General features: G+C 27.8%; 53 protein-coding genes, 1 pseudogene and 1 other annotated feature (1 of these 55 only partly in view). Of the genes and pseudogenes, 43 read left to right on the top strand and 11 right to left on the bottom strand.

Annotated features, from left to right (window positions below; genetic code table 11):
• Together CHL78_RS05770 and CHL78_RS05765 are read right to left on the bottom strand one after the other, a co-directional pair.
• Positions 1-405: the 5' portion of an FMN-binding protein gene (locus CHL78_RS05770; RefSeq protein WP_094369522.1), read on the bottom strand. 339 nt of this gene lie to the left of the window's left edge; the window shows 405 of its 744 coding nt (coding positions 1-405); its start codon is at positions 403-405; its stop codon lies off the left edge, out of view.
• Positions 406-491: 86 nt separating this feature from the next.
• Complete coding sequence (locus CHL78_RS05765; RefSeq protein WP_094369523.1) at positions 492-1,157, bottom strand: hypothetical protein; 666 nt, start codon at positions 1,155-1,157, stop codon at positions 492-494.
• 200 nt (positions 1,158-1,357) lie between these two features.
• Here CHL78_RS05765 and CHL78_RS05760 point away from each other — a divergent pair, with 200 nt between their 5' ends.
• The 4 genes from CHL78_RS05760 (at position 1,358) to CHL78_RS05745 (ending at position 5,813) form a co-directional block, all read left to right on the top strand.
• The gene (locus CHL78_RS05760; protein ID WP_094369524.1) at positions 1,358-2,080 is read left to right on the top strand and encodes a response regulator transcription factor; all 723 of its coding nucleotides are present in this window, start codon (positions 1,358-1,360) and stop codon (positions 2,078-2,080) included.
• A gap of 3 nt (positions 2,081-2,083) precedes the next feature.
• On the top strand, positions 2,084-3,469 hold the full coding sequence (locus CHL78_RS05755) for a sensor histidine kinase (protein ID WP_199534000.1): 1,386 nt from the start codon (positions 2,084-2,086) through the stop codon (positions 3,467-3,469).
• A gap of 232 nt (positions 3,470-3,701) precedes the next feature.
• Positions 3,702-5,189, top strand: coding sequence for a flotillin family protein (locus CHL78_RS05750; RefSeq protein WP_199533999.1), 1,488 nt, complete (start codon positions 3,702-3,704; stop codon positions 5,187-5,189).
• 315 nt (positions 5,190-5,504) lie between these two features.
• Complete coding sequence (locus tag CHL78_RS05745) at positions 5,505-5,813, top strand: hypothetical protein (protein WP_094369526.1); 309 nt, start codon at positions 5,505-5,507, stop codon at positions 5,811-5,813.
• A gap of 74 nt (positions 5,814-5,887) precedes the next feature.
• Here the strand turns inward: CHL78_RS05745 and CHL78_RS05740 are convergent, their stop codons facing one another.
• Positions 5,888-6,484 carry a DUF3793 family protein gene (locus CHL78_RS05740; protein ID WP_094369527.1) on the bottom strand — a complete coding sequence of 199 codons (597 nt, stop codon included), beginning with the start codon at positions 6,482-6,484 and terminating at the stop codon, positions 5,888-5,890.
• A gap of 310 nt (positions 6,485-6,794) precedes the next feature.
• On the opposite strand from CHL78_RS05740, the gene CHL78_RS05735 reads away from it, so the two are divergent.
• From CHL78_RS05735 to CHL78_RS05715, 5 genes are all read left to right on the top strand, one after another.
• Positions 6,795-7,667, top strand: coding sequence for a polysaccharide deacetylase family protein (locus CHL78_RS05735; protein WP_094369528.1), 873 nt, complete (start codon positions 6,795-6,797; stop codon positions 7,665-7,667).
• Between the two features lie 223 nt (positions 7,668-7,890).
• Positions 7,891-9,339, top strand: a complete 1,449-nt coding sequence (locus CHL78_RS05730) for a sensor histidine kinase (protein ID WP_094369529.1) — start codon at positions 7,891-7,893, stop codon at positions 9,337-9,339.
• Complete coding sequence (locus tag CHL78_RS05725) at positions 9,326-9,967, top strand: hypothetical protein (RefSeq protein ID WP_094369530.1); 642 nt, start codon at positions 9,326-9,328, stop codon at positions 9,965-9,967. The genes CHL78_RS05730 and CHL78_RS05725 overlap by 14 nt, the downstream gene beginning before the upstream one ends.
• A gap of 14 nt (positions 9,968-9,981) precedes the next feature.
• Positions 9,982-10,632, top strand: a complete 651-nt coding sequence (locus CHL78_RS05720; protein ID WP_094369531.1) for a response regulator transcription factor — start codon at positions 9,982-9,984, stop codon at positions 10,630-10,632.
• Positions 10,633-10,923: 291 nt separating this feature from the next.
• Positions 10,924-11,568: a pentapeptide repeat-containing protein gene (locus tag CHL78_RS05715; RefSeq protein ID WP_094369532.1), complete on the top strand. Its 645-nt coding sequence runs from the start codon at positions 10,924-10,926 to the stop codon at positions 11,566-11,568.
• A gap of 39 nt (positions 11,569-11,607) precedes the next feature.
• On the opposite strand, the gene CHL78_RS05710 is transcribed toward CHL78_RS05715, so the two are convergent.
• Complete coding sequence (locus CHL78_RS05710) at positions 11,608-12,960, bottom strand: APC family permease (protein WP_116041250.1); 1,353 nt, start codon at positions 12,958-12,960, stop codon at positions 11,608-11,610.
• A gap of 370 nt (positions 12,961-13,330) precedes the next feature.
• Here CHL78_RS05710 and CHL78_RS05705 point away from each other — a divergent pair, with 370 nt between their 5' ends.
• The 4 genes from CHL78_RS05705 to CHL78_RS05690 all read left to right on the top strand — a co-directional run bounded on the left by CHL78_RS05705 (position 13,331) and on the right by CHL78_RS05690 (position 18,162).
• Positions 13,331-14,203 carry an EamA family transporter gene (locus CHL78_RS05705; protein WP_094369534.1) on the top strand — a complete coding sequence of 291 codons (873 nt, stop codon included), beginning with the start codon at positions 13,331-13,333 and terminating at the stop codon, positions 14,201-14,203.
• Between the two features lie 254 nt (positions 14,204-14,457).
• Positions 14,458-15,255 carry a G5 domain-containing protein gene (locus CHL78_RS05700; RefSeq protein ID WP_094369535.1) on the top strand — a complete coding sequence of 266 codons (798 nt, stop codon included), beginning with the start codon at positions 14,458-14,460 and terminating at the stop codon, positions 15,253-15,255.
• 271 nt (positions 15,256-15,526) lie between these two features.
• The gene (locus CHL78_RS05695; RefSeq protein WP_094369547.1) at positions 15,527-17,224 is read left to right on the top strand and encodes a phospho-sugar mutase; all 1,698 of its coding nucleotides are present in this window, start codon (positions 15,527-15,529) and stop codon (positions 17,222-17,224) included.
• A 113-nt stretch (positions 17,225-17,337) separates the two neighbouring features.
• A complete protein-coding gene (locus CHL78_RS05690) occupies positions 17,338-18,162 on the top strand; it encodes a YihY/virulence factor BrkB family protein (RefSeq protein ID WP_094369536.1) in 825 nt (274 codons plus the stop codon).
• Between the two features lie 74 nt (positions 18,163-18,236).
• Here CHL78_RS05690 and CHL78_RS05685 read toward each other — a convergent pair whose 3' ends face one another.
• Entirely contained in the window at positions 18,237-19,010 is a 774-nt protein-coding gene (locus CHL78_RS05685; RefSeq protein ID WP_094369537.1) for a YaaA family protein, read from the bottom strand.
• Between the two features lie 396 nt (positions 19,011-19,406).
• Between CHL78_RS05685 and CHL78_RS05680 the strand changes: the two genes are divergently transcribed.
• From CHL78_RS05680 to CHL78_RS05640, 9 genes and pseudogenes are all read left to right on the top strand, one after another.
• A complete protein-coding gene (locus CHL78_RS05680) occupies positions 19,407-19,994 on the top strand; it encodes a YitT family protein (protein ID WP_243446377.1) in 588 nt (195 codons plus the stop codon).
• Positions 19,995-20,256: 262 nt separating this feature from the next.
• Positions 20,257-21,315, top strand: a complete 1,059-nt coding sequence (gene gap, locus CHL78_RS05675) for a type I glyceraldehyde-3-phosphate dehydrogenase (RefSeq protein ID WP_094369539.1) — start codon at positions 20,257-20,259, stop codon at positions 21,313-21,315.
• Positions 21,316-21,445: 130 nt separating this feature from the next.
• A complete protein-coding gene (locus CHL78_RS05670; RefSeq protein WP_094369540.1) occupies positions 21,446-22,627 on the top strand; it encodes a CD0519/CD1768 family membrane protein in 1,182 nt (393 codons plus the stop codon).
• A 156-nt stretch (positions 22,628-22,783) separates the two neighbouring features.
• Positions 22,784-24,385, top strand: a complete 1,602-nt coding sequence (locus tag CHL78_RS05665; protein WP_116041248.1) for a Na/Pi cotransporter family protein — start codon at positions 22,784-22,786, stop codon at positions 24,383-24,385.
• Between the two features lie 137 nt (positions 24,386-24,522).
• Positions 24,523-28,776, top strand: coding sequence for a 2-hydroxyacyl-CoA dehydratase (locus CHL78_RS05660; protein WP_094368531.1), 4,254 nt, complete (start codon positions 24,523-24,525; stop codon positions 28,774-28,776).
• Between the two features lie 169 nt (positions 28,777-28,945).
• Complete coding sequence (locus CHL78_RS05655; RefSeq protein ID WP_094368530.1) at positions 28,946-30,250, top strand: hypothetical protein; 1,305 nt, start codon at positions 28,946-28,948, stop codon at positions 30,248-30,250.
• A gap of 108 nt (positions 30,251-30,358) precedes the next feature.
• Positions 30,359-30,670 (top strand): annotated as a pseudogene (locus CHL78_RS05650) (Spx/MgsR family RNA polymerase-binding regulatory protein); the annotation flags it as partial.
• Positions 30,671-30,866: 196 nt separating this feature from the next.
• Positions 30,867-31,814: a polysaccharide deacetylase family protein gene (locus CHL78_RS05645; RefSeq protein ID WP_243446376.1), complete on the top strand. Its 948-nt coding sequence runs from the start codon at positions 30,867-30,869 to the stop codon at positions 31,812-31,814.
• Between the two features lie 141 nt (positions 31,815-31,955).
• Positions 31,956-32,825 carry a methionyl aminopeptidase gene (locus CHL78_RS05640; RefSeq protein WP_094368528.1) on the top strand — a complete coding sequence of 290 codons (870 nt, stop codon included), beginning with the start codon at positions 31,956-31,958 and terminating at the stop codon, positions 32,823-32,825.
• A gap of 98 nt (positions 32,826-32,923) precedes the next feature.
• Here CHL78_RS05640 and CHL78_RS05635 read toward each other — a convergent pair whose 3' ends face one another.
• Positions 32,924-33,163 (bottom strand): hypothetical protein, encoded by a 240-nt coding sequence (locus CHL78_RS05635; RefSeq protein ID WP_094368527.1) that lies wholly within the window; start codon positions 33,161-33,163, stop codon positions 32,924-32,926.
• Between the two features lie 144 nt (positions 33,164-33,307).
• Here CHL78_RS05635 and larE point away from each other — a divergent pair, with 144 nt between their 5' ends.
• The 9 genes from larE to CHL78_RS05590 all read left to right on the top strand — a co-directional run bounded on the left by larE (position 33,308) and on the right by CHL78_RS05590 (position 42,958).
• Positions 33,308-34,114, top strand: coding sequence for an ATP-dependent sacrificial sulfur transferase LarE (larE, locus tag CHL78_RS05630; RefSeq protein WP_094368526.1), 807 nt, complete (start codon positions 33,308-33,310; stop codon positions 34,112-34,114).
• A gap of 13 nt (positions 34,115-34,127) precedes the next feature.
• Entirely contained in the window at positions 34,128-35,276 is a 1,149-nt protein-coding gene (locus CHL78_RS05625) for a THUMP domain-containing class I SAM-dependent RNA methyltransferase (protein ID WP_094368525.1), read from the top strand.
• A 66-nt stretch (positions 35,277-35,342) separates the two neighbouring features.
• On the top strand, positions 35,343-36,080 hold the full coding sequence (locus tag CHL78_RS05620; protein ID WP_094368524.1) for a hypothetical protein: 738 nt from the start codon (positions 35,343-35,345) through the stop codon (positions 36,078-36,080).
• Between the two features lie 153 nt (positions 36,081-36,233).
• On the top strand, positions 36,234-36,854 hold the full coding sequence (locus tag CHL78_RS05615) for an HD domain-containing protein (protein WP_094368523.1): 621 nt from the start codon (positions 36,234-36,236) through the stop codon (positions 36,852-36,854).
• 10 nt (positions 36,855-36,864) lie between these two features.
• A complete protein-coding gene (locus CHL78_RS05610) occupies positions 36,865-38,265 on the top strand; it encodes a hypothetical protein (protein ID WP_094368522.1) in 1,401 nt (466 codons plus the stop codon).
• A 19-nt stretch (positions 38,266-38,284) separates the two neighbouring features.
• Positions 38,285-38,983: a cell wall metabolism DNA-binding response regulator WalR gene (walR, locus tag CHL78_RS05605; protein ID WP_094368521.1), complete on the top strand. Its 699-nt coding sequence runs from the start codon at positions 38,285-38,287 to the stop codon at positions 38,981-38,983.
• Positions 38,983-40,416 (top strand): sensor histidine kinase, encoded by a 1,434-nt coding sequence (locus tag CHL78_RS05600; protein ID WP_094368520.1) that lies wholly within the window; start codon positions 38,983-38,985, stop codon positions 40,414-40,416. The genes walR and CHL78_RS05600 overlap by 1 nt, the downstream gene beginning before the upstream one ends.
• A 13-nt stretch (positions 40,417-40,429) precedes the next feature.
• The gene (truA, locus tag CHL78_RS05595) at positions 40,430-41,167 is read left to right on the top strand and encodes a tRNA pseudouridine(38-40) synthase TruA (protein ID WP_094368519.1); all 738 of its coding nucleotides are present in this window, start codon (positions 40,430-40,432) and stop codon (positions 41,165-41,167) included.
• 187 nt (positions 41,168-41,354) lie between these two features.
• Positions 41,355-41,564: a binding site (T-box leader), on the top strand.
• Positions 41,565-41,710: 146 nt separating this feature from the next.
• A complete protein-coding gene (locus tag CHL78_RS05590) occupies positions 41,711-42,958 on the top strand; it encodes an argininosuccinate synthase (protein WP_094368518.1) in 1,248 nt (415 codons plus the stop codon).
• Between the two features lie 495 nt (positions 42,959-43,453).
• Here the strand turns inward: CHL78_RS05590 and CHL78_RS05585 are convergent, their stop codons facing one another.
• Both CHL78_RS05585 and CHL78_RS05580 read right to left on the bottom strand, forming a co-directional pair.
• Complete coding sequence (locus tag CHL78_RS05585; RefSeq protein ID WP_094368517.1) at positions 43,454-43,834, bottom strand: DUF4363 family protein; 381 nt, start codon at positions 43,832-43,834, stop codon at positions 43,454-43,456.
• Between the two features lie 21 nt (positions 43,835-43,855).
• Positions 43,856-44,512 carry a DUF421 domain-containing protein gene (locus CHL78_RS05580; RefSeq protein ID WP_094368516.1) on the bottom strand — a complete coding sequence of 219 codons (657 nt, stop codon included), beginning with the start codon at positions 44,510-44,512 and terminating at the stop codon, positions 43,856-43,858.
• A 211-nt stretch (positions 44,513-44,723) separates the two neighbouring features.
• Between CHL78_RS05580 and CHL78_RS05575 the strand changes: the two genes are divergently transcribed.
• The 10 genes from CHL78_RS05575 to CHL78_RS05555 all read left to right on the top strand — a co-directional run bounded on the left by CHL78_RS05575 (position 44,724) and on the right by CHL78_RS05555 (position 52,371).
• Positions 44,724-45,395 (top strand): N-acetylmuramoyl-L-alanine amidase, encoded by a 672-nt coding sequence (locus CHL78_RS05575; RefSeq protein WP_094368515.1) that lies wholly within the window; start codon positions 44,724-44,726, stop codon positions 45,393-45,395.
• Positions 45,396-46,332: 937 nt separating this feature from the next.
• Positions 46,333-46,455: a hypothetical protein gene (locus CHL78_RS21290; protein ID WP_274541838.1), complete on the top strand. Its 123-nt coding sequence runs from the start codon at positions 46,333-46,335 to the stop codon at positions 46,453-46,455.
• 55 nt (positions 46,456-46,510) lie between these two features.
• Positions 46,511-46,633 carry a hypothetical protein gene (locus CHL78_RS21285; protein ID WP_274541837.1) on the top strand — a complete coding sequence of 41 codons (123 nt, stop codon included), beginning with the start codon at positions 46,511-46,513 and terminating at the stop codon, positions 46,631-46,633.
• Between the two features lie 54 nt (positions 46,634-46,687).
• Positions 46,688-46,810 carry a hypothetical protein gene (locus tag CHL78_RS21280; RefSeq protein WP_274541837.1) on the top strand — a complete coding sequence of 41 codons (123 nt, stop codon included), beginning with the start codon at positions 46,688-46,690 and terminating at the stop codon, positions 46,808-46,810.
• Between the two features lie 54 nt (positions 46,811-46,864).
• Positions 46,865-46,987, top strand: a complete 123-nt coding sequence (locus CHL78_RS21275; RefSeq protein ID WP_274541836.1) for a hypothetical protein — start codon at positions 46,865-46,867, stop codon at positions 46,985-46,987.
• Positions 46,988-46,993: 6 nt separating this feature from the next.
• Positions 46,994-48,283: a sensor histidine kinase gene (locus CHL78_RS05570; protein WP_094369337.1), complete on the top strand. Its 1,290-nt coding sequence runs from the start codon at positions 46,994-46,996 to the stop codon at positions 48,281-48,283.
• Positions 48,284-48,463: 180 nt separating this feature from the next.
• Entirely contained in the window at positions 48,464-49,402 is a 939-nt protein-coding gene (locus CHL78_RS05565) for a DUF4300 family protein (protein WP_094369336.1), read from the top strand.
• Positions 49,403-49,528: 126 nt separating this feature from the next.
• Positions 49,529-51,631, top strand: coding sequence for an alpha/beta hydrolase (locus CHL78_RS05560; RefSeq protein ID WP_094369335.1), 2,103 nt, complete (start codon positions 49,529-49,531; stop codon positions 51,629-51,631).
• 220 nt (positions 51,632-51,851) lie between these two features.
• A complete protein-coding gene (locus tag CHL78_RS20665; RefSeq protein WP_158540641.1) occupies positions 51,852-52,001 on the top strand; it encodes a hypothetical protein in 150 nt (49 codons plus the stop codon).
• 151 nt (positions 52,002-52,152) lie between these two features.
• On the top strand, positions 52,153-52,371 hold the full coding sequence (locus CHL78_RS05555) for a hypothetical protein (protein WP_094369334.1): 219 nt from the start codon (positions 52,153-52,155) through the stop codon (positions 52,369-52,371).
• A 231-nt stretch (positions 52,372-52,602) separates the two neighbouring features.
• On the opposite strand, the gene CHL78_RS05550 is transcribed toward CHL78_RS05555, so the two are convergent.
• Together CHL78_RS05550 and CHL78_RS05545 are read right to left on the bottom strand one after the other, a co-directional pair.
• A complete protein-coding gene (locus CHL78_RS05550) occupies positions 52,603-52,773 on the bottom strand; it encodes a spore coat protein (RefSeq protein ID WP_116041246.1) in 171 nt (56 codons plus the stop codon).
• Between the two features lie 609 nt (positions 52,774-53,382).
• Complete coding sequence (locus CHL78_RS05545; protein ID WP_094369333.1) at positions 53,383-53,826, bottom strand: hypothetical protein; 444 nt, start codon at positions 53,824-53,826, stop codon at positions 53,383-53,385.
• A gap of 1,686 nt (positions 53,827-55,512) precedes the next feature.
• On the opposite strand from CHL78_RS05545, the gene CHL78_RS05540 reads away from it, so the two are divergent.
• On the top strand, positions 55,513-56,103 hold the full coding sequence (locus CHL78_RS05540) for an Ltp family lipoprotein (protein WP_199533998.1): 591 nt from the start codon (positions 55,513-55,515) through the stop codon (positions 56,101-56,103).
• A gap of 333 nt (positions 56,104-56,436) precedes the next feature.
• On the opposite strand, the gene CHL78_RS05535 is transcribed toward CHL78_RS05540, so the two are convergent.
• On the bottom strand, positions 56,437-56,853 hold the full coding sequence (locus CHL78_RS05535) for a hypothetical protein (protein WP_116041244.1): 417 nt from the start codon (positions 56,851-56,853) through the stop codon (positions 56,437-56,439).
• A 242-nt stretch (positions 56,854-57,095) separates the two neighbouring features.
• Between CHL78_RS05535 and CHL78_RS05530 the strand changes: the two genes are divergently transcribed.
• A complete protein-coding gene (locus CHL78_RS05530) occupies positions 57,096-57,449 on the top strand; it encodes a hypothetical protein (RefSeq protein WP_158540640.1) in 354 nt (117 codons plus the stop codon).
• Positions 57,450-57,671 lie beyond the last annotated feature (222 nt).

The following is a 57,671-nucleotide window of genomic DNA, read 5'->3' as shown; positions in this document are numbered from 1 at the left end:
TCTATCAAATCCAACAAATCCTCCAACTTCAAATATATGTAATACTGTAATAATAATAAGCAAACCAGTTAATTCTCTATGCCTTTGAAGCCATGTATTGCCAATACTCTCTTTATCAGAAAATGTATGTAATAAAAGTAGTTCTATTATTAGCCCAATCGTTCCATAATTAAAACTTATAACTGAATATGATGATAGTATGCCATGAATAAAGGATGATATTAAAAATAAATATCCTAAGTTAATATGATTTTTTCTTAAGAATTTATTTATTTTTATTAATAAATTCTTATTACGATATTTTTGTATTTTCCTTTGAATAATTCTAATTAGCCATATGATGCTTAAAAGTATTCCCAGTATTACTGCTATCCAGGCAAACAAAATATTAAAAAATAAAGTCATAATACCTCCTGATGTTTTTCAATAGACGATAATTTAACATATCGTCTATTATTTTGCACACCGCTTAGATGAGTAATAATTTGATTTTATTTAAGAGTTTGTTTAAATTCTTTATAACCTATAAATACCACCCAAAGATATGCTAATGTTTTAGGAATCATAAGCATACCAACAAGGAAGTTTTCAGATGCCCAAAGTACAACTGGAGCATAAAATGCAAATGATAATAGTACTGCTATACCAAGTTTTTTATAATCCTTATCATTGTTTTTAGCGCCATAGCTATATAAAAGATAAATCATTATAATTCCCATAACTGTGAATGGAATATTTCTGTATATCCCCCAAATGACTGGTGGATTATTTATAAACCATTGATTTTGAGGGAATAAACAAAGAATAATTCTTAAGGCTGCTAATACATACATTGTTATGTCTAATTTTTTTGAATCTTTAACACTAAATCTGATTTTCCAAATCTTATAAAGGATAAGATAGAAGATTGTCATAGTTATTGATGTAATCAGTTTACCAAAACCTAATGAAGCTGCATGATTTTCTAAGCCAGTAGTAAGTAAAGCATATATTCTAGGGAAAAGATGAAAAGCATCACCAAATCCTAAAATAACTGCCATTGCACCAAATAGTTTAAAATATTGATTATTCTTTGATTTACTTAACATTTGTAATCCTAAAGTAATGACGGTAGCTAGATAAACTACGTGGAAAATTGGTTCCATAATTTTTTGCATAAATATATTCTCCTTAATTAAATTGATTGTATAAAAACTAAAGTGTGTTTATATAATACTAGACTATTATAATTATATTTAATTAGTATGAATTTCATCTTAAATCCATCTTAAATAATTTTATATCATTAGAAAATTAGTATGAATTCCATGTTTATATGTTATAATCTTAAAAAATAAAAGGAGATAGATGTATATAAATGAGTAATACTTTTGATAAATATAAAGTTTTAATAATTGATGATGAACAAGATATTGTAGATATTTTAGATACAGTTTTAAAAAGAGATGGTTTTAATAATATTTTTATATCTCACAATGGAATAGATGGTATAGAGCTATTTAAGAAAGTTAAGCCAGATATAATACTTTTAGATATTATGCTTCCTGATATAAGTGGATATGATGTTTTTAATGAATTAAGAAAATATAGTCAAATACCTATATTATTTATATCAGCAAAATCAGAAGAAATGGATAGATTATTAGGATTTGCCATAGGTGCAGATGATTATATTACTAAGCCTTTTAGTGCTAAAGAAGTAGCATTTAGAGTAAAGGCTAGATTAAAAACTTTTGATAATATTGTTATCAATAAAAGTATAAAGGAAAATAGAGTTATTAAATTTGGTGATATGGAAATAAGTGAGGAAACTGGTGACGTATATAAAAGTGGAGAAAGTTTAGAGTTTACAGCAAAGGAATTTAAGCTATTAATGTATTTAATAAATAACCCAAATAGAATTATAAGTAAAGAAATGATTTGTAAAGAAGTATGGGGGGAGGACTTTTTTGGTTATGATAATACAATTACAGTTCATATAAGAAAACTTAGAAAGAAAATAGAAGATAATCCATCAAAACCTAAATATATAAATACAGTAATTGGTTTAGGGTATAAGTTTATAATAAAGGGAGAGTAATGTATGAAAGCTAAATTGATTATTCATTACTCTATATCATTCATATTAGCATGGTTAATTATTTTATTTATAAATATTGATTTTATGAGAGCTAATATTTATAAAGAAGGAGCTTTATATAATTATCATCCTGAAAAAATTGTATTAGGATTTAAAGATTATATATATTTAACAGAAGATAATGAAGTCTTAGTTAATAATGAAGGAATAAAGTTTTTAAAAGAAAATAAGATGGGACTGCAAATATTAGATAAAAATAATAATGAAGTTTTTTACTATAATAAGCCTGATATAGCAGTATCTTCTTATTCTAATGTATCTCTTATAAATATGTATAATAATGAAGAAGAAACATTATTTTTAGAAGAAACTATCTTAGATGATAATACATACACTTATTTACTATTTTTAAATTCTGACAAAGTAAAAAGAATAACATATTCTTATGATGTTAAATTAATTGAAAAAGCACATAAATTTCCACTATTAATTGCTATAAATATAATTTTATTATTGATAATAAGTTTCTTTTATACTTTAAGAGTGACAAAGCCTATAAGTAGGATAGTTGATAAAATAATAGATTTATCTAATGGTAAGTATTTAAAGCCAGAAGCAAACAAAAGTATTTATTATGACGTGGAAGAATGTTTAAATCAACTATCAGATAGGCTATATAGCAATAAACAGGAAAGAGAAAAACTAGAAACAATGAGAGAAGAATGGATTTCTAATATTTCACATGATATAAAAACTCCTTTAACATCAATTATTGGGAATGCAGAAATAATTGCAGATACTCAATATGAAATAAATGATGAAATAAGAGAAAAGCGTTGTAATACTATAATAAACAAAAGTGAGTATATAAAAACTCTAGTAGAGGATTTAAATTTATCAACTAGATTAAAAAGCAATACTTTAATTTTAAATAAAAAGAAAATAAATATAGTTTCTCTAATAAGGCATGTATTAATTGAAATTATAAATGATGAAAAATATAACGACGGCAACATAAGTTTTAATTATTCAGATGAAGAGATAATGTTAGAACTTGATGAAGACCTAATAAAAAGAGTATTTATAAATCTTATAATAAATGCTTATGTCCATAATACTAATGATGTAAAGATAAAGATAAATATACAAAAAATTAATGAAAACAATATATATATTTCAATAGAGGATAATGGAAAAGGTGTATCTGAAGATGAATTAAATAATATATTTAAGAGATATTACAGGGGAACAAATACAAGAAATAAAACTGAAGGATCTGGGTTAGGTATGGCAATAGCTCATGATATTATTAAAGCTCATGGTGGTAATATTAAAGCTACAGCGAAATTAAAGGAAGGACTAAAAATTGATATAAGATTTTTACCCTAAATATTTTAAAATTCAAGAAATAAGAAATGGAAAAGAATACATAACCAAAGGTATTATCTAGTATCCAAGATAATACCTTTTTGTTACATTAAATCTTTATTGTATTATCCCCGTGGTGATGGAAGATGTCAACAGAGCCTTTTATTATAAAATATAAAATAAATTATGTTAATTATACATAGACTTAAATAAGGGTAAATTCTTGAAACAATAAAATAATGGGGGGATTTTGATGTTTTTTGATAGTTCCATGTTAATACCAGTGGCGGTAGGTGCAGTAGTCTTAGTTTTAGTGTTAGCTTTAGTATCTAGGGGCTATGTCAAAGCACCAACAGATAAAGCCTTTATAATCTCTGGACTTAGAAAACAGCCTAGAGTAGTAATAGGAAGAGCCACTATAAAAGTACCATTCTTAGAAAGAAAAGATGAACTAGCACTACAATTAATACAAATAGACGTTAAAACTGCGAGTACAGTGCCAACTGCAGATTATATTAATGTAAGGGTAGATTCAAATGTCAACGTAAAGGTAGGCAGTAGCAGTGATTTAATAAAATTATCATCTCAAAACTTCTTAGGTAAAGATACCAACTACATAGCGAGTATAGCTAGGGAAGTGCTAGAAGGAAATGTTAGAGAGATAGTAGGTACAATGAAGTTAGAGGATATGGTAAAGGATAGAAAAAAGTTTGCTGAGGCAGTAAAAGAAAATGCAGAGCCAGACTTAAATGCAATGGGGTTAGAATTAATAAGTTTTAATGTTCAAAACTTTATAGATGACAATAGAGTAATAGAAAACTTAGGTATAGACAACATAGTGACTATACAAAAAAATGCAGAAATAGCCAAAGCAAATTCTGAAAAAGAAATAGCACAAGCAAAGTCAAAAGCAGATAAAGAAGCTAATGATGCTAGGATAACTGCAGAACAAGATATAGCTATAAAAAATAATGAACTAGCTCTAAAGCAGTCAGAATTAAAGATAAAAGAAGATGAGAAAAAAGCTGAAGCAGATGCTGTATATAAGATAACAGAAGAGATACAAAGAAAGAGACTTGAAACTACTAGAGCTGATGCAGATATAGAAAAACAAGAAAAGGCAATAGCTATAAGGGAAAAAGAAGCTTTAGTAAAAGAAAGAGTACTTGAAGCTGAAATCAAAAAACAAGCTGAAGCAGATAAGTATAAAAGAATGCAAGAGGCAGATGCAGAGGCTTATGAAAAGCAAAAAGAAGCCGATGTAGAACAATATAAAGCTAAAAAAGAATATGAAATATTAAAAGACAAAGCAGAAGCAGAGTTAGTAGCAGAGCAAAAAAAGGCTGAAGGTATAAGTTCAGTAGGTAAAGCAGATGCGGAAGCTATAAGAGCTAAACTATTAGCAGAGGCAGAAGGTCTAGATAAAAAGGCAGATGCTATGAATAAGATGCAACAGGCAGCAGTAATAGAAATGGTAGTTGAAAAATTGCCTGAGATAGTTAAAAATGCAGCATCTCCATTAGCAAATGTAGATAGTATAACAATGTATGGTGAAGGTAACGGAGCAAAGATGGTAGGCGACATCATGACTACTACAGATAAGGTAATAAAGGGATTAGAAGGTGCTGTTGGTTTAGATATTAAAGCATTAATATCAGGTGCACTAGGTTCTACATTGATTGCGAATAAAAATAATTGTACTATTGTGGATGATGAAAGTTTAGAATCTAATGAAGGTTAATAGTACTATGACATTCAACTATGTTAAAAATCAGTGGATATTAATTTAAATTGATTGAGTATGAAACACTTATATTGTATAAATATAGGTGTTTTGTTTTTGTAAAGTCAGAAATGACGACAAAAGAAATTAGGTAAGATAAAGATGAGTATTATTTGCAAAATAGATAAAAAAACATACAAAAACGAAAGTTTTCATATGGATAAAATATGTAATAATTATATTATATAAATTATCGTAATTGGAATTAATATAATATTTTATACTACCAAAAAATATGTGATGAAATATTGATGCTTTAAGGGGGGATACTTGTTGGGAAGTGAAAAATTTATAAAATATTTATCTGCAAATTATAACTTTGATAATATAAAATATACATTGTACAGCGATCAGTGGCCGAAGTTAGAAGTCAATTTAAATCCTATTGACTTAGTCAAATTAGTATCTGCAGAGCATAATTTAGAAAATATAATTAGAAAATGTGAACTTACTTCAAATGAAAACCACAGATTTAACAGTGATATAATTGGCACTACAAGAATGAATCTTGTAAAAAATACTCTTATAATTCAAGGCTCAGAAATAGTCATACAATTGTTTATTAAAAAAGTATTCACTTAAAATACAAAGAGGTAATTATATCATTGATATAATCACCTCTTTTTCTATTACAACTGCTATATACACTATAATGTTTAAATAACCTGCTTCAAATCCTCAATAGAATTAGACTCAACCATCTTCTTCATAATATCTTTATCTCTAATAAAACTATTATAAACCTCATAAGATACAGAAGGATCTCCATATATTCTCCAAGCCATTGTCTTATAAAAGTCATACTTTCCAAAACCCATAAACCCGATAACATCCTTAATAGGATATCCAAGAAAAATACCAATCTCATCAGGAAAATCTTCAGATTGAAGCTTGTTAACTAATACCTCTACATACAAACTTAAAGAAGACTGTGATGGATACCCAAGAAACTTTAGGAAGTTTATACATTTTTTGTTGCGAAGGACTATAGATAGCGATTTTTCATTTATAAATAATATTCTAAACCCTCCATCTAATGTTTCTATAACATAGTATGTAAGCTTTGAGCATGAATCAAATAATTTATGTATCTCACCGAGTTTCTCATGTCTTTGTATATCTTTACCAGAAATATTAATAATCTCAGATGGTTTAGATCCTAAAATAACTGGACCTAGCATACCTAGTATTCGTTTTATATAAGATGAATTTAATTTATTTGTACAATTTGAAATATTACATGTTAAGTTCATATTACCCTCCTTAAATGATAATTTATATCATTTATATTAACATTATTGATAATTATTATCAATAATATACTTGGAAATTTGATATTGGAAATTAAAGGTAATCTATTATTAAAACATAAAATATCTTTAACATAGAAAATTATGCAAATTATCCTAAAAAACTTCAATTAAACAGTATATTTTACAATCTAGATACAAGTGGGTTACAAGACAGTTATTTTCTTTAGTTAATATAGATAGTGAGATAGGGATTAATCAAATCAATATTAAATAGAAATAGATTCAATTTAGAAGTAAGATGGAGGATAATATGAAAATAGCAAAATACAAAAAAGTGATAATAATAGCAGGTATAATATCTATAGTAGTAATTGGAAAGAATGTACTCAACCTTAATGATAGCAAACAAAGTATTATAATTCAAAATACAGATGTAAAAGATAGTTCAACAAATGAAGAAGAAAAAAAAGACGAAAAGTATATAGGTACAAATAAAGAGGGTAAAAAGTACGTATATGATGCTAAGAAGGTTGAGAAAAAAATTAATACTTATGACTACACAAATGATGGTGAAAAAGTTGTATTTTTAACTTTTGATGACGGAGCATCAACTACAGTTACACCTCAAATACTAGATACTTTAGAGGAAAATGATGTAAAAGCAACATTTTTTATAACAGGACAAACAGTAGACAATGGAGGACAAAAAGCTAAAGATCTTGTTAAAAAAGAATTTGATAGTGGTCATGCCATAGCTAATCATTCTTACAGTCATGACTATAAGAAATTATATCCTAATAGAACACTAGATTTAGGAGCTTTTAAAGAGGATTTCAAGAAAACCGATGATTTACTAAAAGATATATTAGGTGAAAACTTCTCAACAAGAGTACTTAGATGTCCAGGAGGATTTATGTCATGGAAGGGCATGGATGCATTGACAAGCCATTTAGATGAAAATAACTTAACATCAATAGATTGGAATTCACTAAATAAAGATGCAGAAGGTGCAAAAAAGGACGCAGATCAACTATATCAAGAGGTAGTAAATACGGCAGAAGGTAAAGAAATGGTTGTATTATTAATGCATGATACTTATGGTAAAGAACAAACAGCTAAAGCGTTGCCTAAGATAATAAAATACTTTAAAGATAACGGATATTCATTTAAAACACTTGCTTAGGATTATTAAATTTAATATAAAATAGTAATTAGATATATATAATTTACTCAAATGCCTTAAGATAATAAATTTTATTTTAAGGCATTTTTATATTCTGAGATTATGTTATAGTAATACATATATATATCAATAAATATTACTCAAATGGAAAAAATAGATAACGCTAGATATTTGAAATATATATAGAAAGTTATTCTAGAAATTTAGAATAAATGGTGGACATATGAAGTTTTGGAAAAAGATATTTTTGTATTCAGTTATATTATTTATATTTTTATTTAATGGAACTGGTATCATACTAATAGAAAAAATACATAATAACAACTTAAAAAATACAGTGAAATCTACTATAGACCAGTATTCTAATATAGAGTCCATATTATATCTAAACACAGATTTTACATCAGCAGTCAATGTAAGTACAGAAGAAAATCTGAAAGAGTGGCTTAATATTATTATCAATGGTTATGTAATAAATGATAATTTAACTATACCAAATATTGAAATATTTACAGAAGATAATAAAAAACTAATATCTAACTCTAATATTAATGTTTTAAGTGAAAGAGAAGAAGTAATTAAAGCTAAAGAAAACGATAGAACATTCATTATAAGAAATATTGATAATAAAAGATATTTATTTGTTAGCTCAGTAATTAATTTACAAAATATTGAGTTTAAGCTAGTTTTATCAAAAGATATTCAGCCAGTATACAATGAAAGGATAGGCAATTATGAGTTTTTCCTTGTATTAGATGTAATTACTTTAACAATTTTAGCAATAGGGATGTATTTAATTTCAAGAAAGCTTACACAACCAATAGTAAAATTAAGCAATGCATCTATTGAAATTGCAAAAGGAAATTATAAGAAGAGAGTAAAAGAACATAAAAGCTATGATGAAATAGAAGTTCTAGAGAATAATTTTAATGCTATGATTGATGTTATTGAAAGTAATATAAAAGAGTTACACTATGTAAATGAGTCAAAACAAAGATTTATTGATAGCTTGAATCATGAGATAAAGACACCAATAACATCTATAATAGGCTATTCGGAGTTACTTTTAAAAGGGAAGGTTAATGAAGATACTAAAATAAAAGCTTTAAAATATATTAATTCAGAAGCTAAAAGGCTAGAAGTGCTAAACTCAACACTTCTAAAATTAATTTTATTAAGGGAAAAAAAGATAAATTCACAACATATACAAGTAAGAGAATGTGTATTAAGTTCATATAATTCATTAAAATATAAAATTGATATAAATAATATTGATTTAATTATTAATGTTAAAGATCACTATATATATGCAGACAAGCAGTTAATAATAGTTTTGTTGACAAATATTATAGATAATGCAATAAAAGCTTCTAATGAATGTGGAAAGATTAATATCTGTGGAAATTATGATAGTGAATCATTAAACTATGTTATTAAGATAAAAGATGAAGGAATAGGAATCAATCAAGAAGACCTTGATAAAATTTTAGAGCCATTTTATATGGTTGATAAGGCAAGAACTAGAAAAAATAATGGTATAGGATTAGGATTATCAATATGTAGAGAAATTTGTGAATTGCATAATATTAAATTTATTATAAATAGTCAAATAGGCAAAGGAACAGAGGTAACTCTAGAATTTGAGAAGGAGATGAAAAATGATGAAAAATAGAATAGCTATGTTAATATCTATAGCTGTTATATTGATTATAATTTCTTTCTTAATATACAATAATAAATTTTCGATTAAAGAGGGCATATTATATAGCCAAAAAGACGTGGTTGATTACAAGGACTATGATAAAGAAAAAAGTGTTTTAGTAAGCAGACAAAAAGCTATAGATTTAGCACTTGAGGTTTTTAAGAATGGACTGGATATTGAAATAAATAGTAATGATTGTGATCAATATATTACCATATATAAAGAATCTTTAGAAGTTCAACAATATAAATGGACAATATCATGGAGTAGATACAATCTAAAAGGTAGCTACATATGTGAAATAGATGCTTATTCAGGAAAAATAACATCTATATTTATATACGAACCTTATAATAAAGAAACAAATAATAATGAGTTAAGTAAAGATGATATTATAGAGCTAATTAAAAAGTTAACTAATCAATTAGATATTGATTTAAACCAGTACGAGATAACCAATATAAAAAAAGATAACTATGGAGACTTAGAGGGAGTATTTCAAACCATTGGATTTACAAATAAAAGTGATGTTGAAGATAAATTTACAGTAACAATTGATTCTGGTAATAAGTCAATTGTAGAGTATCAGCAAGATTAAATATGGAGGTATGTATGCGTATTTTAGTTGTAGAAGATGAAGATGCTATAAGAGATTTGATAGCAATAAATTTAGAGATGGTTGGTTATGAAGTATTTTGTGCGGAAGATGGTATTAAAGCAAAAGAATTTTTAGAAAAAGATACAGTTGATTTAATTTTACTAGATGTAATGATTCCTGGAATCGATGGATTTTCACTGATTGAGGAAATAAATAGCTACAATATACCTGTAATATTTGTAACTGCAAAAGAATCAGTACTTGATAGAGTAAAAGGGTTAAGATTAGGAGCAGAGGACTATATAGTAAAACCATTTGAGACAATAGAGCTTTTAGCAAGAATTGAAGTTGTATTAAGAAGATGCAATAAATCTGAAAAGGTTGTTAAATTTAATCATATAGAAGTTTATACTGACCAAAGAACTGTAAAAATGAATAATGAAGATGTATACTTAACAGCTAAAGAATATGAATTACTTATGTTATTTTTACAAAATAGAAATATTGCACTATCTAGAGATCAGATTCTTAATAGAGTCTGGGGGTATGAGTATATAGGTGAAAGTAGAACTGTTGATATACATGTTCAGAGGATAAGAGAGAAATTAGAATTAAAAGAATATATTAAAACAATATTTAAGGTTGGTTATAGATTAGAAGACTAATCTGAGATAAGTTTATATTATTAAAATAAAAAAGATGTATTGATGGTATTGTCGATACATCTTTTTTTATTTATATGAATAGTGATTTGAAATTAATGATAAAAGATAAGAATTGAGTACATAATAAAACATGTAACTACCTAGTAGAAATGATTGAAAAAAATTAATAAAGATTTATATCAAAAAACTAGCTAAATTATATATGAAAAAATAACATACTTTTACAATAAATATGTTATTATAAACTAGATTATAATATAAAGTCTACAATAACCATGAAAGGATTAAAACATGAGCAAAAAAGTAAAAATACAAAAACCAATAATAAATAATATATTAGAAAATATTGACGATGTAGCCGATACAATTTATGAAAAAGAAGCTATCGAAGATAGTTTAATAGAGAATATAAATATCAATGGAATAGAAGATGTTAAAGTTAAATTTAATACTTGCATATTCAAAAATACTACATTTGAATATTGTAATTTTAAAAAGAGTGATATAACAGATGTTGTATTTGAAAATTGTGATCTATCTAATATTAATTTCTCTGACAGTGGTTTGTATAGGGTTGAGTTTATAAACTGTAAGTTAATAGGTGCAAGATTTGACGACTCTGTATTAACTAGCGTAACATTTAAAGATAGTATATGTAAATTCTCTAACTTTGCTTTTTCAAAATTTAAAGGTGTGAATTTTGAAGGTTCTGATTGTCAAAGCTCTGTATTTCAAGATGTAATAAATGAAAAGCTTTTATTAAATTCTGTGAATCTAAATAAAAGTGTATTTACAGGCATGAAACTATCAGATGTAGATTTCACAAACTGTAGCATAGAAGATATAGAGTTAACTTTAAAAGATATAAAAGGAGCAAAGTTTACTGTAGTACAAGCGCTTGATTTGACTAGATTAATGGGAATAGTTATACAATAAAAAGACCTGTAAATATTATTTACAGGTCTTTTAGACTACTTATGCAGCATTTTTTATACTTTTATTATTTTCTAATCCATTCTTTTTGATCATATAGTTGTAAACTGGTAATCCTATAAGAGTTATTATAACTCCGCCTAAAGACATCATAGTACTTTTAGGTCCTGCAAGGAATAATTGATCTATTACAACAAATAATCCACTAGCTATTGCTACTAATGGTATTACAGGATACATTGGTACTTTATATGGTCTATGTAAGTTTGGATGAGTTTTTCTAAGTTTTATTACACCGATAAATGTTAATACATAGAATGACCATACAGCAAACATAGATAAATCACTTAATAAGTTAAATTGTCCAGATAAAGCATATAGTGCAGAAAGTACTGCCATTAATATTGTAGAGTTAGCTGGAACATCGTATTTATTTAATTTGCCTAAAGCATTAGGTAAAGTTTTTTGTTGAGCTAAAGTATAAGTAATTCTTGGACCAGTTAATAAGTATCCATTTATACATCCAAATACTGATACTAGTATACCTACAGTTATTACTTTACCACCTATTTTACCAAATAAAACTTCTGCAACTACTGAAGCTGGAGAAGCATAGTTTGCTAAATCACTTGCTGGTAACACCCAAAGGTAAGCTATATTTATTATAACGTATACACCCATAACTAAAGTTAATCCACCTATTATTGCTTTTGGTAAATCCTTTCCAGGATCTTTCATTTCACCAGCTACAGCACCAACATTAATCCATCCATCATAAGCAAATAATATTGCAACTAATAACTGACCTATTATACTTGAAGATTTAACTCCTTCTCCAACCATAGGTTGCATTATTGAGTTGTCTCCACTACCATTTAAAAATCCAAATACTATTATTAATACAAGAGGTAGTAACTTACAAACTGTAGATACTGTCTGTATAGCTCCACTTGTTTTTGATCCTAAAGTATTTAATACACCTACTAGTAATATTACACCTACTGTTATAGGTATAACCAATGATTGGTCTCCTAACAATATAGCAGATTGTTGTCCAAACATAACTGATATAGCGGCTATAGTAGCTGGGAAGAATAAAACTGATTGCATCCATCCAGTTAAAAATCCTAATTTTTTACCGTATATCTCTTCGATATATATCATCATACCACCTGTTTTAGGTATTGCAGCTGATATTTCAGCGGCAGTAAGACCTGCAGTTATTGTCATTATACCTGCTATGACCCATGCCACCATTCCTAGTCCTGGTGCTCCACCAGTTAATTCATATACTGCTTGAGGCTTGAAGAATACACCACCACCAATAACCATACCAACAACTGTTGATAAAGCCGCAGCAAATCCAAGATTTTTCTGTAGATTTTTCTTTTCCATTTTCTTACCTTTCTTGTTGCATATTATGTCGAATTGCTAGAACGCAAGTATTATTATAATATAAACATTGTGTATTTCAATATTTTTTTAAATGAAAAAATACAAAATTCGACAAAAATAAATGACGTAACCATTTTATGGAATTGTAGGTATTGAAATTACTAGATTTTATGAAAGTATGAAAATAATAGGTAAATAAAGTTTATATTTTAAGGCAAGTGTGAATCTATACTATAATTAATCTATTTAGAAAACAAAGTAATTTCAGAAAAATAAAGAAATTAAAAATTGATATTCACTTTATGATAATGACTATTATTCGCCTTTAGTGTATAATTAATATATTAATATGATATAGGAGGAATATTTTATGTGGATAATGTATGCTTTTGCATCTGCTTTGTTTGCAGGAATAACATCGATACTTGCTAAAATAGGTATAAAAAATACAGACTCTAACCTAGCGACTGCTCTTAGAAGTATTGTCATACTTCTGTTTGCCTGGGCTATGGTATTTATTGTAGGTTCTCAAAATAGTATATATGACATTAGTAGCAGAAGCTTAGTATTTTTAATTTTGTCTGGATTAACGACGGGGGGGTCTTGGATCTGTTATTTTAAAGCTCTTCAACTAGGCGATGTGAATAAAGTTGTACCAATAGATAAATCAAGTACAATACTTACAATGGTATTAGCATTTGTACTATTAGGTGAAGAAATAAACATATATATGACAATTGGAATGATAGCAATAGGTTTTGGTACATATTTAATGATAGAAAAGAAAGAACAAAATAGTAACTATTCAGTTAATAAGAGCAGTAATATTTCATGGATAGTATATGCATTCTTATCAGCTATATTTGCTAGTATGACATCTATTCTTAGTAAGATAGGAATAGAAAATGTTGAATCAAACTTAGGTACAGCTATTAGAACCATAGTTGTGTTGATAATGGCTTGGGTTATTGTATTTATGATGAAAAAGCAAGGTGAAATAAAAAATATAGATAAAAAGAGTTGGATTTTCATATGCTTGTCTGGACTTACAACAGGGCTTTCGTGGTTATTTTATTACAAAGCTTTGCAAGAAGGAAAAGCAAGTATTGTTGTTCCAATAGATAAACTAAGTATTTTAGTTACTGTATCTTTTGCATATATTTTCTTAAAGGAAAAACTTACAAAGAAATCTTTTATAGGATTGATACTAGTTGTGTTTGGAACATTAGTATTAATTATATAAAGACTTCACTAAATGACCAACGAGAGTTGGTCTTATTTTATTTTTACATAAAATCAAAATTAAAAATATGATCTGTAACCATTGAAAAAACAAGTGGAGCATATTGTGACAAAAAAGTCAATTGACATGTCCTAAACATATAGTTACAATTTAGTTACATATTTTAAGAGAGCTATTAATATAATTTACAAATATATGACAATCAGATTCTAGAAGTTTACGTTTTATTTAAATTTTAAATAGGGGGGAAAATAATGAGTTTGAGAGATAAGAAAATTATTATATCAGCTACTCTAGCTGTATTACTATTGATAGTATTTTTAGGTGGATATTGGACTTTAGAAAAAGAAGGACTTACTTTGATTGTAAAGGGAGAAGAAATAAAAGTACATAGCTTTAAAAACTCTATTAAAGAAGTTTTACTAGAAAATAATATAGAGTATGATGATGACGATGAAATTAGCCCTAGTGTAGACACAAAGCTAGAGGACTATATGACAATTAAGGTAGTAGATGTTAATGTTAAGCAGCTAACTGAATATGAGGATATTGAATACGAGACTAAAATAATTGAAGATAATAACCTTGAAAAAGGAAAAACAAAGATAGAACAAGATGGAGAAAATGGGAAAAAAGAATTATCTTACAAATTAACATACCATGATGGAGAGTTAGTAGATAAAGCTTTAGTAAGTGAGGCTATTTCTAAGGATGTTGTAGATAAAGTTGTAAAAAAGGGAATAAAAGAAGAGGTTATAGTTGCATCTAGAGGAGAAAGTTCAAGAAGCGGAAACGGTATGAAAGTTGTTGCTACTGCATATGCAGGTGATGGTATAACTTCAACTGGTACAGTACCTAAATGGGGCACAATTGCTGTAGATCCGAGTGTGATACCTTATGGGACAAAAGTTTATATACCACAATTTGGGATGACATTTGTAGCAGAAGATTGTGGTGGAGCGATAAAAGGAAATAAAATTGATATCTTCATGGGAAGTGAAAGTGAGGCTTATAGCTGGGGAAGACGTACAATAGATATTGTTATTAATTAGAAGTAACATATTTATTACATACTTAGCTAGTTAGAATAATGCTAAACTTAATATTTGAAGAAAATTACTAGTAATGTAGCTACACTTATTTTGTGTAGCTATTGTTGTATGTAATCAGAAAATATAATATTCGGTCGATGAATGTCGAGATTTTTTGATTTGAAAAACTTTACTTAAAAGTTAAAAACATATAAAATAATAATTACAGTAAAACTACTACGATAATAAATAAACAAACAAAGGGGAATACACTATGGATTGCGTAAAAACAATGGATTACATGAAAACATATGAAGAGTGGATGAATAATCCTTACTTCGACGAAAATACAAGAGAAGAACTAGCTAAACTTAAAGATGATAAAAAAGAAATAGAAGATAGATTCTACAAAGATTTAGAATTTGGAACTGCTGGCCTTAGAGGTGTAATAGCTGCTGGGACTAATAGAATAAATAATTATACAGTAAGAAGAGCTACTTTTGGACTTGCAAACTACATAATAAAAAATACAACTGATGAAGAAAAAAATAGAGGAGTTGTAATAGCACATGACAATAGACATATGTCTAGAGAGTTCTGTATGGAAGCTGCTAATACTCTTGCTGCATGTGGAATAAAAGCATATATATTTGATAGTTTAAGAACTACTCCTGAATTATCATTTGCAGTAAGAAACTTACACGCTATTGCAGGTATAGTAATAACTGCAAGTCATAACCCTCCAGAATATAACGGATACAAAGTATACTGGGAAGATGGGGCTCAAGTTATGCCTCACATAGCAAATACAATAACTGAAGAAATAAACAGTATAAAAGACTATAGTACAATACCAACAATAACTGAAGAAAATAAAAATTTAGTTATTATGCTTGGAGAAGATGATGATACATCTTTTATAGAAGCAGTTAAAAAGCAAGTAATAAGAAGAGACTTAGTAGAAAATATAGGAAAAGATTTCAAGATTGTTTATACTCCACTTTGTGGAACAGGTAATGTTCCAATAAGAAGAGCACTTAAAGAGGTTGGGTTTGAAAATATTTTAGTTGTTGCTGAAGAAGAGATGCCAGATCCAAACTTTGCTGGACTTGACTATCCTAATCCAGAGGAGCAAAAAGCGTTAAATAGAGGAATACTTTTAGCAAAAGAACAAGGAGCAGATCTAGTAATAGCTACTGATCCAGATTGTGATAGAGTAGGGGTTGCTGTAAAGACAACTACTGGGGAATACGCACTTCTTACAGGAAACCAAATTGGTGGATTATTAACTAACTATATAATAGAAGGATTAAAAGAAAAGAATGAGTTAAAAGATAACTCTGCATTAATAAAAACAATAGTAACTTCTGAGTTTGGAGCAGATATAGCGAAAGCAAATAACATAGAAGTTATGAGTGTACTTACTGGATTTAAGTTTATAGGTGAAAAAATAAAAGGATTTGAAGAAACTAATTCTAATACTTATTTATTTGGGTATGAAGAGAGTTATGGTTACTTAGTTGGAACACATGCAAGAGATAAAGATGGTGTAGTTGCATCTGTTTTAATATCTGAGATGGCTGCGTTCTATTACTCAAAAGGTATGAGCTTATATGAAGGATTAATGGAATTATACAAAAACTATGGATTCTTTAAAGAAAAAACTATTTCTATAACTTTAAAAGGTATAGAAGGTCTTAATAAAATACAAGAAATAATAGCTTACTTTAGAGAAAATGAGTTATCTCAATTAAATAATACTAAAGTAGTTGATTCTAAAGACTATAAGCAAGGAATAGATGGTCTTCCAAAGGCTGATGTATTAAAATACTTCTTAGAAGACGGATCTTGGGTAGCAGTAAGACCATCAGGAACTGAACCTAAACTTAAGTTCTATGTAGCTGTAAAAGGTGCTGATGAAGCAGAAGCTGATTCTAAATTAAATGGAATAAACAAAGACATAGATGCTTTATTAGAAAAATTAATGTAAATAAATAACTAGACTAGGATAAAATCCTAGTCTTTTTTATATATAGTCAAAGTATAAATATATATAAGGCTATAGTTTTAAATTTATACTTTGCTAAGGGGGGATGTGAGATAATGATAATATGCAAAGATACTATATTGAAAATTATTAGAAATTCATACTATAGTGATATAAATTCTAAAGCAGCTGAAATATCTTTTTATTTGATATTATCTTTATTCCCATTTTTAATGTTTACAATTAGTACTATTGTTTATATTCCTGTAATACATCTAAATAAATATATATTGCTTCTTCAAAATATTATTCCTCCTAGTGCATTTGAGCTTATATATTCAATAATTAATTCTGCTAGAGACAACAGAAGTTTAAGCTTTATAATAATGAGTTTTATTCTTACAATGTGGACATCATCTAGAGCTGTGGTTGCTTTAATAAAGGCTACAAACAGAGCATATAGAATGAAAGAGTCTAGATCATATATTAAGAGGCTTAGGATTGCCTTAATATTTACACTAATCTTACTACTTTTAATATTTTCTTCTATGATATTTTTAGTTTATGGTGAAAAACTAGGATATTTTATTTTTAATCTAATAGGTTTAGATAATATCTTTATGAAAATATGGAATATCTGTAGATATACAGGAGGTATAACGACCGTTATTATTATCTTTGTAAGTTTGTATGTATACACTCCAAACAAAAAAATCATGATGAAAGAAGCTCTGCCAGGCGCAATAGTATCAACTTTTGGTTGGTTAATAGTATCCTTTGGATACTCATATTATACTAATTATTATGCAAGATATGATGTTATTTATGGTAGTATTGGAGGTATAATAGTTTTAATGACATGGATGTATTTGAGTAGTTGGGCTATGCTTATTGGTCTAGAAGTAAATGCCAGGATATATTTAAGAAGAAGTCTTAAATAAAAATGGATAAATATAAAAAGAAGTATGAATATATAACTATATATTCATACTTCTTTTGCTTTTACAATTAAAATTTATTTCCTTGTGAAAACAAAACTTTCTTCAGATGATAGAGATTCATTAAATGTATATCCTTGTTCATTAAAAAGTTTTAGATCCTCGGCAATATCAATTTTGTTTTTGATAATATAATTAAGCATATAACCACGAGCCTGCTTAGAATACATCCCTTTGACTTTATAACTATCAGTAGAAGGATGATAATCTTTAAACACTACATCTACAAAACTATAAGAGCTTCTTATAGTTTTTAAATCGATACACTTTAAGTATTCAGAAGATGCAAGGTTTACCAGTATCTTATTAGTTTGATTTTCAAGCTCACAACAAAGTTTATTTGTTATTTTTTCTTTCCAAAACTTATACAAGTTATCTCCTGAATTATTTTTAAATTTACTTTTCATCTCAAGCCTATAAGGTTCTATAATATCATATGGAGATAGGACACCATAAAGACCTGATAGTATTTTAAAATGAGTATTAGCGAAATCAAAATCATCTTCATTAAACTCATGTATATTAGCACAACTAAAAACTTCTCCATCAAATGCAAGAATACTTTGAGCTCTTAGATTGTCTTTTTTCGAGTAATTATTGTATCGCTCAAAGTTTAACTTCCCTAAGTCTTCGCTAAGATTCATCAAATTTCTTATTTCATCAACCTTTAAATTTTTTAAGATACTAATTAAATAGTTTGCTTCTTCAATAAAGAATGGATTAGATGAATTTTTTATATTTACTTTTTTAGTAAAATCCATAGTAGTAGTAGGAGAAATAATAGTTATCAAATTTGTCACCTCAAATAATATAAATTTAGTTTTCAATTAATTATACTAAATTTATACCCAAAATAAATTGATTTATTAAAAAATAAAATAAATATTAGTATAAGTAAATAAATAAAAAATTAATATAAACATAAACTTATCAATACTAAACTTTTATAAAATTAATGTAAACTTTTACAAAAGATTATTCTTTGTAACACTTGAAAGAACACAGTATGCAGGTTCTATACAATAAAATTAAAAAAATACACTAAAAAACATTAAAAAAAATGATGAAATTTAGCGTGTTAAAAAAATAACTAAGTGGCAGTATACAACACACACTCACTTATATATAATATTAATAAATCAGAAAAAGGAAGGGATATTATGGCCAGGCGGCGATTTGCGAAAAAAATGAGTTTAATTATTATAGGCTCAATAATACTAGCTTTTGGAGTATATAACTTTTACTATGTAAATAATATTACAGAAGGTGGAGTGTTAGGACTTTTACTACTGCTTAAGAATTTATTCGATATACAACCCTCAATTGCAAATATTATAATTGACGGCTCACTTCTATTACTTGGTTACAGGTTCTTTGGTAAAAAATTTTTTATCTATTCAGTAATTGCCTCAATAAGTTTTTCATTATTTTATAAGGTATTTGAATCTATAGGACCGATATTTCCAAAGTTTGATAGTATGTTTATTGTAACCATATTGGCAGGTCTTACTGTAGGAAGTGGAGTTGGAATTATAATAAAGGCAGGATGTGCAGCAGGAGGAGACGATGCTTTAGCATTAGTAATTGCTAAGACTACATCTTTAAATGTAGGTCGTGTTTATTTATTAACGGATATAATGGTACTATTATTATCTTTGTTATATTTATCTATATTTGATGTATTTTATTCCCTTATAGCTGTAAGTATAAGTGGTAAGGTTATAGACTTTATTTATTATCATAATAATGAGAAAAATGAATTAGTCACTAATTAATAAAGGAGTTATCCTTAAAAAACATTTAACAAGCAATTAAACTAAGTGCTTGTTAAAAAGTTTTCAGGATAACTCTTTTGTTGTACGTTAATTTGATATTTAAACTACACTAAATAAGAAAAATAACATAAAAAATATTATATATATGATTTGATTATGAAAAAAGAGCTGTATATATAGTTAAAAAATAGATTATGTTGCACTAATAAAATATATAGTGTACTATAAATATAGAATTAATACACATTGAGGGGGAATTAATATGAAAATAAAAGTTGGATTAAACGGATTTGGTAGAATAGGTAGAGCAGTATTAAGAATTGCTCAAGAAAACCTAGACTCTAATATAGAAATAGTAGCAATAAATGCAAGAGCAGATGTAGACACACTAGCACATTTATTTACTTATGATTCGTGCTATGGAACATTTAAAGGCGAAGTTAGTACAAAAGGTAAAGATACACTATGCGTTAACTCTGAAGAAATAAAAATATTATCTTTTAATAGCCCAGAAGAAATACCATGGAATGATTTAGGCGTAGATATTGTAATAGAATCTACAGGTATTTTTACTAAGAGAGAACTTGCTCAAAAACATATTGAAGCAGGAGCTAAAAAAGTAATTATTACTGCACCAGGAGAAAATGAAGACATAACTATTGTTATGGGTGTCAATGAGAAAGAGTATGATGAAAATAAACATAATATAATATCTAATGCATCGTGTACAACGAATTGCCTAGCTCCATTAGCGAAGGTATTAGATGATGAGTTTAAAATAAAAAAAGGTTTAATGACAACTATACACTCATACACTAATGACCAAAGAATATTAGATAAAACACACAAAGATTTAAGACGTGCAAGAACTGCTTGTGAATCTATGATTCCTACAACTACAGGAGCAGCAAAAGCTGTATCAAAAGTATTACCTCAGCTAGAAGGAAAATTAAATGGATTCTCTGTAAGAGTTCCTACTCCAACAGTATCATTAGTTGATTTAGTTTGTGAATTAGAAAAAAACGTTACAATAGAAGAAGTAAACTCTGTACTAGAAAAAGCTTCAAAAAATGAGATGAAAAATATACTTGGATATAGTGATAAGCCTCTAGTATCTATAGATTATAGACAAGATTCAAGATCATCAATAGTAGATGGACTTTCTACAATGATAATAGAAGATAATATGATTAAAGTTGTATCATGGTATGACAATGAATGGGGATATTCATCTAGAACTGTAGATTTAGCAAATTATGTAGCAAAAGGGTTAATATTAAATAATAATAATAAAAGTACGAAAGAGCTTGCATTTGCTTAATAATTAGATTCCTTACAAACCTAAAGTTTAAAATCAAACTATCAAAAATGTCATATAAAGTTGAATTTAACAAAAATTACCTTTATAATAGTATGATAGAAAAAACTAAAGGTCATGAGGGGAGATTTGTATGGATAGTCAAATTCAAAAGAGAAGGGTAAAAGATGTAAATTTAGAAACATTTATATTTTTACTTATTTTATTACTAGGTTTTGGGTATATAGCAAGTGTTATGGGTGCTGGTATTATGTTTAAAGTAATAATGAATACAGCACACGACTTATTGCTGAATACAGTATTTTTAATTATGGCAATGGCAGTGTTAGCTGGAGCCTTAAGTGGGCTTTTATCAGAGTTTGGGGTTATTGCATTAGTCAATAAAATATTTGCTGTATTTATGAAGCCATTATATGGGCTTCCAGGTGCGAGTATTGCTGGTGCAATCACCACTTATTTATCTGATAACCCAGCCATAATATCATTTGCCAAAGATAAAAGTTTCACAAAGTATTTCAAAGACTACCAAATACCAGCACTATGTAACTTAGGAACATCATTTGGTATGGGGCTTATACTTACTACATTCATGATTTCGCAAGGTCAAGAGTTTGTACTACCTGCTATTATTGGGAATATAGCTGCGATAATAGGTAGTATTATGAGTGTAAGAATAATGATACACTTTACTAAAAAGTTTTATAAATACGAAGATTCAAATAAGGTAGTTGATAATGAAATAGCGTTGACTACTGAAGTAGATGAAGGCTACAGAGAGATTAGGGATGGTAATACATTCCAAAGGGTACTTGATTCTATATTAGAAGGTGGAAAAAATGGAGTAGAAATGGGACTTGCTATAATACCTGGAGTATTAGTTGTTTGTACATTAGTTATGCTATTAACTTTTGGTCCTTCTACAGACCCTACTACTGGAGCTGTAGTATATACAGGGGCAGCATATGAGGGTGTAGGGCTACTTCCGATAATAGGAGAAAAATTAAGTTTCATACTTGAACCACTATTTGGATTCACTTCTCCAGAAGCTATAGCATTTCCAATTACATCTTTAGGAGCTGTTGGTGCTGCTATGTCACTAGTACCTCAATTTATAACTGACGGAGTAGTTACTCCTAATGATATAGCTGTATTTACTGCAATGGGAATGTGTTGGAGTGGATATTTAAGTACTCATGTTGGTATGATGGATGCTTTAAATGCAAGAAAGTTAACAAGTAAAGCTATAATTGCTCATACAATTGGTGGTATTTTTGCCGGTGTAAGTGCACACTTTATATTTATGATTATAGGGTAGTAATCTAAACTGATTTAAAATTAATTAATTTTAAATCAGTTTTTTTATTGAAGCTTCATTGATACATATAGAAAAATTATGAATTAAAAAAGCCAAATAGTTAATTATATACTTAGATGGATTTAATTAAAAATATCATCAAAAGGAGGACTAATTTTGGATATAGCGATAAGTTTAATCGGGGGATTAGGACTTTTTTTATATGGCATGAGTCTTATGGGAGAAGGGCTACAAAAATCAGCAGGAGATAAATTAAAAAAAACAATAGAACTTTTAACTAGCAATGTATTAATGGGTGTATTAGTTGGAACCGTAGTAACTGCAATAATACAAAGTTCAAGTGCAGCTACTGTAATGGTAGTAGGTTTTGTTAATGCTGGAATTATGGGGCTTAATCAAGCTATTGGAGTAATCATGGGTGCTAATATTGGTACCACTGTTACTGCTCAGTTAGTAAGTTTTAAGTTAGAAGGTATAGCACCTATAGCACTTGGAATTGGTATAGTGCTTTATCTTTTTGCACCTAGAACAAGAGTAAAAAATATCGCTGAAATACTACTTGGATTTGGGATATTATTTACAGGTATGGAGTTTATGAAAGATGCAGTTAAACCATTAGCTGAGTTTCAGGGATTCACAGATATTTTAGCAACTGTTGGACATAGACCAATTCTAGGTTTATTCTTAGGTTTTGCTATAACAGCTATAGTTCAAAGTTCAAGTGCATCTATGGGAATGTTAATTGCACTGGCTACACAAGGTATAATACCAATAACAGCTGCCCTACCAATTTTATATGGTGACAATATTGGTACTTGCGTTACATCACTAATCTCAAGTGTTAGTGCAAATAGAAATGCAAAAAGGGCAGCAGTAATGCATTTATTATTTAATATTATGGGTACTTTATTATTCATGCTAGTGCTGAATAAACCTATTGTTGCATTAGTTACAAGGTTAAATCCAAATGATGTTGCAAGACAAATTGCTAATACTCACACACTTTTTAACTTAATTTCTGTAGCTGCATTACTTCCTTTCTCAAAATGGATAGTACAGGCAGCGATAAAGCTTGTTCCGAATAAAGATGATGGTGAAGAGAAGAGTACATTGTATCTAGATGAAAGAATGTTAGAAACGCCATCTATAGCTTTTGGTAACACTATGAAAGAAACTTTAAGAATGGGACAAAAGGCAAAAATTTGTTTTGAGTCTTCTATGAATGGATTTTTAAATAAATCAGATGAAGAAGTAAAAGTCGCCTTTGAAACTGAGAAGTCAATAAATGAACTTCAGCGGGGATTACTTAACTATTTGTTAAAATTATCTAAAACTTCTTTAAATAATGATTTAATAGAGTCTGTAGATGATCTCTTTAATACCATAAATGATATAGAAAGAGTAGGAGACCACTCAGAAAATATTGCAGAACTAGCACAGGATATTATCTCTCAAAATGTTGAAATGTCACAAGAGGGTGTGAATGAAGTAAGGGGAATGTATGAAAAAGTACTAGAAAACTATAATAATGCTCTTAAATTAATCGATAGTAAAGATAAAGACTTAGCAAATAAGATCCTGAAATTAGAGGATGAAGTTAACCAAATAGAAAAATCTATAAGAGTTAATCATATTCATAGACTAAATAATAGTAATTGCACTATAGACGCTGGAATATTATACCTAGAATTAATAAGTAACCTTGAAAGAATATCAGATCACTGTGCCAACATTGCAAAGAGAAGTTTAATCGAATAAAAATACATCTAACATATAACTAATAGGTAGCTAATAATAGCTACCTATTTTTATTATTAAATCATAAAAAATAGTATGTGCTCATAAAAATAATAGTAGTAGATTTAACTTTTGCATTTGTTTTGGGGGGGATAACATTGAGTGAAATATATCATTTAGGAGTGGATATAGGATCAACAACAGTAAAGATAGTAGTTTTAGATGGTAGTGATAATATAATATATAAAGAATATAAAAGACATTACTCAGATGTAAAAAAATCAATTAAAGAAGTATTAGAGGATGTTTATAACAAACTTGGAGATGTAGTTATAAAAATTATAATTACAGGTTCAGGTGGAATTGATATTTCTAAAAAAATTGGTGTAAAGTTTGTTCAAGAAGTAATCTCTTCTACAAAAGCTATTGAAACTTATAACCCAGGAACAGATGTAGCAATTGAACTAGGAGGAGAGGATGCAAAAATAACCTATCTAACTGGTGGAATAGATCAAAGAATGAACGGTATATGTGCTGGTGGTACAGGTGCATTTATAGATCAAATGGCATCGCTATTAAAAACCGATGCTAATGGATTAAATGAACTCGCTAAAGATTATAAAGTAATATATCCTATAGCTTCACGATGCGGTGTATTTGCCAAAACAGATATACAGCCTTTAATAAATGATGGTGCAAGAAAAAGTGATATAGCTATGAGTATATTTAATGCAGTAGTAGTTCAAACTGTAAGTGTTTTATCCTGTGGAAGAAAAATAGATGGCAAGGTAGCTTTTTTAGGAGGTCCACTTTACTTTTTATCTCAGTTGAGGGAAGCTTTTAAAAGGGTATTAAACATAGAAGATAAAGATATTATATTTCCTGAGGATGCACAGCTTTACATAGCTATTGGAGCAGCTTTATTAGCTAAGAATGAAGATGAAGTATATTTAAAAGATATTATTAATAAATTAAATAAAATTGAATCTAACTGTATAGACAATAATAGCATTCTTGATCCACTATTTGAGAATGAAGATGAATATAAAAATTTTATAGAAAAGCATAATAAAGATTTTATTGAGGTTAAGGAGATAAAAGATTTTATAGGCGATTGTTTTTTAGGGATAGATGCAGGTTCAACAACAACAAAGGCTGTATTAATAAATGAAAATGGAGATTTGATTTATTCTTACTATGGAAGTAATGAAGGGAATCCATTAAAAACTACAATCAAAATTATGGATGAAGTTTATAATAAGTTACCAGTAAAAAGTAAAATTGTTAGTTCTACTGTAACTGGTTATGGAGAAGGACTTATAAAAAAAGCTTTAAAGGTAGATCATGGGGAGATAGAGACTATTGCTCATTATAAGGCGGCAAAATTTTTCAATAAAAATGTTGATTTTATATTAGATATTGGTGGACAAGACATGAAGTGCTTAAAAATAAAAAATGGTGTAATAGATAGTATAATTTTAAATGAGGCCTGCTCATCAGGATGTGGGTCATTTTTAGAAACATTCTCTCATTCTTTGTCTATGAATATTGATGAATTTGTTAGAGCAGGAATATATGCGAAATCACCTGTAGATCTAGGTTCAAGATGCACTGTATTTATGAACTCTAGAGTAAAACAGGCACAAAAAGATGGAGCTAGCATATCAGATATATCAGCAGGGCTTTCTTACTCAGTAATAAAGAATACATTATTTAAAGTAATAAAAATAAGAGATATAAATGAGATTGGTGATAATATAGTAGTTCAAGGTGGTACATTTTATAATGATTTAGTACTAAGAAGCTTTGAAAAATTGATTAATAAACAAGTTACAAGACCATCAATAGCTGGACTTATGGGAGCATTCGGTGCAGCATTAATAGCTAAGGAAAATTATACAAAAGGTTATAAAACCAAACTACTTTCAAAAGATCAATTAAAATTAATAAATCTAGACAGTAATGTTGAAAGATGCAAAGGATGTTCAAATAAATGTTTACTTACAGTAAATAGATGTCTAGATGGTGAGTTATTTGTGTCTGGAAATAGATGTGAAAAAGGAGAGCAACTTTTAAATAGCACAACAAAAGTAATTGATTCAAAAAAAGAAAATATTAATTTATTTAAGTATAGATATGACAGAATCTTTAAATACAAATCTATAAAAAATCAAGATGCTAAGTACGGCGATATAGGAATACCTAGAGTATTAAACATGTATGAAGATTTTCCATTTTGGTTTACTTTTTTTTCTGATTTAGGTTTTAGAGTTGTTTTATCAAATAGATCATCTAAAGAAATCTATGAAAAAGGAATAACGAGTATTGCATCAGAAACAGTATGTTATCCTGGAAAACTAGTACATGGTCATATAGAAAACTTAATTGAAAAGGGTGTAAGAAACATATTTTATCCATGTATAACTAATGAAGAAAAAGAAGATTATAATGCCGATAATAACTACAATTGCCCTGTAGTTATTTCTTATTCAGAGGTAATTAAAAATAATGTAGAAAAGATAAGAGATAATAATATAAATTATATTAATCCTTTTATAAGCCTAAATGCAAAAGAAAAACTTAAAGAGAGACTATTTAAAGAGCTTAATAAATACTTTGAAAATATAAAGAAGGAAGACATATCAAGAGCTGTAGATAAGGGATATAAAGAGCAATTTGATTTCAAAGAAGATATAAGGTTGGCTGGAGAAAAAGCAATAAAAGAATTAGAAGCTAACAATCTTCAAGGTATCGTGCTATGTGGAAGACCATATCATATAGACCCTGAGATAAATCATGGAATTTCAGAATTAATTAATTCTTTAGGTATGGCAGTACTTACTGAAGATTCAATATGTCATATGGCTAATCTCAAAAGACCTCTTCGTGTTGTAGATCAATGGGTGTATCATTCAAGATTATATAAAGCAGCAAGTTTTGTTAAAGATAGAGATTATTTAGAACTTGTTCAATTAAATTCATTTGGTTGTGGACTAGACGCTGTAACTATAGATCAAGTACAAGAAATATTAAATGAGACATCAAAAATATATACAGTTATAAAGATTGATGAAGGTAATAATTTAGGTGCAGCAAAAATAAGATTAAGATCTCTAAAAGCAGCAGTCAAAGAAAGAAAATTACAACATAAACAAGAAACTGATTGCTTATCAAATAATAATATAACATATGAAAGAACTAACAAAATATCAATAAATGATACAATATTAGTTCCACAAATGTCTCCTATTCATTTTCAATTTATAGAAAAGGCAGTTAATTTAAGTGGCTATAATATAGTAGTATTAAAAGAAAATAATAATGAGATTATAGATGAAGGTTTAAGATATGTAAATAATGATGCATGTTATCCTGCCATTATTGTAATTGGTCAATTAATAAGTGCCCTAAAATCAGGTCAGTATGATTTAAGTAAGACTTCAGTTGCAATAACACAAACAGGAGGAGGCTGTAGGGCAACTAACTATATAGGATTTCTCAGAAAAGCTCTAAGAGACGCTGGATTTGAAAACATTCCTGTTATCTCTTTAAGTGTTAACGGAATAGAAAAAAATGATTTAATAAAAAATATTTCATTTCAATTGATTAATAGATTATTTATGGCTACTCTTTATGGCGACTTATTAATGAAAGTATTATATAGAGTGAGACCTTACGAAAAAGAAATGGGTAGTACTAATAAATTATATGAAAAATGGATTAGTATTTGTTTAAATTCTCTAGAACGTGGAAGCTTCGGTGAGTTTTCACATAATATTAAAAATATAATTAAAGAATTTGATGAATTAGAAATTATTGATACAAAAAAACCTAGAGTAGGTTTAGTTGGAGAGATATTAGTTAAATTTCATCCAATTGCCAATAATAATATTGTAGATATAATTGAAAAAGAAGGTGCTGAGGCTGTGGTTCCTGATTTTATTAATTTCTTTTTAAGTTGTTCATTAAACAGTATATATAAATACAAATACTTAGAGGGAAATTTATCTAGAAAGATTGGTAGCGAATTTCTTATATTTTTAATAAACATATATCAGAAAAATTATAAAAAAGAATTAGATAAAAGTAAACGATTCTCAGCTCCTCAGAATATAAAAATAGTTGCAAAAAATACAACATCAATAGTATCTTTAGGAAACCAAACAGGAGAAGGATGGTTGTTAACAGGAGAAATGATAGAATTAATCAATGAAGGCGTAGAAAATATAATATGTATGCAACCATTTGGTTGTTTACCAAATCATATTACAGGTAAGGGTCCCGTAAAAGAATTAAAGAGAGTATATGAAAAAGCAAATATTGTCCCAATAGACTATGATCCATCTGCAAGTGAGGTAAATCAATTAAATAGAATAAAACTTATGCTATCTAAAGCTTTTAAGAATATGTAGCAAGAGAATATTTTAACTTGGCAATAAAAAATACTTTATAGGTACTTTTTTTATAAAATTACTTATAAAGTATTTTATTTTGCATATAAAAATAATTTTGTATTATATTAAATGTATCATGTGATATAATATAAATTACTGTATCATAAAAATGTAAAGGTGGGCTAGTATGAAGGTAGTTGATAATACTATATCCTCAGAATATTTAACTTACAATATAGATGAGGATATTATTATTTATGATGGAAAATTTTGTATTTACTTAGACAAAAAATACAAATGTATAGGAAAGATGATTTATAAGATGACACCTCCTATGTCTATAGATTTTAAAGCAGAAATAATACTTTCAGAGGAGATAGATGAGCACCTAGCCTTAGATTATGATGATGCTATTTTGGAGGTTTATGGATACAAACCAATTTCAATATCTATAAATCATATAAATGATTCTAGTATAGAAGGATATATAAATGATAATCATGTTAAGTCAAAGAATACATGTGTAGAATATCTTGATTTTCATATAATAAACTTGGATAAACTTCCTGGTAAGCTTATAAAACAGGAGGACAAGTTATTTGCAGGAAGATTGGAATTTGAGTTAAATGACTTTATCATTACTATTGATAAAAGATATGATTATCGTAAAGAGTTAAGTGAGGAGTTAAGGTCAATATCAGGTACAATAATAACTCATATAGGCAGAATACAAAGAAAAGATAAAAGACCATTTAAAACTAATAATATTAACAAATATTTAGATAGAATATCTTCTTCTTTAAGTTTCATGTGTGGAAGATATGTAGATATATGCCTAGCAAAAGGCTATATAAATGATACTAATGTATATAGACTTTGGAGGGAAAATGTTATTACTCCATTTAAGTTTGTTCCTACTTGGTGTGATACTCTATCAAATTATCATAACATAGAAAAGTACTTATCATTAATGTGTAAAAAACTAGAAGATGCGTATTATGGCGAGGCGATAAAACATGTAATAGACTGGTATATAGAATCTCTTGGAAATGCAACAATTGAAAATAATATTATATCAATACAAATTGCACTTGAGACTTTATCATATGTAGTTTTAGTTGAGCAACATAAAATATTAAATGATGAGGAATTCGATGTAAATAACAGCTCTAAAAATATAAGAATGTTATTAGATATATGTAACATACCTTATGGAAAAGATGAACTTAACATTTTTGATGAAAGCATAAAATCAAGGTTTATTGATGGCGTAGATATAACCGTATACTTTAGAAATAAAATAGTTCATCCAAGTAGAAAAGGATATAGAGCTATACTAGAACTTGAAGATATGTGGAATATTATTCAAATAGGAACTAAATATATTGAGTTGGTTATACTATCAATAATAGGATATAAAGGTGAATACTCTAATAGATTAAAGAATAGATGCTATGGTGAAGTCGAAGTTGTACCATGGGCACTTGATTAAAAAATTGATTTAGACAATAGTCCTAGGGTATAAATAAAATATACAAAATTTGAAAGGATGTCACTTATGATTAAATTTTATGGATACTCAAAATGATCTTCAGTTAGAAAAGCCAAGGCTTGGCTTAAAGAGAATAATTTAGAATTTGAAGATATAGAAATAGTTAAGAATCCTCCAAGTAAAGAGGAATTAGAAGAAATGTATAATACAAGTGGATATGATATTAAGAAATTCTTTAACAGTAGTGGAGTTAGATATAGAGAGCTAGGTCTTAAGGATATTGTAAAAACTGAGTCTTCAGAAAAGCTATTAGATATATTATCAAGTGATGGAATGCTAATTAAGAGACCTATAGCTTATAATGGCAAAAACGTTGTAATAGGTTTTAAAGAAGAAGAATGGAAAGAAAAGTTACTATAAATGTATCTTACATGATAGATTACAAAAGCCATATATAGATTTTATTTATTTAGTTATTAAGCTGTAAATAAAATTTGTATATGGCTTTTTTTATAACAAAACTGTAATCTTTAGAACGTAGACTTTATGTATATAAATAGTATAATATAGTTATGAGAAAAAACGACAAATTAATACAACAATAGGAGGGGAAAATATGAGGAAAAAAAGTACCATAAATTTCAGCAATAAAAAAAGAAAAACATCAAGCATGAAGAAAAATATTATTGTAGTAACGATATCTGTGATTGCTGTATTTACTGGAGTAAAAGGTGTTGGGGCTGCGAAATCATATATAGTAGAGCAAAAACAAATTAAGATTGAAAAGCAAAAAAAAGCTGAAGAAGAAAGAATAGAAGCTGAGAAAAAGCGTAAAGAAGAAGAAGAAAAAAAGAAAATGATAATAGGTGTAAATGATGAAGGTAAGAAATATTCATATGATGCTTTAGAAGTATCTAAAAAACTTTCTTCATATGATTACTCTAATAATGGGGAAAAAATAGTCTTCTTAACTTTTGATGATGGAACATCTACTACTGTAACTCCTGAGGTTTTAAGAATTTTAGATGAAGAGGATGTTAAGGCAACATTTTTCCTAACTGGTCAAAATATAGAAAGAGGCGGCAAAGAATCTAAGAAACTTATTAAAGAAGAGTTTTCAAGAGGTCATGCTATTGCAAATCATTCGTACAGTCATGACTATAATAAATTATATCCTGGTAGGAAATTAGATTTAGAAGCATTCAAAAGTGATTTTGAAAAAACAGATAACATGCTAAAAGAAGTACTTGGACCATATTTTTCAACTAGGGTAATAAGATGTCCAGGTGGTCACATGTCATGGCAGGGAATGGATCATTTAGATACTTATCTAGAAGAAAATAATATGGCATCAATAGACTGGAATGCATTAAACGGAGATGCTGAAGGTAGGAAAAAAAGCGCAGAAGAGTTAGTTAACAGAGCAATTGAAACAGCAAAAGGAAAAGAAATGGTAGTATTATTAATGCATGATACTTACGGAAAAGAGGAAACAGCTAAAGCACTTCCTCAAATAATACAATACTTTAAAGAAAATGGATATGAGTTTAAGACATTATCATAATAAATTAATAACTTTATAAAAAGAGGCTGGATATACCAGTCTCTTTTGTTGTTTTAACATGTATGATATTATAAATTAAAATATTAATAATCTAATTTAAGTGATATAATAATATAATCTAATTAATAAGGAGATGAAATCATGCATTTTAACAGAAATGAAGAATGTTGGTGTGGTAGTAAAATAAAATATAAAAAATGCCACATGCAATTTGATGAAAAAATAGAAGAACTAAAAAATAAAGGATATGAAGTACCTAGTCATGATATTATAAAAAATGATGAACAAATAAATAATATTAGAGAAAGTGCTAAAATAAATAATGCTGTTTTAGATTTAGTAGCAGAAAAAATAAAGATAGGTATGACTACAGATGATATTGATAAAATAGTACATGATTATACTATATCACAAGGTGCAATACCTGCCCCACTTGGATACAGTGGTTTCCCTAAGAGTGTTTGTACATCAATAAATAATGAAATATGTCATGGTATACCAAGTAGTGATATTGTTTTAAAAGATGGAGATATAGTAAATGTAGATGTTTCTACTATATATAATGGATATTACTCAGATGCGTCTAGAATGTTTATGTTAGGAAATGTAAGCCAAGAAGCAAAAAGACTTGTAGAAGTAACAAAAGAGTGCCTATATAAAGGTATTGAAGCGGTTAAACCATGGGGACATTTAGGAGACATTGGAGCAGCAATTCAAAAACATGCTGAAGATAATGGATATTCTGTGGTTCAAGATTTTGGGGGCCATGGTATAGGATTACAATTCCATGAAGACCCTTTTGTTTATCATTATGGAGATAAAAATGAAGGTATGATACTTGTGCCTGGTATGATATTTACAATAGAGCCTATGATAAATCAAGGAACTTATGATCTTTACATAGATGAAGAGAATGGGTGGACATCTTACACTGAAGATGGATTATTGTCAGCTCAATGGGAGCATATGATTCTAGTTACTGAAGATGGTGTAGAAATCTTAGCAAAATAATTACAGTATTTCTTATGATCTGTTAATAGTATAGAACTATCATATTTTATGATAGTTCTATACTATTTTTTAGTATTTATATTTAATATTAGTAAGTACTAATTATCCTTAAGATAAATTTTAGGTATATAAAGTGTTATGCTGTTTATATTGGTTATAGCATAATATATTTCAGTACTATATTTCTCAATATCTCTATCATCTAGCTCTAAGCTCAAGTAGGTCTTATTCGAAATAATTATATCTAAGATATTTGAGTTATCCCTAAATTTTATTCTAAGGTTTTTGTTACAACACAATAAATGATTTAAGATGCCATACGTTATTTCCAAAGTCATTGCTCCCCCTTATTTATATTAAGTTAATTTTATAATAAAAATAATAAATTATCAAATTTGTTAACAGTTAATTTATATTGTCATAAAAAGTAAAATAAGTTAAAATAGAACAATATGATAAATATAAGTATAGAGGGTGATAGTATGGAATTAAACCAGAAGCTAGAGTTCTTAAAAAATAGATTAAGAGAACTAGAAAGTGTAGCAATTGCTTATTCAGGTGGTGTTGATAGCAACTTCCTATTAAAAGTTGCAAGCGATGTTTTAGGTGATAATGTTATAGCAATTACTATTCACGCTATGATGCACTCAACAAGAGAAATTGAGGAATCAAAGGAGTACGCAAAAAGCTACAATGTAAAGCAAATCCTAGTAGGTATTAACCACTCATACCCAAAAGAATTTACAAACAACAATATAGATAGATGCTATCATTGTAAAACTATGGTCTTTAATACAATTAAAGATATTGCAAAAGATAATAATATAAAATATGTACTAGATGGAACTAATATAGATGATTTATCTGATTATAGACCTGGACTTAAAGCTTTAGATGAGCTTAAAATAATAAGTCCTCTAAAAGAGTGCAAATTAACTAAAGAAGATATAAGAAACCTTTCAAAAGATATGAATCTTAATACATTCAATAAACCTGCTTTTGCATGTCTAGCAACTAGAATTCCATATGGAGTAGAAATTACTAATGATAGGCTTAGGATGATAGAAAAAAGTGAAGAATATTTAGTAGAAGTTGGTTTTAATCAGTTTAGAGTGAGACTACATGATGATATTGCTAGAATAGAAGTAGGAAAAGATGAAATATATAAATTTTTTAGTAATGATTTATTAGATAAAACAAATAATAAACTAAAAGAATTTGGATTTAAGTACGTTACCTTAGATATGGGTGGATATCAAATGGGTAGCATGAATAAAGACGTTAAATAAGTAGGAGGAAAAAATGAAGACATATACGTTAATATCACCATGCTTTTTTGGTGTTGAAAAAATGTTAGGAATAGAAATTAAGAACTTAGGTTTTGAAATTATTAAAACAGAGGATGGAAGAGTAACATACAAAACTGGAGAGGACGGTATAGCTAAAGCTAATATGTGGCTTAGATGCGCTGAAAGAGTACATCTAAAAGTTGCTGAATTTGAAGCTAAGTCTTTTGATGAATTATTTGAAAATACAAAGAAGATAAATTGGGCTAACTATATTCCTTATGGAGCACAGTTCCCTGTATCAAAAGCATCATCAATAAAATCAAAACTATACAGTACTCCAGATATACAATCTATAGTTAAAAAGGCAGTAGTTGAAAGTTTAAAGAAAAGTTATATGGAAGATGGTCTATTAAAAGAAGACAAAGAAAAATATCCTATATATGTTTTTATACATAAGGATAAGGTTGTACTATCTATAGACACGTCAGGAGATGCCCTACACAAAAGAGGATACAGAGAAAAAGCTAATAAAGCACCAATAAGAGAGACTCTAGCAGCATCAATGATGTATCTAAACCCTTGGAGACCAGGAAGAACACTAGTGGATCCTATGTGTGGTTCTGGTACAGTGCTAATAGAGGCAGCAATGATGGGGATAAACATGGCACCTGGACTTAACCGCGAATTCATATCTGAAAAATGGAGAACTATAGATAAAAAGATATGGTGGGATGTAAGGCGTGATGCTTTTGATAAAATAGACAATGATATTGAATTTAAAATCTATGGATACGATATAGACGAAGAAGCTATTGAGATAGCTCGTGAAAATGCAGAAATAGCAGGTGTAGAAGACTACATAGAGTTTAATATAGCAAATGCAGTGGACTTTACTAGTGATGAGGAATATGGATTTATCGTTACGAATCCTCCTTATGGAGAAAGACTTGAAGATGTAGATACTGTTAAGATGCTTTACAAAGAGCTTGGGTATACATTTAGGAAACTAAAAAATTGGTCTTACTACATGATAACATCGTATGAAGAATTTGAAGCTGAGTTTGGTAAGGATGCAGATAGAAAGAGAAAGCTTTATAACGGTATGCTAAAAACTAATTTATATCAATATGTAGGTCCAAAACCTCCAAGAAAAAATGATTAGTAATTATAATTTCTCTCTTAGAATAATATATATAGTATAAATAGTATTTTAAGGGAGGTGGCATGTTTGTTAAACTTGTCAAATAAAAAGCGTAAAAATAATATGAGAAAAAAACAGTCAACTAATAAGACGAAAAATACTGAAACTAAATCAGAATATCAAGAAGATTTCAATGATATCATATTAAATGATTTAGTACCAGAAGAAAATAGAAGTGAATTTGGTTTAGATGATGTAGAAAATTCAGCTAAAAAAAGTAGTGGACTAAACTTAGGACTAAAGAAAAAATCACCTAAGAAAAGTAAATCTTCAAAAACAGAAAATAGTGAAAAATCCTCAGGAAAAGAAAAATCAATAAATAAAGAAAAAGCAACTAATAAAGAAAAATCTTCAAGTAAAGATACTTCATCTAATAAAAAAAGTAAAACATCGCCTGATAAAAAAGCAGGTTCAAAAAAACAACCTAAGCAAAAGAATATCAGTAAAGATGATACTAATACAAATGTAGATGAAGTAAATAACACTAAACAAATTAATAAAACTAACCCTAAGAATAAACATCATAATGGGAACAGTAAAAAAAGAAGAGCTAAACATGCAAAAGAAGAAGAGATTGAAACTAGAGATGAGGACTTAAGAAACTTTGAAGATATTGAGTTAGAGAATGATTTTATGGATGAAGGTCCTATGCCTTTTAGAAGTAGTAATGTTGATAATATAATAAATCCAGACACTTTAGAAAATGATAATAATAAAAAAATGGGGAATTTAATATGGTCAGAAGATAAATTTCCTAAAAAGTAACATTAATGTTACAAAAAAGAAATAAAAAAATAGCATATAAAGTGGTAAAATATAAATAAGAGCTTGGTAATAAATACTAAGCTTTTATTTTGTATAAATACCTAAGAAAATAATTATATTAAGTAGAAACATGACAATTAAGAGGTGATTAATTTGAACAATATAGACACTTTTAATAAAGTAGAAAAAATTTTATTAGAATCAAAAAAACCTTCTAAAGAGATACAAGAACTAATTAGAGAAGGTAAGTTTAATAATGATCCATTTAATATTATAGTTAAACTATCAAGTATAGAGCAAAACCCTAAATACCACCCAGAAGGTAATGTATTAAACCATGTATTAATGGTAATAGATGAAGCTAGCAAAAGAAAAGATTACTCAAAAGATAAAAGAGCATTTATGTGGGGGGCTTTATTACATGATATAGGAAAGCTTACTACTACTCGTATTAGAAAAAATAGAATTACATCTTATAACCATGATATTGAAGGTGAAAAGATGGCTCTAAGCTTCTTAAGTAATTTCACTGAAGATATAGTTTTTAAAAATAAAGTAAGCAAACTAGTAAGATATCATATGCAACCTTTATTTTTTGATAAAAATCTTCCATTCTTTAAAAACAAAGAAATGTTAGAAGAAGTTGATTATAAAGAAGTTGCCCTACTATCCATAAGTGATAGATTAGGACGAGGTAATATTAGTAATGAAGATATAAATAATGAAAAAGAAAAAATAGAAAAATTTAAAGAGTACTGTAGGAGCAATACTTAGGAGGTTGTTAATGAAATTAGCAAAGGTTACAACAGTGGCATGTTTAATGCTTCTTTTTACAACAGGATGTAGTGTAAGTTCACAGTCTCCAGAGCAACTTATTGAAGATCCGCCTAGAACTAATGAAGAAAATCAAGTACTATATAATGGAATAAATAAACATCTTAGCAAATCATCAAAGCTTTTATTGCCTAAAAATGCAAGAGAGACTGGCAAAGTTAATAAAGTTGATTTAAATAATGATGGTATAAATGAAATTATAGCTGTTATCAAGAAAGAAGACATTAATGAAGATAAAAATAAGGTTGGATTCTTATTGCTTAGTGAAGATAGTAAAGATGGTAAAACTGTCTATATAGACAGAGGGGAAAATCTAGTGCCTGGAGAGACTGCTGAGTATATTAATTTTTATGATTTAGATGGAGATGGAACTAAGGAAATAATATTATTGTCAAAGGATGGTGACAGTACAAATTTATTCATTTATAAATATGAAAATGATAGTGTTAGTTTAGCCTATACCCTAGAATCTAACTGGTTAGATGAAAGTCGTAATATTACAGATATAAAGATAAAAATCGGATACCTAGATAATGATGATGTTATAGATATACTTCTTCTTCAACTAAACACTAAAACAAATACTATGTATACAAGTATAGGAAACTTTAAAGATAGCAATTTGGATATTAAAGATACGGTTAGTTTTGAAAATGTAAAAAACTTAGGTGATTTGTATATAACAGTTGGTAATATTGCATCTTCTAAAAAGGGGATAATTCTTGATATCCCAACATTTAATGAAAATAACAAATACACTACATATACTACACGAATGATTTTTGTAGAGAATAATAAGATTGAAAAGGTGTTTAAAGATGATGATCACACACTAACAAAGTCTTATTACATAGCACCTGAAGATATCAATAAAGATAAGGTATTAGATATACCTATTGTTATTGGAAGTGGAAATGGACAAGCATATACTTCTAAAAACTCTGCCAATATAATATGGTATAAATGGAATGAAAAATTAGGTGAAGAGTCAAATGTAGTATTTAACAGTCAGATATATTATAATTATCAATATAATTATAAGCTTTTAGTCCCTACTAATCTTAAGGAGAGACTGTATGTAAGCCAAGAATATAATAGTAATGGAACAAGTTTTAAATTCTCATATTATGATAAAGAAAAATTTGAATCCATAGGATTATTTACTATTTCTGTACTTGAAAAATCTATTGCAGATGATAATAGTAAGATATCGACACATCCTGGTATTATATTGTCTGAATCAGATGATTATACATATTATCTTGAAATAGATAATGAAGATAACTTAAAAAAACTAGATATTGATACAAGTGCATTAAAATTAAAAGAGTATTTTTCGCTAATTTATTAGTACTTATTGGGAGGATCAGATGAAGGAAAAAATATTAATCTTAGAAGATGAAATTGGAATTAGAAGTTTTGTAAGTATAAACTTAAAAAGAGAAGGTTATGAGATAATAGAAGCAGGTACTGGATCTGAAGCAATTGAAAAACTGTCTACAGAAAAGGACATTACTATTGCTTTACTAGATGTTATGCTACCTGATATGAGTGGTATAGATGTGTGTAAGTATATTAGACAAAACTTCGACCAGGTTGGAATTATAATGCTTACAGCAAAGGCACAAGAAGATGATAAGATAGAAGGATTTATCTCTGGTGCTGATGATTATATGATTAAACCATTTAGTATTAAAGAACTTTTAGTAAGAGTATCAGCATTGATTAGAAGAGTGAAGAAAGAAGAATCTAATATAAATTCTAGCGAGATTGTTTCTCCACCTTTTATATTGAATTTAGATAAAAGAAAATTATTTAAAAATAATAAAGAAATAGAGCTTACTCCTACGGAGTTTTCAATAGTAAAGTACTTAATAACAAATGCAAAGCAGTCTTTAAGTAGAGACCAAATACTAGATGAGGTATGGGGTACAAACTATTTATATGATTTTAAGATTGTAGATGTTAATATTAGAAGGATTAGAAATAAAATAGAGGATGACCCATCAAAACCACAATATATACAAACTATTTGGGGATATGGATACTGTTTTAGAAAGGAAGATTAATGGCACTACATTTTGAAGGTCTAAGAAAAAAAGTAATTAAGAATTACTTTACAATTATTATTATAACTGTTACTCTATTTGAAGGACTTTTCTTAGCATATATACAAAACTATTATTATGATATTATTAAACATACTCTTAAATCACAAATAAATCTTACTAATATGAGTATGAACACTACAACTATGGAGCCTGTGAGCTTTGAAGATAAAATAAATAATATATTGAGCCAAGGATCATTTCCGACTAATTCTAAATTTGCTATACAAATTATAGATAAAAATAGGAATGTAATTATTGATCAATATGGTTTTAAGACTAAAGAGAAGGTTAATTATGAAGATGTTTATAGAGCGCTTAAAGATAGTAAAAATATTGCGCCACATACATATAGATTGCCTGAGAATAATGAACATGTAATGAGTATATCTACTCCAATTAAGGTAAATAACATTATTGAAGGAGTAGTTAGATATACTGTTTCGCTTGAGAAGGTAGATACGGCTATTCTAAAATTATCCCTTGCTTTAATTCTTGCAGGTGTTTTTATTTTACTTATTGCAATTTCAATAAGCCTTAGGTTTGCAGAGACTTTAATACAACCTCTTAGAGAATTAAAGCAATTTGCAAATGAACTTGCTCATGGTAATTATAGTGTTAAACTTAAAAATAGAAATATTTCAGATGATGAGATTGGAGACTTTGCACAAACTTTTGAATATATGGCTGGAGAGATAGACAAAAGTAGAAAGTTAAAGGAAGAGTTTATTTCATCTATCTCACATGAATTAAGAACGCCTCTAACTTCAATAAAAGGTTGGAGTGAGACTCTTGGATATGAAGGTATTACTACGGATGAATTAGATTTAGGGCTAGGCATTATACAAGATGAGACTGAGAGATTAATAAAACTTGTTGAAGAATTATTAGACTTCTCTAGGTTATCATCAGATAGAATCAAGATACAAGTCGATATGGTTAATATCGAAGAACTAGCTAAAGGAGTAGTAAATCAACTTAAAGTTAAAACTAATGAGAAAAACATTACATTATCATATAAATTCCAAAGTGATGAAATAAAATGCATCCAAGGAGATAAAAATAGGCTTAGACAAGTACTTATTAATCTTGTTCAAAACTCTATAAAATTTACTCATGATGGTGGCTTTATAACTGTAAATGTTTCACAGGATGATGAATTTACTACAATTTGTGTTGAAGATGATGGTTTAGGAATTGAGAAAGAAAACTTAGATAAAGTATTAGATAAGTTTTTCCAAGAAGATTATAATAAAGCTGGAAGTGGTTTAGGATTAGCAATAAGTAGTGAGATTGTGAAGCTACACAGTGGAGAAATGAAACTAGAAAGCGAAAAGAATGTAGGTACAAAGATTACCTTTACTCTTAAAAATAAGTTAATAGAATCAATCTAGAAAGAGGACAGATATGAGAAATATAAAAATGGTAGTACAATACGATGGTTCAAGATACAAAGGTTTCCAAAGATTAAAAGATAATGATATGACAATACAAGGAAAGATAGAAACTGTACTATGTAAAATGACAGATGAACCAATTGAAATTATCGGTTCTGGAAGAACAGATATGGGTGTTCATGCATATGGTCAAGTAGTGAACTTTAAAACATTATCTAAAGACTCAACTTCAAAGATCCAAAAATACTTATCTGAATATTTACCAGAAGATATAGTTATTAAAAGTGTTGAAGAAGTAGAGGATAGATTCCATTCTAGATACAATGCAAAAACTAAAATTTATTTATATAGAATAGATAATAATAAAGTTTGTAATCCATTTACAAGAAAACATAGCATACACTTAGAAAAGAAACTTGATTTAGAACTAATGAAAGAAGCAAGTGAATATTTATTAGGTGAGCATGACTTTACAAGTTTTGCATCTTCTAAGTCAAAAAAGAAATCTAATATAAGAACTATAGACTCTATAAGTATACAAGAAAAAAATGACTTAGTTGAAGTTTATATAGAAGGTAATGGATTCTTATACAATATGGCTAGAATAATTGTAGGTGCTCTTATTGATGTAGGTCATAAAAAGATAACACCAGAAGATATAAAAACTATGCTAGAAAATAAAAATAGAAGTCTTTCATCAGATACTGCACCAGCAAAAGGACTTTACCTATATAAAGTAAAATATTAATAAATGATTTAATTATAAAATCCTATGAAATTACTAAACCAAGTATCATAGGATTTTTCTTATTTGTTTTTAATTGAAAATAAATAAGAAAAATTTTACGATATAAAAAAATATATATAAATAAAAAATACTATATAATTGACTAATCTAAAAAAATATATTACTATTACAAATATAAATTAATAGAGTAAATTCTATGAAAAAGAGAGTAGCATAATTTAAGTTTTTAGAGAGCTAGGGATGGTGAAAGCCTAGTAGCGATTTTTATGTGAAGAGAACTTTTGAGAATACTATTTGAAATTAAGTAAGGTAGTAGGTGATCTCGCCTTAAGGGAAAGAGTGGATAAGTTTATCTTATCAATTAGAGTGGTAACGCGGATATTAATTCGTCTCTTGGTTTATTCCAAGGGGCGTTTTTTATTTAGTTGTATATCTTTATATTGTGAAACTTATCAATAAGAGTGGTACCGCGGGAAATTCGCCTCTTAGCATTTATTTGCTAGGAGTTTTTTTATTTTAAAATAATATTTGGAGGGGTTAATTATGAAAGAAAAAGTTATTTTAGCATATTCAGGAGGGTTAGACACATCAATAACAATTCCTTGGTTAAAAGAGCACTATGATATTGATGTTATTGCAGTATGTATAAATGTAGGTCAAGATGACAACATGGAAGAGGTATATGATAAAGCTATACAAAGTGGTGCAATTAAAGCCTATATAGAAGATGCCTGCGAAGAATTTGTAACAGATACAATTTTCAAGGCAGTTAAAGCTGAAGCCAAATATGAAAATAAATATTTACTAGGAACATCTCTAGCTAGACCTATTATAGCTAAAAAATTAGTAGATATAGCACATCTTGAAAAAGCAAAATATATTTGCCATGGTTGCACTGGGAAAGGAAATGACCAAGTAAGATTTGAAGCTTCTATAGCAGCCTTAGATCCAAATCTAAAAGTCATTGCACCTTGGAGAATTTGGGATATAGAATCTAGAGAAGATGCACTTGAGTATGCTTCAAAACATAACATAAAGGTTACTGCAACAAAAGAGAAAATTTATTCAGTAGATGCTAACTTATGGCATACATCTACTGAGGGTGGAGATTTAGAATATCTAGAAAATGAACATAGCACATCAGTTTACAAAGTATGTAAGTCGCCACTTGATGCAGATAATAAAGAAGAATATATTGAAATTTATTTTGATAAAGGAGTACCAAAGAAGATTAACGATGAAGAGTTATCTCCTGTAGACTTAGTTAAAACATTAAATGAGCTAGGAGCTAAGCATGGTATAGGAATTATTGATATAGTAGAAAATAGATTGGTAGGTATGAAATCAAGAGGGATATATGAAACACCTGGTGGCACGATACTTTATGAGGCCCACAATATATTAGAGAGCGCAACACTTGATAAAGATACTCTTCACTATAAGCAAATAATTTCATATAAATATGGAGAGCTTATATATAATGGTCTTTGGTATTCAAAGCTTAGAGAATCTATTGATGCATTTATTGAAACTACACAGGACAATGTAACTGGAACTGTTAGAATAATGTTATATAAAGGAATAATAAAGCCTGCGGGTATATTTACAGAAAATGCGCTTTACGACCATGGTATATCTTCATTTGGGTCTAGTGATCTTTATGATCAAAAAGATGCAGAAGGATTTATAAACCTGTATACACTTCCTCTTAAAATTAAGGCTCTTAAGAGTTTAAATATAAGTAAAGATTCATGTCAGATGGAATTTGTATCATCAGATAGAACTATATAATAGAAAGCTAGCTATATATCTTATATAGCTAGCTTTCTATTGTTATTAGTTTACTATAACAATATTTATCTCTACCATGGTTTTGACCAAGTATTATTATAGTAATATTCATCTTTCCAAATCAGATCGGTGGTAACTTTAAATCCACTACCTGCAATGTAAGATTTAAAATAAACATTAACAACACTTATTTCAAGTGATAATTCTTTATTAACTATAACATTGTAATCATCACATGCATAAATATTATCATTAATTGTAGGCTCATCCAGAGCTACATCAAATATAGGTCCGTATCAAGAACTCATATCACGTACATATACTCTAAATAATTTATTTTCAATTTTAAAATCACTAAACATCTCATTTAGCCTATTTTTGGCTTCATCTGTTATATTAACAATCATGGATATTATTACTACTATACAGTAGATTCTCCTCTCAAACTATTTATTAAATTAATCAATTGATATTATATCATAATAAACCAATAATTTATAATATATGATTAATATCAAACTTAACACTTTCAATAATATTTTCTAATGTGATTTTGATGGTCTCAATTTGTTCTAGACATTTTGACTTATCTTTTAATTCAATACTTTTATCTAAAATATTTGTATATAAGGATATATCATCGAAAAAAGTGTGATCTAGTAATTTATAATAAATATTTTTCTCTTTATACCATGTGTCACAAAATTCATTTAATTTATTATTAGCTTCTTCCCAATTATCATCTTCAATATAATTCTCAATAACAGTAATATTATCAGTATATTTCTCGGTAAAATTATCAACATTAAAGTTTACAAAAATACCAATAATTATAAAAATAATAGTCCAGATCAAAACGAAAGCTGTTGATTTCAATAGAATTTCACCTCAATACATTTATGATTGCTTTAGTTGTATGTAAACTTTATCATTTTCATCTAGTACACACAGAAGAACATCTGTTTGACTATCAATATTATTAGCTTTTAATACTTCATCAAGCCACGCTATATCTTTATTAATAATATTAAGATTTTCATTAATAATATTACCATCTAAAATCAATGATAATGGTAGATGTCTAAAATTTTCTCTAGGTGTTGAGTCATAACCAGCAGACGGTAAAACACTTAGATTTCCATCAGTTTCTAATATTGCATATTGAACATCTTTTATACTAAAATACCCTTGAACTCTTAATTGCTCTAAAAGCTCATCAATGCTTACTTTTTCTTTTTTTAGTTCTTTGTATATTATTTTACCTTTATCTATTAATATAGATGGCTTTCCAGATAAAAATGTATTAAGTTTTCTACTTTTTAAAGTTAAAAAAGATATTAAAGTTTGCATAAGTACGAGACCTGTAATTGAAGCTATCCCATTAATCATTGGAATATTATTATTTTCCATTGGAATAGATGCTACCTCTGCCAGTAAAAAAGTTATTACTAAATCAAAACAGTTCATCTCAGCGATTTCGCCCTTTCCCATCACTCTAAGAGCTATTAAGACAGCTAGATACAGTATAATACTTCTTACAAATACGACAAGCATAGTTTTCTCCTTTAAAAATATTATAATAAATTATTATTTCCAATCTAGAGATACTTAATGCAATAATGCTTAGAATTGACATCATATTTTTCTATTTTAATATTAGAATTTAGTCTTATATCTGTACTTAAATGCATATTATGTTAGGTAACAGCAATAGATTTAAATCAAGCAGTAAAATAATTATTTAAATAGAAAGGAGAGCTATAATATGAGGGTATTTATAATGCCAGGACACACATTATCAGGTGCAGGAACAGGAGCAGTAGGACATATAAATGAAGGTGAGCAAAATAGAGTATTAACTGAAAAAATCGTATATTGGCTAAAACAAGGAGGAGCAGATGTAGTTACTAATAAACTAGATAAAGCTAAAACGTCAAGTTATCTAGCAGAGCAAGTCGCATTATGCAATAACCTACCTAAATTTGATGTAGTAGTACAAATACATTTTAATGCAGGATCTAGTGATAGAGATAGCAATACAACAGGAACAGAAACTTGGTATTACAATGATGCAGGTAAAGTTTATGCAGACAGAGTAAACCAAAAATTAGGTAGCCATTTTAGAGTTAGAGGTTCTAAGCAGTCAACTGGATTGTATTGGCTAAAACATACTAGAGATACTGCTATATTAATAGAAACTTGCTTTGTAGATGATAAAGATGATGCAAATGTATATAATGCGAATAAAGATTGTATAGGAAAAGATATTGCAGAAGCTATATTGGGTAAAAATATTGAGACTTCAACACCTCCAGAGTCAAAAATATTCTATAGAGTAGTATCTGGTTCTTACAATGACAGAAACAATGCAGATAAAACAGTACAAGAGTTAAAAGATAAAGGGTACGATGCTTTTATAGATATTTATAAGAAATAGCATTAAAAAGTTAGGTTGGTTTATCCCTTCCTAGCTTTATTTTATTATTTGTCAAAAAAATTTGTTTTAGCTAAGCAAATAAGTGGTATATAGTATACGAAAGCATTTATCCCAAATGTTTATCCCCATTAAGATATGATATCTAAAAAAGAAGTCTTAACATATACAGTCCTAAATGTATACTAGTTAAGGCTTTTTACGTTTTATATAAATTCCAAATGTAAGTTATCTTGATAAATTTAAGATCATACAACTAACACCTTCTCAATCTATTACAATATTTATCTCTTATACTGTCCAATATCTTATCTAAAGCTACTTTTCTTTCTATATTACCTTAATAAAATAAGCTAAGTGATTCTATTTTAATACCTTGTGTACTGTGAGTACAGTAGTTCAGTTTTTTTAATACTTTTATCAGTGTTGAATGATATTGATATCTCATTAACACCACGTAAGCTTAAACATCTTAATGCTGAAATTACAATAATTTTTATGGTTAATTTGTGTTCTAGCTTTAAAGATATTGTAGATATACTAAATTAGTTTATATAGATGACAGTAACAATAATATAGACTTTGTAAAGGTTATTAATGAATATAATATAAGATAATATTTATTAAGATACCATCTAAGAAATTTAGCAAGACAATGAGAAGCTTACTAGATACCTTCTTCTTACGAAATATATGAATAGGTAGAGGAGTTAATATGATATTTAACTTATATGCAGAACATAACCCTGTTCTTTTTTTATTTTTACAAAAAGTGGATTTAAATTATCATTTGAGATGATTATATCCCAAATATATACAAATTATGATATAATTTCATTTAGTAGCCTTAATTTATAAAGTTGTGATTTCATATCAATAATCATTTACTTTTTAAATTATTGTAACTTATTCTAAATAAAAATATAAGGGGTGTATAACAATGAAAAAAATGATTGGAAAACTAATGTCTATGATGTCGTTACTTGTAGTAGGTAGTGGAGCAGCATCTGTAGCAGGAATTGGCACAGAAGAGATGCCAAATGCATTAAAAGCAAAAAGATAATATTTTTAACTTATTGTAATTTATTCTAAATAAAAAAAATAAGGGGGATATAACAATGAAAAAAATTATTGGAAAATTAATGTCTATGATGTCGGTACTTGTAGTAGGTAGTGGGGCGGCATCTGTAGCAGGAATTGGTACAGAAGAGATGCCAAATGCATTAAAAGCAAAAAGATAATATTTTAAAATTATCGTAAGTTATCTAAATAAAAAATATAAGGGGGGTATAACAATGAAAAAAATTATTGGAAAATTAATGTCTATGATGTCGGTACTTGTAGTAGGTAGTGGGGCGGCATCTGTAGCAGGAATTGGTACAGAAGAGATGCCAAATGCATTAAAAGCAAAAAGATAATATTTTAAAATTATCGTAAGTTATCTAAATAAAAAATATAAGGGGGGTATAACAATGAAAAAAATTATTGGAAAATTAATGTCTATGATGTCGGTACTTGTAGTAGGTAGTGGGGCGGCATCTGTAGCAGGAATTGGTACAGAGGAGATGCCTGATGCATTAAAAGCAAAAAGGTAATACAAAATGAATTTCTTATTTGATTTATTAAACACAGCTATACAAGTTTCTATAATGACTTATTTTCCTTATTACTTTTTGCTTACTAGTAGAGAGATAGATGCTAAGACAGGAAAGAAGAATCTAATTATAAGTGGTATAAGTATATTTATACTATGTATTTTAGCCACGAATATATTTAGTAATAGTAATCTAAATGCTACATCAATAACAATAGGTAGTATAATCATTATAGGCGTAATTTACAGGCATATATATAAAAAAGCACTAGTAGCTTACTCTATAGCATATATATTAGTACAAATTGTAGCTATTTTAGTTACTAGTATAGGGTGGCCTATATTAAGTTATATACTTTATGATGTAGAAGCATCTAGATTATTGGGAATATATGTTCCAGCTATGATTTTAGAGTTATTTATTATAAAAAATAAAGATGACATCAAGGTAATATATACATATTTTACAAAAAGTAGAAAATCACTTGAAATTGGGTTTATACTAGTTATATCAATGGATTTTATAGTGTGTATTTCTATGATGCTAAATGGATGGTCTAATGTAGCTCTAACTAATATAGTAATACTTATGGCTGTAATATTTGCAGTATGTATTTCAGTTTATATAAATAACATAGACAAAAGGTATAAAGAAATTGATAGTTTGAATAAATTATTAATTGACAAAAATAATGAACTTAAAAGAATAAAGCATGACTATGGATCACAAATATCATATATTAATGGACTATATCTAATGAGACAATATGATAGATTAGGAGAAATACTAAAAGATATAATTAATGGAAACAGTCAAGTATCATCTAATATAAAATATATCACGCATGAGGACTCTGTTATATCTAGTGTTGCAGAATCTCTAGATATAGGAGATATACATCTAGTTATAGATGAAGAATTTAACTCTAACTTAATTGATATGAGTTCGTATGAATTACATAGAATATTATCTAATATCCTAAATAATGCTATAACAGCATTGAATGGAGAGGGATTGATAGTTGTAAGAACGTACAAAATATTCAATAGTGTATATATTAGTATTAAAAATAATGGACCTAAAATAGATCTAAATATAATAGAGAATATATTTGAAGAAGGTTTTACTACAAAAGATGATGAAGATAGTAGTCATGGTTATGGTTTATATATAGTAAAGGAAATTGTAGAAAATAATAACGGCAAATTATCTGTAGTTAGTGATGAAAAATACACGGAATTTAAAATTGTGTTATTTGATCAAAATAATAATATTTTATTACAAAAAATAGACTAGATTATACTAGTCTATTTTTTATAATAAAATTGATATAAAAAAATGGGATGGTTAGTTGCCTGTGATATTTTACAACAATGATACAACATAGTAACATTGTGTTGATTGATTTAACTATGAATGATGTAATATACTTACTTTATAGTAAGAGTATTAAATTATAGGAGATGGAAAATTAATATGAAAAGAAATATATTAACAATAGCTTTATCTAGTTCACTGATACTGTCAAGTCTAATTTTTACAGGGTGTTCATCAAATAATACCGATGAATTACAAAATAATAACGCATTAATAAATAATACAGAGTCTTTAGGAAATAAGAAAAAAATAGCTAAACCCATATATAAAGAATTAAAGTATAGCAATTTATTAGATTCAGGAATACAAGAAGAAGTCAAAGTTATTCTAATGAAAAATGGTATAAATAAAGAAGATGTTGAAAGATATTTCAGAGGTGTGAATAACTACAATAAAATATATAAAGATGATCTACCTAATATTGCAGGATTTAGCGTATTGGAAAAATCTCAAGTTCCTTATGATGGTTTTGCTTTCCAAGATAAGTGGATAGAAAAAAATAAGGAGTATTTTGATATTAACTGTAGAATATCAGCGTTTAGATTGGTGAATCAATTTATCGAGTCAAAAGATGATTTTTACGAAAGTGATGGACAACTTGGAATGGATATTGATACTATTGAAAAGAATCCAGATGCAGCGTTTAATAAAAATGATATTAATAAATTCAAAAAACTTTTTGATATAATAGAGATAGACAGATTTGGAACGGATGAAGAAATTGCAAAATTTATAAGTGATCAGTGGGATAAGAGAGGGATAAGTTTTGTTGGAAATAGTGATGTTACTCTAATTAGTGGATTTTCAAAGAATGAAGATACTAAAGAACTTCTTGCTGGTCACGTAGGGGTAGCGGTAAAAAATGATGATGAAATCTTGTTTATAGAAAAATATAGCCCGGCAACACCTTATCAAGTAACTAAGTTTAAAAATAAAGAAGCCGTAAGAAGTTATATGTTTGATAGGCTTATTTCAACTGAAGGTGATGCGGCTATGCCAGGAGCTATAATAATGGAAAATAATAAATTGATGAAGTAAATATTTAAGTAGAGTTATACTAGTATTTAAGAGCGATAAAGGACTTGTATATATTGAAGTATATATACTTTAATTAATTGAGAATAAAAAATAACATAAAGATTAGAGTATAAAAGGAGAAAAAGAATGATAAAAAAAGTTCAACATATGTTTATTTGTTTATTTAGTATTATGCTACTAATTATATTTTTACCATCTGATGTATATGCTTCTTTGGAAATTGGAGGAGACAGCTTTGAGACAATTAATGGCGATATGATTAAAGATGATCCTGATATATTAGATACGCCTTACTTTACCTTGGACGAAGTTATGAAAAAACTAGATGGAATTAAGTCAGATGTTAAAAATAAAAATGCGTTTCAATATGTAGTTTCATCTGAAGAGGGAAAAGACATTATAGTCTTTGATAGAAATACTTTCAAAATAAGTGTAAATGGAAAATTGTTAAAAGATAAATATCTTGAAGAGGATAATAAAATATATGCGCCGTTTGGTATTTTTAATGAAATGAAGACTTCACGTGTCGTAGACTCTGGGATTATGGATACACTTATTGTAACTCCTCCTAAACATAAATATAATGATGTATCGGTTTACAACTTAGGAGAAGATAAATATGTATTACCAGATAACGTCTATATAGATACTAAAGAAGATTTGAGAGAGCTTACATATGATAACACTGGTTCTATTTGCGTTCCAGATGGAAAAAAGTTACCTCTTGTAATTTTTTTACATGCTTCAGCTGCAGCAGAAAATATGTCGCCTTACTTTAGTATAGGTTATTCGGATAATAAAAAAGCATTAGCAAACGAGGGGTTTGCATCGATTGGACTGAATTTAACTCCAGTATATTACTTAGATTCTAATAAAAATTATCAAAACATCCGAGATGAATCACAAAAAGCTCTATTTACCAAAATATTAAAAAAGCATGTACAATCACTTTTAGACAATGTTAATAGCAATACTGATACTAATAATATCTATGGTTTTGATATGAAGGATAAAATTGATTTCAATAATGTTATTCTTGTGGGACATTCAAGAGGTGGACAAAACTTATTTTTAGCGTATGATATATTAAAAGAAATGGGTATTAATGCCAAGGGAGCTATCTCGATGGCTCCAGCGAAATACTGGAAAGATTTTGATAATTACCCGGACATTCCTACGGGAATTATAATTCCCCAACTTGATGGAGATGTAGTTACGCTAGATGGGCGTAAAATTTTCGATGATATACGACTACAAAAACGTAAAAAAGATCTTCAATTACTATATTTATACTCTGCTAACCATAATAATTTTAATAGTACTATTTTTAAAATAGAAGATTCATTTGTTTATGATAAAGATAACATACCAAAAGAAGCTATGCCGGGTGATGAACAACGAGCTTTTGCAAGTAAATACATTGTGAATTTTGCTAAATCAAGTATTAAAAAAGGTAATCTATCTTCAATATTGCCTAGTTCAGATGGCAATTTATATAAACAAAAGGTATTAATGAGTTTTGTTAAAGGTGATAGCCAACCATTATTTGATGCAACATCTGACTCTGATCTCAAAATGCTTTCTGGAAGCTTTAAAAAAATTATAGCAAGTACTGAGAAGCAAAAAAATACTACAGGAAATATAAGATTACCAGGTGTTTCTGAAGATTATCAGCTTGTATCACTTGAATTTAAAAATAGAAATGATAAGGTTAATTTAAAACTTTCAAAGAATAATGATTTTACAAACTTTAATGCTCTTTGCCTTGAAGTTATGCAAGATTCAACTGATTCTCTTAACAAGGGGAGAAATCAAATGCTAGATATAACTATTACTGACAAAGACGGGAAATCAGAGACTGTTTCCACATCAAAAGATAGCTATGCATTACAGTATCAACCTGGAAAAATGACAAGCATATCAATTGGTGATGAAGAGGCAAAAACTATGTACTCAAATTTCACACCTCTTTCAACACTAATGATCCCTGTTGAAAAATTTAGTGGTCAATTAGATATTTCAAATATATCTACGATTGAAATTTCAGCATCTAACTCAACTAAGAAAGGTAGTTTTATACTACAAAGTATGTATTTATCTTCTACAGATGTGCCTAATGATGAAGGTGTGGAAGTGGAAAATTCAAATTCAATAGCTATGTATATATCAATATTCTGTATAGTATCCTTTGTTTTATTTGTATCTTATAAAAAATTAACTAAGAAATAATATTTGATAGATATTTAATTTAGTAACTTAAAACTATAATATAAAACTATTTTAATGGATTATATCTTTTTAGGATAGACTAATATTAAAAATTCCTTGTATTACGATGTTATTTTAACTAACTAATTTAATAAAAAAAGAGATATAGTGCTTATAAGTCACTATATCTCTTTTTTTATTTGACTAAACACAAGAAGGACAGAAAAGAACTTTTACTAAAGTGAGCACAAGAATGGTACGAGCCTTAAATAGCAATAAAGAAAAAATAGGTGATGCAAACCAAGGTCCTAAGTTTGAACTGAGTTTCACACCAGCAGGATTAGATCCGCAAGGATTCCAAGCGATAGACGACGATGATATTCTATTTTAGTTTTAGAAAAAAATTACAATAATATCATTATATTAAATAAACAAAGGGGGAAATAAAAGGAATTACTAGAGAATTAGATAGATTAGGAAGATTAACATTACCTAGAGAAATGAGAGACAACTTAAGTATGGAGGATGGTCAGTAAGTAGAAATGATACTTGTTGAAGAAGGTATATTGGTTAAAGTTAATAATCACGATAATACTAAAAGTTGGAAGATTACAATGACAAATTTTAAAAGAATTAAAAATATGACTAAAGAAGAATTATCAGAAGAAATAAGACTGATTGCTAGTTGGGATAAAAAGAAAAAAAGAATAGCAGAGCAAGATGAAGATTTTTATACAAAATTGCTATATGTTAGAGTTTAAAAGATGGGTTTTAACGGAGAAGATTGAATTAGAAGTAGGAATAATTGCTAAAATGAATATATAAATATTTAAAAATAACGAATGTTAGTAATAGTTAAATAAATGAGCTATAACCCAAATATTATGATTACTTGTGCTATATCTCAATGGATGTTACCATTGCGAAAGTTGTCGCCTAACTATTGAGACTTCACTTTCTGTAGTTGGTTGAGCAGGTATATAGTAACCTTTCTATTTAGCCTTTTTAAATAAATTATATTGACGTACTTCATCCTGATTTCTCATATCTTGTAGTGTTTGACGAAGTTGTTCATTTTCTATTTGCGCAATTATACCTCTGTAGCAAGCTAAACTTTCATTTATACAGCTAAGGTAATCACTTATAATTTCTTTTTCTTGCATATAGTTACCTACTAACCTAAGAATTTCATTAAATTTTCTTTACTATTTTTAGCATCTTGAGCATCTTTTGTAAGCATTTGTATTAGACTAGTAAACAAAAAACAGCTAGCTTATAATTTGTTAGCTTGTAAATATAAAATATCTAGAAATGTGATTAGTCAGTAATAAATAGACAGTAAAAATAAAAATTGATGTATACAGAAAGTTTTGTATTACTAATATATAGGATGATTTAAGTTTTTAAACGTGCATATTTAGCTGTAATTTTTAGATGTGAGTAAATCTATCGACAATAAATGAAAACTAGCTAACTATATAAAAAGTTAGCTGGATCTATATAAAATACTGGGTATATGTAGTGTTAGACATGAGAATGGCATTTATATATTTACAGGAAAGTACCCAATATAATAATAAATTCTATGATAGGGAATTATTAATTATGAAAATAAAAATTCCAGCTAATGATTAGAGCTAGCTGGAATCTATATAATATATCGGTTCGGTAGTTATATTGTCTGATTATAGTATATGCAGATGTAAAAATAATATGCAACTTTAGTAAATACTTTTTTATATAATAAATTGAGAAATTTAATCTAACATTTATTAACCTGCTACATTGGGAGTTATCATCATTCCAACAGGTAGCATAGAAGTAGATAAATTAGTTACTGTCAAAGTGTATGTAAACATAGGATGCATTTTATCAATAAAATAAGTGTACTGTCCTCTCATATCTACAAAGGCTTCATTAACATGAACTCTATCAGAATCAGATATTTTGATGTGAACAGTATTGGGTTGAGTATAAGCCATTATAGTAAAAAGAGCTGTATTCTTACCCCTAACAGAAAGAGAATATGATTCACCTGGAGCTAAAAATTTATCTGCACCTACAACACCATCATTATAAGTAGATTCTATTTCATTTTGAGTTTCTGATGTAGGTAAAGAAGATGGACTTGATGCATAAGAAGATGTCATGAATGACGAAGAGATTATAGTTCCTAAAGCTAAAGAACTAGCCAATATTTTACTTGATTTTTTCATTTGATTATTTCCCCCTAATATTAATTTGTTTTATATAATGTTAGCACAGAAAAAAAGAAAAGAATGTAGAATATTGTAATAAATAAGAAAGTTAACAGTTTATTTAAATAAAAGAGGAGTTTTAATAGGAAGACTAAAACAAGTACTGGTGAAACATTCTACAGAGTAGTAGCTGGTAGTTATAAAGATTGATAAAATGCGGATAAACTTGTAAATGAGTTGAAATAAAAAGAATATAGTACTTTTATAGATATTTATAAGAAATAACATTACATTTATAATGAGAAGAAATATTAGTATAAGATTAAATTTTCTAGATTAATTGCTTATTTTATTTAAATAAATCTGTAAAGGGTATATAAAATATATAATAGTTATTCCAAGTATTTCTCTAGTTAGAAATGCAGAATATGATATCTAAAAAAGAAGTCTTTATGTACTATAAAGACTTCTTTTTGCTGCTTATATAATATTTTATTATTTGAAGTTATATAGTAGGTTGTATATGGGTAATTATATATATCATGCGTATATGTAATCAATTAGAAATGGATCTCAAGTCAGAATACCAAGCTATATACAACTATGAGAATCATATATACATAATAGATGATAAATATATATAAAAGATTTTAAGAAGAATTATATTAGATGAACAAATTCATATAAAACATTTTAAAACAGCCATAAATAAATATTTTTATCAATGACTGGATAGAGTTCTATAGATATTTTTGTTTTCATTAAGTAAGTAAGTGGTATATAGTATACGAAAGCATTTATCCAAGATGTTTATCCCCATTAAGATATGATATCTGCAAAAGAAGTCTTAACATGTACTCTCTCCGATGTATATGTATTAAGGCTTCTTTTTTACATTTTATATAAATACCATTTATATGTCTTTTTAATAAATTTCAATTCATAGAGATTGCATATATTATTTATAGTCGATTGACATTTATAAATTAAAGAGTTCTCACCAGCAAAATTACTTTCAACGATATCATTGACTATACCAACGTTAACAACTGTTTCATTGCTATTATAAACCTTATAGGCTTTATACTACCGCTGTTCTCAAATATTGCGACCATTTCAATTTCTTTGGATAATACTTTCATAATAAATCTCCCATTCTAAGTAATTAATACAAATAATCATGCACGAACAAATGTTATTGGTAAATGGAAAGTTTTTATGAAATTAACCCTAGTCCTATTATTAGTGCAGATAACATTATAGATAATATAATGCAAAAATCTATTCTTATAAAACTATCTCTCTTATCTCTTATTTCACATCAATAGACTTATTTATAAATTTAAGAAAAATATAACTGGGACAGGCAAGCTTTGTGCGTTTACACATATAATACAAAATTAAGCGAGAAAGGGGGTTAAAAATGGATAGAAATAGAAGTGAGGAAGTCAAAATATCAGTTTCATTTAAAAGACACCTGAAGAATTAATCATTTATAACTATATAAAAGATAAAATTAAGGTTATAGGTTAAAGTACCTATATAAAGATGTTAGTTATAGAAGAAATGCAAGAGAAATGGGCTACCTTATTTTTTTATGCAAAAAAGTAATTTATACAAGTATTTTCTACAAAAATCGACATTAGATATAGTGTATAATATTTATTGTTAAAAAAATCAACATAAAATATGGGGGATTATAAAATGCAAAAAAAAGAAAAAAACTTACTATGTAAATGCAAGGTATGCGGTAATCCAATAGCAAAAGGTGTTAAAAAGTGCCCCTCATGTGGAAAGGACCAAAGGAATTTCTTTATGAAACATAAGGTACTTACGGGTATATTAGTATTAATATTATTCGGAGCAATTGGTTCAATGGGCGATGATACTACTAGCGAGGATGGGACAATACAAACATCTACAACAAATAACGAACAAATCGAAAACAATAACGATACACCTGGGGCAGAAAAAAATATAGAGGATGATGTTCCAACAGAATATAAGTCTGCATTAAGAAAAGCAAAAACATATAGCGATACTATGAGTATGTCTAAGGCGGGACTTTATGAACAACTAACATCAGAGTATGGTGAAAAATTCACAGTAGAAGCTGCTCAGTATGCTATAGATAATGTAGTAGCAGATTGGAATAAAAATGCATTGGAAAAAGCAAAGACATATCAAGAAAGTATGGCAATGTCTCCAAGTGCAATTTACGATCAATTAACATCAGAACATGGTGAGAAGTTTACAGCAGAAGAAGCGCAATATGCTATAGATAATCTGGAGTAATATATTATTAATAGTTGAAGCTAGGAAGGAATTAATCCAATCTAGCTTTATTTTTAAAGTTATATAATTTATACTATAAATACTAATTAATTTTATTTTAGGTAAAAGCAAAGAGCTGCAGTGACTTATAACCACCATAGCTCTTTTTCTTTTTTACCAAAAGTGTATTTAAATTAGTATTTTGTATTATTGTAGCACAAATATTATTGAAATTGTGATATAGTCCTATTTAGGAATTCAATCTATAGAGTGGTATTTCCATACTAACGATAAAATCTACGTCTTTGCGGAAGGGAGTGAGAAGTATAAAATAATTTATTTTTTATGCAAATATTAATAGACAGGTCTTATTTCCAAGTCCACTTCTATTGGAGAATATAATAGATTAGTTACAGTAATTGTATATTCTTTATTAGGATTAGTCTCAAAAGTGTAGCTTCTACCATAGCTATCCATTATAAGTTCATCAACTAATATATTTGATTTTGACTGGATTGTTACGATTAATGAATTAGGAATACTACTAGGTTTTACCACAAAGCTTGTTATATTAGAGCCTTTAGAGGAAATAGAAAAAGATTCTTCGTATTCTAAAGTATCACGTCCGCCAACAATTTCATATTTGGCTTGTTTCTGATTAGTATTTACTTTAAATCCATCATCTATAATTTGAGCAGATACGGGAAATGATGTTGCAAATATACTTCCTAAAGTAATAGCAGTAATAATTAATTTGTTTATATTTTTCATTTTATTACTCTCCTTTAATAACCTATTTTTACTAATTAATACTATACAATAGTACTAATATCCTTTTTTAACGAAAATTTTAAAATATTTGATTGTATGATTAAAAAATAAAATAAATAAGTAGTAATATATTTATATATCCCAACACGTTAATAAAAATTTGATTATACTATTAACATCTCTTACTATACATCTAAGTACTATAAAGCAGATTTCGATAAATTTATTAATTAATTTGTTGTATGATTTCGTTAGTTATTAAAAATATAGATGGAGGTATGAAATTGAATTGCAAAGAATATTTAGATTCAAATTTGAACAAAAGTGTTGCTGAAAAAAGATTAAAAGAGAAGGTTAAATATTATTTAGAGTGGAGTAATCGAGTATTTATTATTACTAAAGATAAGATTTTAGTTTCAGAGTTAGGAGATAGAAATATACTTAAGTCATATTTGAATAGAGATATTTCGAATATATCATATAAAACTTGTGCTAATTTTAATAAGTGCGGTTATATAAATATACGCTATAGATTTGCTGACAAAATATCAATAATATTGCCTGATGATATGATACAAAATATAAATCTAATATAGATATGATAGTATTAGAACTTATTACTGAGTTCAAAAAATATATTTTAAACCAGAAAATAAGCTACTAACGACAATATTATGATATAAATAGGATTTTTAGTTTATTATATAAATAATCATTAGTTCAAGTGCCTTTCTAATGCTCAACAATGTAATTTATATCAGAAAAAGGTTTATAATATAAATATGCAAAATATCTTTTAAATCATAAAATTTGGAAAT

The organism is Romboutsia weinsteinii, assembly GCF_002250835.2.
Lineage (GTDB): Bacteria > Bacillota > Clostridia > Peptostreptococcales > Peptostreptococcaceae > Romboutsia_A > Romboutsia_A weinsteinii.
This window is presented reverse-complemented; position numbering and strand designations above follow the sequence as displayed.

What these genes read in the sequence shown, in the direction of transcription:
- CHL78_RS21275 (WP_274541836.1), top strand. Translation starts at nt 46,865, where the DNA reads ATGAAAAAAATTATTGGAAAATTAATGTCTATGATGTCGGTACTTGTA.
- truA (WP_094368519.1), top strand. Translation starts at nt 40,430, where the DNA reads ATGAGAAATATAAAAATGGTAGTACAATACGATGGTTCAAGATACAAA.
- CHL78_RS05640 (WP_094368528.1), top strand. Translation starts at nt 31,956, where the DNA reads ATGCATTTTAACAGAAATGAAGAATGTTGGTGTGGTAGTAAAATAAAA.
- CHL78_RS05625 (WP_094368525.1), top strand. Translation starts at nt 34,128, where the DNA reads ATGAAGACATATACGTTAATATCACCATGCTTTTTTGGTGTTGAAAAA.
- CHL78_RS05715 (WP_094369532.1), top strand. Translation starts at nt 10,924, where the DNA reads ATGAGCAAAAAAGTAAAAATACAAAAACCAATAATAAATAATATATTA.
- CHL78_RS05575 (WP_094368515.1), top strand. Translation starts at nt 44,724, where the DNA reads ATGAGGGTATTTATAATGCCAGGACACACATTATCAGGTGCAGGAACA.
- CHL78_RS05555 (WP_094369334.1), top strand. Translation starts at nt 52,153, where the DNA reads ATGATACTTGTTGAAGAAGGTATATTGGTTAAAGTTAATAATCACGAT.
- CHL78_RS05710 (WP_116041250.1), bottom strand. Translation starts at nt 12,960, where the DNA reads ATGGAAAAGAAAAATCTACAGAAAAATCTTGGATTTGCTGCGGCTTTA.
- CHL78_RS05570 (WP_094369337.1), top strand. Translation starts at nt 46,994, where the DNA reads ATGAATTTCTTATTTGATTTATTAAACACAGCTATACAAGTTTCTATA.
- CHL78_RS05700 (WP_094369535.1), top strand. Translation starts at nt 14,458, where the DNA reads ATGAGTTTGAGAGATAAGAAAATTATTATATCAGCTACTCTAGCTGTA.
- CHL78_RS05720 (WP_094369531.1), top strand. Translation starts at nt 9,982, where the DNA reads ATGCGTATTTTAGTTGTAGAAGATGAAGATGCTATAAGAGATTTGATA.
- CHL78_RS05755 (WP_199534000.1), top strand. Translation starts at nt 2,084, where the DNA reads ATGAAAGCTAAATTGATTATTCATTACTCTATATCATTCATATTAGCA.
- CHL78_RS05540 (WP_199533998.1), top strand. Translation starts at nt 55,513, where the DNA reads ATGCAAAAAAAAGAAAAAAACTTACTATGTAAATGCAAGGTATGCGGT.
- CHL78_RS21280 (WP_274541837.1), top strand. Translation starts at nt 46,688, where the DNA reads ATGAAAAAAATTATTGGAAAATTAATGTCTATGATGTCGGTACTTGTA.
- gap (WP_094369539.1), top strand. Translation starts at nt 20,257, where the DNA reads ATGAAAATAAAAGTTGGATTAAACGGATTTGGTAGAATAGGTAGAGCA.
- CHL78_RS05750 (WP_199533999.1), top strand. Translation starts at nt 3,702, where the DNA reads ATGTTTTTTGATAGTTCCATGTTAATACCAGTGGCGGTAGGTGCAGTA.
- CHL78_RS05610 (WP_094368522.1), top strand. Translation starts at nt 36,865, where the DNA reads ATGAAATTAGCAAAGGTTACAACAGTGGCATGTTTAATGCTTCTTTTT.
- CHL78_RS05530 (WP_158540640.1), top strand. Translation starts at nt 57,096, where the DNA reads ATGATTTCGTTAGTTATTAAAAATATAGATGGAGGTATGAAATTGAAT.
- CHL78_RS05645 (WP_243446376.1), top strand. Translation starts at nt 30,867, where the DNA reads ATGAGGAAAAAAAGTACCATAAATTTCAGCAATAAAAAAAGAAAAACA.
- CHL78_RS05580 (WP_094368516.1), bottom strand. Translation starts at nt 44,512, where the DNA reads ATGCTTGTCGTATTTGTAAGAAGTATTATACTGTATCTAGCTGTCTTA.
- CHL78_RS05670 (WP_094369540.1), top strand. Translation starts at nt 21,446, where the DNA reads ATGGATAGTCAAATTCAAAAGAGAAGGGTAAAAGATGTAAATTTAGAA.
- CHL78_RS05705 (WP_094369534.1), top strand. Translation starts at nt 13,331, where the DNA reads ATGTGGATAATGTATGCTTTTGCATCTGCTTTGTTTGCAGGAATAACA.
- CHL78_RS05565 (WP_094369336.1), top strand. Translation starts at nt 48,464, where the DNA reads ATGAAAAGAAATATATTAACAATAGCTTTATCTAGTTCACTGATACTG.
- CHL78_RS05765 (WP_094369523.1), bottom strand. Translation starts at nt 1,157, where the DNA reads ATGCAAAAAATTATGGAACCAATTTTCCACGTAGTTTATCTAGCTACC.
- CHL78_RS05740 (WP_094369527.1), bottom strand. Translation starts at nt 6,484, where the DNA reads ATGAACTTAACATGTAATATTTCAAATTGTACAAATAAATTAAATTCA.
- CHL78_RS05680 (WP_243446377.1), top strand. Translation starts at nt 19,407, where the DNA reads ATGAGTTTAATTATTATAGGCTCAATAATACTAGCTTTTGGAGTATAT.
- CHL78_RS05695 (WP_094369547.1), top strand. Translation starts at nt 15,527, where the DNA reads ATGGATTACATGAAAACATATGAAGAGTGGATGAATAATCCTTACTTC.
- CHL78_RS05550 (WP_116041246.1), bottom strand. Translation starts at nt 52,773, where the DNA reads ATGCAAGAAAAAGAAATTATAAGTGATTACCTTAGCTGTATAAATGAA.
- larE (WP_094368526.1), top strand. Translation starts at nt 33,308, where the DNA reads ATGGAATTAAACCAGAAGCTAGAGTTCTTAAAAAATAGATTAAGAGAA.
- CHL78_RS05535 (WP_116041244.1), bottom strand. Translation starts at nt 56,853, where the DNA reads ATGAAAAATATAAACAAATTAATTATTACTGCTATTACTTTAGGAAGT.
- CHL78_RS21285 (WP_274541837.1), top strand. Translation starts at nt 46,511, where the DNA reads ATGAAAAAAATTATTGGAAAATTAATGTCTATGATGTCGGTACTTGTA.
- walR (WP_094368521.1), top strand. Translation starts at nt 38,285, where the DNA reads ATGAAGGAAAAAATATTAATCTTAGAAGATGAAATTGGAATTAGAAGT.
- CHL78_RS05690 (WP_094369536.1), top strand. Translation starts at nt 17,338, where the DNA reads ATGATAATATGCAAAGATACTATATTGAAAATTATTAGAAATTCATAC.
- CHL78_RS05600 (WP_094368520.1), top strand. Translation starts at nt 38,983, where the DNA reads ATGGCACTACATTTTGAAGGTCTAAGAAAAAAAGTAATTAAGAATTAC.
- CHL78_RS05760 (WP_094369524.1), top strand. Translation starts at nt 1,358, where the DNA reads ATGAGTAATACTTTTGATAAATATAAAGTTTTAATAATTGATGATGAA.
- CHL78_RS05735 (WP_094369528.1), top strand. Translation starts at nt 6,795, where the DNA reads ATGAAAATAGCAAAATACAAAAAAGTGATAATAATAGCAGGTATAATA.
- CHL78_RS05590 (WP_094368518.1), top strand. Translation starts at nt 41,711, where the DNA reads ATGAAAGAAAAAGTTATTTTAGCATATTCAGGAGGGTTAGACACATCA.
- CHL78_RS05725 (WP_094369530.1), top strand. Translation starts at nt 9,326, where the DNA reads ATGATGAAAAATAGAATAGCTATGTTAATATCTATAGCTGTTATATTG.
- CHL78_RS05560 (WP_094369335.1), top strand. Translation starts at nt 49,529, where the DNA reads ATGATAAAAAAAGTTCAACATATGTTTATTTGTTTATTTAGTATTATG.
- CHL78_RS21290 (WP_274541838.1), top strand. Translation starts at nt 46,333, where the DNA reads ATGAAAAAAATGATTGGAAAACTAATGTCTATGATGTCGTTACTTGTA.
- CHL78_RS05655 (WP_094368530.1), top strand. Translation starts at nt 28,946, where the DNA reads ATGAAGGTAGTTGATAATACTATATCCTCAGAATATTTAACTTACAAT.
- CHL78_RS05730 (WP_094369529.1), top strand. Translation starts at nt 7,891, where the DNA reads ATGAAGTTTTGGAAAAAGATATTTTTGTATTCAGTTATATTATTTATA.
- CHL78_RS05545 (WP_094369333.1), bottom strand. Translation starts at nt 53,826, where the DNA reads ATGAAAAAATCAAGTAAAATATTGGCTAGTTCTTTAGCTTTAGGAACT.
- CHL78_RS05635 (WP_094368527.1), bottom strand. Translation starts at nt 33,163, where the DNA reads ATGACTTTGGAAATAACGTATGGCATCTTAAATCATTTATTGTGTTGT.